General features: G+C 62.3%; 52 protein-coding genes (1 of these 52 cut by a window edge). 23 read left to right on the forward strand and 29 right to left on the reverse strand.

What is annotated here, in order from left to right:
- A partial coding sequence (locus HFRIS_RS15050) for a phospholipase D-like domain-containing protein (protein WP_006464254.1) occupies positions 1-1,578 on the forward strand: 1,578 nt, incomplete at its 5' end.
- Complete coding sequence (locus tag HFRIS_RS15055; RefSeq protein WP_244436306.1) at positions 1,511-3,214, forward strand: SEL1-like repeat protein; 1,704 nt, start codon at positions 1,511-1,513, stop codon at positions 3,212-3,214. The genes HFRIS_RS15050 and HFRIS_RS15055, both read left to right, overlap by 68 nt.
- 60 nt (positions 3,215-3,274) lie before the next feature.
- Here the strand turns inward: HFRIS_RS15055 and HFRIS_RS15060 are convergent, their stop codons facing one another.
- The gene (locus tag HFRIS_RS15060) at positions 3,275-4,294 is read right to left on the reverse strand and encodes an AraC family transcriptional regulator (RefSeq protein WP_006464256.1); all 1,020 of its coding nucleotides are present in this window, start codon (positions 4,292-4,294) and stop codon (positions 3,275-3,277) included.
- Between the two features lie 443 nt (positions 4,295-4,737).
- Here HFRIS_RS15060 and HFRIS_RS15065 point away from each other — a divergent pair, with 443 nt between their 5' ends.
- Positions 4,738-5,640 carry a LysR family transcriptional regulator gene (locus tag HFRIS_RS15065; RefSeq protein ID WP_006464257.1) on the forward strand — a complete coding sequence of 301 codons (903 nt, stop codon included), beginning with the start codon at positions 4,738-4,740 and terminating at the stop codon, positions 5,638-5,640.
- A gap of 66 nt (positions 5,641-5,706) precedes the next feature.
- Here HFRIS_RS15065 and catA read toward each other — a convergent pair whose 3' ends face one another.
- Both catA and HFRIS_RS15075 read right to left on the reverse strand, forming a co-directional pair.
- On the reverse strand, positions 5,707-6,618 hold the full coding sequence (catA, locus tag HFRIS_RS15070; protein WP_006464258.1) for a catechol 1,2-dioxygenase: 912 nt from the start codon (positions 6,616-6,618) through the stop codon (positions 5,707-5,709).
- Positions 6,619-6,681: 63 nt separating this feature from the next.
- On the reverse strand, positions 6,682-7,842 hold the full coding sequence (locus HFRIS_RS15075) for a muconate/chloromuconate family cycloisomerase (RefSeq protein ID WP_152486704.1): 1,161 nt from the start codon (positions 7,840-7,842) through the stop codon (positions 6,682-6,684).
- A 253-nt stretch (positions 7,843-8,095) separates the two neighbouring features.
- Between HFRIS_RS15075 and andAc the strand changes: the two genes are divergently transcribed.
- The 9 genes from andAc (at position 8,096) to HFRIS_RS15120 (ending at position 16,540) form a co-directional block, all read left to right on the forward strand.
- Positions 8,096-9,376, forward strand: a complete 1,281-nt coding sequence (andAc, locus tag HFRIS_RS15080) for an anthranilate 1,2-dioxygenase large subunit AndAc (RefSeq protein WP_006464260.1) — start codon at positions 8,096-8,098, stop codon at positions 9,374-9,376.
- Positions 9,373-9,873, forward strand: a complete 501-nt coding sequence (andAd, locus tag HFRIS_RS15085) for an anthranilate 1,2-dioxygenase small subunit AndAd (protein ID WP_006464261.1) — start codon at positions 9,373-9,375, stop codon at positions 9,871-9,873. The genes andAc and andAd overlap by 4 nt, the downstream gene beginning before the upstream one ends.
- Positions 9,874-9,880: 7 nt before the next feature.
- Positions 9,881-10,972, forward strand: a complete 1,092-nt coding sequence (gene andAb / locus HFRIS_RS15090; protein WP_006464262.1) for an anthranilate 1,2-dioxygenase ferredoxin subunit AndAb — start codon at positions 9,881-9,883, stop codon at positions 10,970-10,972.
- 119 nt (positions 10,973-11,091) lie between these two features.
- Positions 11,092-12,270, forward strand: a complete 1,179-nt coding sequence (locus HFRIS_RS15095; RefSeq protein WP_039875950.1) for an ABC transporter substrate-binding protein — start codon at positions 11,092-11,094, stop codon at positions 12,268-12,270.
- A gap of 12 nt (positions 12,271-12,282) precedes the next feature.
- Positions 12,283-13,197 (forward strand): branched-chain amino acid ABC transporter permease, encoded by a 915-nt coding sequence (locus tag HFRIS_RS15100; protein WP_006464264.1) that lies wholly within the window; start codon positions 12,283-12,285, stop codon positions 13,195-13,197.
- An 8-nt stretch (positions 13,198-13,205) separates the two neighbouring features.
- Entirely contained in the window at positions 13,206-14,159 is a 954-nt protein-coding gene (locus tag HFRIS_RS15105; protein ID WP_006464265.1) for a branched-chain amino acid ABC transporter permease, read from the forward strand.
- Positions 14,149-14,928: an ABC transporter ATP-binding protein gene (locus HFRIS_RS15110; protein WP_006464266.1), complete on the forward strand. Its 780-nt coding sequence runs from the start codon at positions 14,149-14,151 to the stop codon at positions 14,926-14,928. Before HFRIS_RS15105 ends, HFRIS_RS15110 begins: the two co-directional genes overlap by 11 nt.
- Entirely contained in the window at positions 14,925-15,635 is a 711-nt protein-coding gene (locus HFRIS_RS15115) for an ABC transporter ATP-binding protein (protein WP_039875955.1), read from the forward strand. The genes HFRIS_RS15110 and HFRIS_RS15115 overlap by 4 nt, the downstream gene beginning before the upstream one ends.
- A gap of 41 nt (positions 15,636-15,676) precedes the next feature.
- A complete protein-coding gene (locus tag HFRIS_RS15120; RefSeq protein WP_006464268.1) occupies positions 15,677-16,540 on the forward strand; it encodes an alpha/beta hydrolase in 864 nt (287 codons plus the stop codon).
- Between the two features lie 45 nt (positions 16,541-16,585).
- Here the strand turns inward: HFRIS_RS15120 and HFRIS_RS15125 are convergent, their stop codons facing one another.
- Positions 16,586-18,043, reverse strand: coding sequence for an efflux transporter outer membrane subunit (locus HFRIS_RS15125; RefSeq protein WP_006464269.1), 1,458 nt, complete (start codon positions 18,041-18,043; stop codon positions 16,586-16,588).
- A 66-nt stretch (positions 18,044-18,109) separates the two neighbouring features.
- A complete protein-coding gene (locus HFRIS_RS25955; RefSeq protein ID WP_275450450.1) occupies positions 18,110-18,232 on the reverse strand; it encodes a hypothetical protein in 123 nt (40 codons plus the stop codon).
- On the opposite strand from HFRIS_RS25955, the gene HFRIS_RS15130 reads away from it, so the two are divergent.
- The 3 genes from HFRIS_RS15130 to HFRIS_RS15140 all read left to right on the forward strand — a co-directional run bounded on the left by HFRIS_RS15130 (position 18,231) and on the right by HFRIS_RS15140 (position 21,528).
- Positions 18,231-19,319 (forward strand): HlyD family secretion protein, encoded by a 1,089-nt coding sequence (locus tag HFRIS_RS15130; protein WP_006464270.1) that lies wholly within the window; start codon positions 18,231-18,233, stop codon positions 19,317-19,319. The two genes, HFRIS_RS25955 and HFRIS_RS15130, sit on opposite strands and share 2 nt — an antisense overlap.
- Positions 19,316-20,908, forward strand: a complete 1,593-nt coding sequence (locus HFRIS_RS15135; protein WP_006464271.1) for a DHA2 family efflux MFS transporter permease subunit — start codon at positions 19,316-19,318, stop codon at positions 20,906-20,908. Before HFRIS_RS15130 ends, HFRIS_RS15135 begins: the two co-directional genes overlap by 4 nt.
- A 113-nt stretch (positions 20,909-21,021) precedes the next feature.
- Positions 21,022-21,528 carry a winged helix-turn-helix transcriptional regulator gene (locus HFRIS_RS15140; RefSeq protein ID WP_006464272.1) on the forward strand — a complete coding sequence of 169 codons (507 nt, stop codon included), beginning with the start codon at positions 21,022-21,024 and terminating at the stop codon, positions 21,526-21,528.
- A gap of 30 nt (positions 21,529-21,558) precedes the next feature.
- Here the strand turns inward: HFRIS_RS15140 and HFRIS_RS15145 are convergent, their stop codons facing one another.
- Positions 21,559-22,809, reverse strand: coding sequence for a YbfB/YjiJ family MFS transporter (locus HFRIS_RS15145; RefSeq protein ID WP_006464273.1), 1,251 nt, complete (start codon positions 22,807-22,809; stop codon positions 21,559-21,561).
- A gap of 173 nt (positions 22,810-22,982) precedes the next feature.
- On the opposite strand from HFRIS_RS15145, the gene HFRIS_RS15150 reads away from it, so the two are divergent.
- From HFRIS_RS15150 to HFRIS_RS24915, 6 genes are all read left to right on the forward strand, one after another.
- On the forward strand, positions 22,983-23,576 hold the full coding sequence (locus HFRIS_RS15150) for a TetR/AcrR family transcriptional regulator (protein ID WP_006464274.1): 594 nt from the start codon (positions 22,983-22,985) through the stop codon (positions 23,574-23,576).
- 566 nt (positions 23,577-24,142) lie between these two features.
- Positions 24,143-25,147, forward strand: a complete 1,005-nt coding sequence (locus HFRIS_RS24895; protein WP_081626867.1) for a DNA adenine methylase — start codon at positions 24,143-24,145, stop codon at positions 25,145-25,147.
- Entirely contained in the window at positions 25,101-26,078 is a 978-nt protein-coding gene (locus HFRIS_RS24900; protein WP_152486705.1) for an HAD-IIB family hydrolase, read from the forward strand. The genes HFRIS_RS24895 and HFRIS_RS24900 overlap by 47 nt, the downstream gene beginning before the upstream one ends.
- Entirely contained in the window at positions 26,062-28,614 is a 2,553-nt protein-coding gene (locus HFRIS_RS24905) for a GGDEF domain-containing protein (protein WP_039875959.1), read from the forward strand. Before HFRIS_RS24900 ends, HFRIS_RS24905 begins: the two co-directional genes overlap by 17 nt.
- Positions 28,614-29,354 carry a class I SAM-dependent methyltransferase gene (locus HFRIS_RS24910; protein WP_081626869.1) on the forward strand — a complete coding sequence of 247 codons (741 nt, stop codon included), beginning with the start codon at positions 28,614-28,616 and terminating at the stop codon, positions 29,352-29,354. The genes HFRIS_RS24905 and HFRIS_RS24910 overlap by 1 nt, the downstream gene beginning before the upstream one ends.
- Positions 29,355-31,100: a DNA adenine methylase gene (locus HFRIS_RS24915; protein WP_209443022.1), complete on the forward strand. Its 1,746-nt coding sequence runs from the start codon at positions 29,355-29,357 to the stop codon at positions 31,098-31,100. It abuts the gene before it with no gap.
- Between the two features lie 108 nt (positions 31,101-31,208).
- Here the strand turns inward: HFRIS_RS24915 and HFRIS_RS15160 are convergent, their stop codons facing one another.
- From HFRIS_RS15160 to ypfJ, 22 genes are all read right to left on the reverse strand, one after another.
- Positions 31,209-31,826 carry a riboflavin synthase gene (locus tag HFRIS_RS15160; RefSeq protein WP_006464276.1) on the reverse strand — a complete coding sequence of 206 codons (618 nt, stop codon included), beginning with the start codon at positions 31,824-31,826 and terminating at the stop codon, positions 31,209-31,211.
- A 34-nt stretch (positions 31,827-31,860) separates the two neighbouring features.
- Positions 31,861-32,982 (reverse strand): bifunctional diaminohydroxyphosphoribosylaminopyrimidine deaminase/5-amino-6-(5-phosphoribosylamino)uracil reductase RibD, encoded by a 1,122-nt coding sequence (gene ribD / locus HFRIS_RS15165; RefSeq protein WP_006464277.1) that lies wholly within the window; start codon positions 32,980-32,982, stop codon positions 31,861-31,863.
- Positions 32,983-33,075: 93 nt separating this feature from the next.
- Entirely contained in the window at positions 33,076-33,570 is a 495-nt protein-coding gene (locus HFRIS_RS15170; protein ID WP_244436307.1) for a GspH/FimT family pseudopilin, read from the reverse strand.
- Entirely contained in the window at positions 33,567-34,022 is a 456-nt protein-coding gene (locus tag HFRIS_RS15175; protein WP_006464279.1) for a type IV pilin protein, read from the reverse strand. The genes HFRIS_RS15170 and HFRIS_RS15175 overlap by 4 nt, the downstream gene beginning before the upstream one ends.
- 1 nt (position 34,023) lies before the next feature.
- Positions 34,024-34,689, reverse strand: coding sequence for a pilus assembly PilX family protein (locus HFRIS_RS15180; protein WP_006464280.1), 666 nt, complete (start codon positions 34,687-34,689; stop codon positions 34,024-34,026).
- On the reverse strand, positions 34,686-35,582 hold the full coding sequence (locus tag HFRIS_RS15185) for a PilW family protein (RefSeq protein WP_006464281.1): 897 nt from the start codon (positions 35,580-35,582) through the stop codon (positions 34,686-34,688). Before HFRIS_RS15185 ends, HFRIS_RS15180 begins: the two co-directional genes overlap by 4 nt.
- Before the next feature lie 2 nt (positions 35,583-35,584).
- Entirely contained in the window at positions 35,585-36,118 is a 534-nt protein-coding gene (pilV, locus tag HFRIS_RS15190) for a type IV pilus modification protein PilV (RefSeq protein WP_039875961.1), read from the reverse strand.
- A gap of 90 nt (positions 36,119-36,208) precedes the next feature.
- A complete protein-coding gene (locus HFRIS_RS15195) occupies positions 36,209-36,826 on the reverse strand; it encodes a DUF924 family protein (RefSeq protein ID WP_006464283.1) in 618 nt (205 codons plus the stop codon).
- Positions 36,823-37,044, reverse strand: coding sequence for an RNA-binding S4 domain-containing protein (locus HFRIS_RS15200; RefSeq protein ID WP_006464284.1), 222 nt, complete (start codon positions 37,042-37,044; stop codon positions 36,823-36,825). The genes HFRIS_RS15195 and HFRIS_RS15200 overlap by 4 nt, the downstream gene beginning before the upstream one ends.
- An 82-nt stretch (positions 37,045-37,126) precedes the next feature.
- Positions 37,127-37,789, reverse strand: a complete 663-nt coding sequence (locus HFRIS_RS15205) for a response regulator (protein WP_006464285.1) — start codon at positions 37,787-37,789, stop codon at positions 37,127-37,129.
- A 36-nt stretch (positions 37,790-37,825) separates the two neighbouring features.
- Positions 37,826-39,766: a type IV pili methyl-accepting chemotaxis transducer N-terminal domain-containing protein gene (locus tag HFRIS_RS15210; RefSeq protein WP_006464286.1), complete on the reverse strand. Its 1,941-nt coding sequence runs from the start codon at positions 39,764-39,766 to the stop codon at positions 37,826-37,828.
- Positions 39,767-39,892: 126 nt separating this feature from the next.
- Positions 39,893-40,912: a GTP 3',8-cyclase MoaA gene (gene moaA / locus HFRIS_RS15215; RefSeq protein ID WP_006464287.1), complete on the reverse strand. Its 1,020-nt coding sequence runs from the start codon at positions 40,910-40,912 to the stop codon at positions 39,893-39,895.
- Between the two features lie 9 nt (positions 40,913-40,921).
- Positions 40,922-41,668, reverse strand: coding sequence for a peptidylprolyl isomerase (locus HFRIS_RS15220; RefSeq protein ID WP_006464288.1), 747 nt, complete (start codon positions 41,666-41,668; stop codon positions 40,922-40,924).
- A gap of 15 nt (positions 41,669-41,683) precedes the next feature.
- A complete protein-coding gene (narI, locus tag HFRIS_RS15225) occupies positions 41,684-42,367 on the reverse strand; it encodes a respiratory nitrate reductase subunit gamma (RefSeq protein WP_006464289.1) in 684 nt (227 codons plus the stop codon).
- Positions 42,364-43,092 (reverse strand): nitrate reductase molybdenum cofactor assembly chaperone, encoded by a 729-nt coding sequence (narJ, locus tag HFRIS_RS15230; RefSeq protein ID WP_006464290.1) that lies wholly within the window; start codon positions 43,090-43,092, stop codon positions 42,364-42,366. The genes narI and narJ overlap by 4 nt, the downstream gene beginning before the upstream one ends.
- Positions 43,093-43,106: 14 nt before the next feature.
- The gene (narH, locus tag HFRIS_RS15235; RefSeq protein WP_006464291.1) at positions 43,107-44,660 is read right to left on the reverse strand and encodes a nitrate reductase subunit beta; all 1,554 of its coding nucleotides are present in this window, start codon (positions 44,658-44,660) and stop codon (positions 43,107-43,109) included.
- Positions 44,657-48,385 carry a nitrate reductase subunit alpha gene (locus HFRIS_RS15240; RefSeq protein WP_006464292.1) on the reverse strand — a complete coding sequence of 1,243 codons (3,729 nt, stop codon included), beginning with the start codon at positions 48,383-48,385 and terminating at the stop codon, positions 44,657-44,659. The genes narH and HFRIS_RS15240 overlap by 4 nt, the downstream gene beginning before the upstream one ends.
- A 168-nt stretch (positions 48,386-48,553) precedes the next feature.
- On the reverse strand, positions 48,554-49,936 hold the full coding sequence (locus tag HFRIS_RS15245; RefSeq protein WP_006464293.1) for a NarK family nitrate/nitrite MFS transporter: 1,383 nt from the start codon (positions 49,934-49,936) through the stop codon (positions 48,554-48,556).
- A 25-nt stretch (positions 49,937-49,961) separates the two neighbouring features.
- Positions 49,962-51,209 (reverse strand): MFS transporter, encoded by a 1,248-nt coding sequence (locus HFRIS_RS15250; RefSeq protein ID WP_006464294.1) that lies wholly within the window; start codon positions 51,207-51,209, stop codon positions 49,962-49,964.
- A 162-nt stretch (positions 51,210-51,371) separates the two neighbouring features.
- The gene (locus tag HFRIS_RS15255; protein WP_006464295.1) at positions 51,372-51,656 is read right to left on the reverse strand and encodes a hypothetical protein; all 285 of its coding nucleotides are present in this window, start codon (positions 51,654-51,656) and stop codon (positions 51,372-51,374) included.
- 13 nt (positions 51,657-51,669) lie between these two features.
- Positions 51,670-52,050 carry an MAPEG family protein gene (locus HFRIS_RS15260; protein ID WP_006464296.1) on the reverse strand — a complete coding sequence of 127 codons (381 nt, stop codon included), beginning with the start codon at positions 52,048-52,050 and terminating at the stop codon, positions 51,670-51,672.
- 85 nt (positions 52,051-52,135) lie between these two features.
- Complete coding sequence (gene ypfJ / locus HFRIS_RS15265) at positions 52,136-53,017, reverse strand: KPN_02809 family neutral zinc metallopeptidase (protein WP_006464297.1); 882 nt, start codon at positions 53,015-53,017, stop codon at positions 52,136-52,138.
- Between the two features lie 356 nt (positions 53,018-53,373).
- Between ypfJ and HFRIS_RS15270 the strand changes: the two genes are divergently transcribed.
- Positions 53,374-55,836, forward strand: coding sequence for an acyl-CoA dehydrogenase (locus HFRIS_RS15270; protein ID WP_006464298.1), 2,463 nt, complete (start codon positions 53,374-53,376; stop codon positions 55,834-55,836).
- A 43-nt stretch (positions 55,837-55,879) separates the two neighbouring features.
- The gene (locus HFRIS_RS15275) at positions 55,880-56,380 is read left to right on the forward strand and encodes a nucleoside 2-deoxyribosyltransferase (RefSeq protein ID WP_006464299.1); all 501 of its coding nucleotides are present in this window, start codon (positions 55,880-55,882) and stop codon (positions 56,378-56,380) included.
- Positions 56,381-56,396: 16 nt separating this feature from the next.
- Here the strand turns inward: HFRIS_RS15275 and HFRIS_RS15280 are convergent, their stop codons facing one another.
- Positions 56,397-56,797, reverse strand: partial view of a peroxidase-related enzyme gene (locus HFRIS_RS15280; protein WP_006464300.1) — the 3' portion only. 184 nt of this gene lie beyond the right edge of the window; the window shows 401 of its 585 coding nt (coding positions 185-585); its start codon lies off the right edge, out of view; its stop codon occupies positions 56,397-56,399.

Genomic DNA, 56,797 nt, shown 5'->3' on the forward strand with positions numbered 1-56,797 from the left:
AATAATATGCCAGGGTTCCGGCAGCCCAGTCCCTATGAACCCAACGTGAGCAACCTGTACCGCATGGGCAGGCAAGAAAAGTTACCCCCGTCGGCCGACGATCCCCAGGGTATGCGCGAAGCCTTCAACGCCCAGTGGTACCGCGAAGCCGAGCAGGGCCTGATCGAGAATCTGAGTCTGCGCATTCGTGATGGCGACGTCAGTGCGGTGCTGGGCAGCCTGTCCGAGGAGCCCGGCAAGCGCGGCCTGCTGGAGACCGTCGGCATGGCCGTGGTCGCCACGGATCACCAGAAGACCATTCTCATCGATTACGAACACGAAGGCGGTGTGCATGCAGTCGGGTATGTGATGGGCCTGAATTCGGTGACCGACTACTGGGATACCGAAGAACATCTGTTCCACGATCCACGCCGCGGCGAGTCATGGGAAGGTGGCACCAAGGATGGCCAACCTGGCCTCAAGCCCTATCAGGACTATGCCTGCCGCATCCAGGGCGAGGCGCTGGTGGGCATCAGCAAGAACTTCACCGATGCCTGGAACCGCGCCAAGGGGCGAGGTTCCCCGCTCAAGCGTGAGCACGACGTGCATCGCCCGCCTCCTGGCCTGTGGGAACCCCTGAGAGGCCAGGCCACGGTCAATGCCCAGATCGTGCGCACCCAGCCGGAAGAAGGCGACAAGACCATCAAGCGCCTATATCGCCAGGCCAGCAGCTTTGCGCGCAGTTACCTGTATGTGGAAAACCAGTATTTCCAGTACACCGAGTGGGCGCAGGAACTCAAGGAAAACCGCCACAACTTCGTCCAGGGATGCCAGCGCGCCGGCCTGAGCCTGGACGACGTACCGGTGCTGCATGTGATGGCGGTGATTCCGGCCCCGGAACTGGCGCAGATGGTGCCACGCACCTACGACACGGTACGCGCCCTGGGCCATGGAGAGTCCATGCCCAACCAGGACAAGCTGATCGAAGACGAGCTCCAGAAGCTGCGTGACTGGGAGCGCTATGTCAGCGAGAAGCGCGCCAAGGGTGAAGTGCCGAACCCCGTGCTCAAACCGGCCGAGCCCTCGACCCTGGCCCAAAGCGCTGCATCGACCGGTACCAGCAAGGAAAACGTCAGCGAGCAACTGAAGACATTGGGCATGCGCACGCTCATCGGCACCTTGTGGACCTACGACCATGCGTGGCGCTCACGAACGCCCTTGAAGGACGGTGAGTCAGCCAGGCTGGGCGACCGCTATCGTGAAATCTATATCCACAGCAAATTGATGGTGATCGATGACTCCATGTTTACGGTGGGCAGCGCCAATCTGAATCTGCGCTCGATGGCAGTGGATGCGGAGATCAATGTGGCTTGCGATGATCCCGCGATGAGTGCGCAGATCAGGAAGCATGTGTGGGGGAGGCATACGGGTGGGACGCAGGATGGGGGTGGGGGAAGTAATGTGGAGATTGCCAATACTTTCAACGATTGGCGAGACTTGCTCGCCGCCAACGCTGACAAGCGAGAGAAAGGTGAGCCACCTACTGGTTTCATCTTCCCCTTTAACGATGAACGAACAAGTAAGTTCCGACTGGCATAGCTACCCAATGAAAGCTCTTTCAAAACTACTCATCCTTCATTTCGTAATTCTCGCTCAACTCTCCTGTGCCATGAAAAATCCATCACGAAACATGCCACTTAAGGCATTTGATCCTCACCGCAAAGATTTTGTCTGCAAGTATGAAAGTGATGTCGTTCCGAAAATCGACGAACAAGCGGAACAATGGTTCCAGGAAGGGCTCGCCCTGACGAGTCATACCTTATGGCCAAACCAAAGAGACTACGTCAAGGCCGTACAGCTATGGCAACAGGCGGCCGAGAAAAACCACTGGAAAGCGCTGCTCAATCTCGCCAACGCCTATGCACACGGAGAAGGTGTTGCAAGAGATACTGAACACGCGGTGTTGATAGTGGAGAGCGCCATGAAGCTCGGAATCCCCGCCGCGTTTGATTTGATGGGAACCTATCATATGCACGGTATAGGGGTGAAGCAGGATGTCAGTCGGGCCTACGCGTTCTGGGAATTGGCTGTTGAGATGGGGAGCCCGAGTGCAATGGCTTTTCTTGGGAAGAAAATGGAGGCCCTCTACGATAGCCCGCCTGCATTTTGGGCGAATCGGAAGATCGCGCTTAAATTGCTGGAATGTGGTTTTCGGCAAGGTAGCGGGGATTCCGCATTCAACCTTGGCGCAACCATTAGAGGCGAGAATCCGGAACTGAATGAGGATAACCAATTAGCATTACATATCCTTCAGGAGGGAGTTCGATTGGGTAACGCCATGTCTGCCATTTCTCTATCGAGCGCATTTGGTAACGGCAAGCCCTTAGTAGGTGGCGGCAAAGATAATTCTCGTAGAGAACGGTATTCTCTTCTTTCCGATGCATTGCAACGCAATCCCGACCTCCGCTTCCCCAACCTGGACAAGATTCTTCCACTTCCCCCCGCCAAGCTCCCCATGTGGAACGGCGACCGCAACACCCTGCTCGACGCGGCCAAGCCAATTCTTCCCCGACCCGCCGCACCACCTCCACCCGAACCGACCCCAGCCTGGCTGCTTACCGGCCGTGCCCATATCGAACCGGGCCGACAACTCCCCGAGCAACCACAACGCCAGATCACACCCCAGTACGAAAGCACGGCAGCCCCCGAAACCGGCTACTGGATCGCCCGCCTGATGCATCCGGTCAGCGAGCGTCATCGTGCGTGGGATGCGCAGCAGCTGCCGATGCGCTATCTGAAGGGTGAGCTCTTCGATCGCAGCCGGACCGGGCTGCAAGATGAAGATGGGCGCATCCGCTTCCATTATCTGGGTGAGGCCATCGACCAATTGCCACCGGCGCCAATCAAGGACGATCCCCGTGTGACCCGCCGCGCAGCGCGCTATAGCGATACCCCGAAAACGGAGCGCTACTACAGAAGCCATTCACCTTGCCCGCGCACGGGCATATGGCGTCCTTATCTACCGGATACACATCCCTTGCATGCCTCCTTCAATCGCTGGGATCGGCAGGCCTATGTGAGAAAGGGTATGCCGTTTCCTGCGGTGGTCACCGATCGTCCCGGTATCGAAGAGAAGGAGATCCTCTGGCAATGGATGGCCAATGCCAACGAGGTACGCAATGGTCTGGAATATGTGACGCTGACCACCGGTGAAGATGACGGGGCGCATGATTAAACCTTCCTGATGGTCAAGGTTTAATCGAATAGAAGCCGTCTGGATCGGACAAGGGCTTCTCTAACGCATCCCGCCCCGCGTCTGCTTGGGCAGTTCCCCAAACCGCTCCCGATAGTACGCAGAGAAACGTCCGAGGTGACCAAAGCCGAATTCGAAGGCGGTGTCGGTGATGTTGGCGCCGGGATGGGTCAACAGGCGTTCGCGTACCGCGTCCAGGCGGATGTTGCGCAGCAGGTCCATGGGGGCCACGCCGTATTGCTGGTGGCACAGCGCATTGAGCGCGCGTACGCTCACGCCGGCGGCACTGGCCAGGTCGGCCAGCGCCAGCGGTGCGCACAGGCGGGTGCGGATGTAACGCTCCAGCATGTCCAGCCGCTGCAGCTTGCCGGCGCCTACCAGGCTGTCGCCGGATTCGCTGGCCGCGAGCTGCGCGCTGCCGGGAACACCCAGCACCGGCTGCACCGTGCTGGTCAGTTGCGACAGCAGGAATTGCGCGGCACTGCGTTCGAAATGGCGAATCCACTCGCCATGCCCCTCGCTCTGCCCGGGCAGGGCTAGCACGCGCAGCAGCGACTGGATCAGCAGGTCCCAGTGCGGCGCGGCCTGCTGCGGCAGCAGGAACAGCGAGGGCATATTGGCCGGTCCGGGCTGGCCCAGTGCGCTCAGTTCTTCGAACAGCGCCAGGGGTACCTTCAGGATCAGTTGCTCGGAACCCGCCTGCCACCACAGGCGCAGATTCCGTTTTGGTGCGATCAGCGCGGTCTTGCCCTGCGGGATGCACACTTTCTGGCCGTCCGATTCGATCTCGGCCGTGCCGGAGAGTGTCATGTGGACCAGGGCGAAGCCATTGAACAGGCGTGGCCGCACGATGACTTCGGCGCCGTACTTCAGCATGAAGATCTGCAACTGCTGGATGGCGGCCTTGAAGAGCACGGTGTCGACGTCGTCACCCTTCCAGAACAGATCGTGTTCCGACAGTTCGTTGGCGACCTGGGCGTGGCAGTCGACCTTGCGGGTGGACTGGAACACGCGGCGACGATACAGCGGCTCCAGACTGAGCGCATGGACAGTGTTGAGCATGTTAACCTCTTAACGGTCCCGCCCGCGCAGTGCCGGTTGCGGGGGAGACGTTGGTACCGGGTGGTGATGCAGTACGGGCGCACCGGCCGATGGCCAGAAGTGCGCCGCACCTTCATGGATTGCAGGACCGGGAGGCGCGCTGTCTGCTTTCCCTTCAGTCAGCGAGCCTCGCGGTCAATGCAATGAGGTTGCAAGTTTCATGCCCGCCAGGAGGACGGGCAGGGGCAAAGATGGGGCAGGGTGCTGCGGTTCATGTCGGTCTCCTCTACGGTCTTCTGGTCGGGCCTGCGCTGGCGTGGGCGCTGGCCTCGCTGTGGTGGTGCGCACGGCACGCGTGGAAGGCGTCGTGTGCTCGGCTCTGCGGCCGTTGGCCTTGGATTCTATGCCCAGGGCGGGAGAACGTACAATATCAAATCAGCATCATGGTATGCCCCGGAGGTATAGTGGAACTTCGCCATCTCAAGTATTTCAACGCCGTCGCCAGCACCCTCAGCTTCAGCCGTGCGGCCGAATTGCTGCACATCGCCCAGCCGCCCCTGAGCCGGCAGATCCGCCAGCTGGAAGACTTGCTGGGGGCCGAACTGATCGACCGTGCCTCGCGACCCATCGCCCTGACCATGGCCGGCAAGTTCTTCTACGAGCAGACCCTGCAGGTATTGGCGCGGCTGGAGCAGATCGAGGAAGGCACCCGTCTCATCGCCAAGGGACAGCAGCACTGGTTCAACATCGGCTTCGTGCCGTCGGCGCTGTATGGTCTGCTGCCGGAAATGATCAAGCGTTTCCGGACCGAACTGCCGGATATCGAGATCGGCTTTTCCGAGATCGTCACCATGGAACAGATCGAGGCACTCAAGTCCGGCCGCATCGATGTCGGCTTCGGCCGCCTGCCCATCACCGATCCCGACATCGTCTGCGAGACCATCGTGGAAGAGCCGCTGGTGGCGGTGTTTCCGCTGGGTCACGCGCTGCTGGCGCGCAACAAGGTGACGCTGGCGCAACTGGCCGAGGAGCGCTTCATCCTCTATCCGGCGCGTCCGCGTCCCAGCTATGCGGACCAGGTGCTGGAAATCTTTTCCAGTCGCGGTCTGCGGCCCACCATCGTCAAGGAAGCCAACGAAATGCAGACCGCCATCGGCCTGGTCGCGGCCGGGGTCGGCGTGACCCTGGTGCCGCGTTCGGTGCAGGGGCTGCACCGGTCGGACGTGGTCTATCGGCCCTTGTCCAACAAGGGTGTGCATTCGCCGGTGATCATGAATTTCCGGGCCAACGACCGCTCCGTGCTGCTGGAGAAATTGCGCGCCACGGCATCAGGCATCGCGCAGATGCATGCAGAGGAATATCCCTGAGCTTGGCCGGAAAGACAACGGGCCATGCACAAGGCATGGCCCGTTCCATCATGATGCCCTGCCTGCTCAGGCGGCCAGGCGCGGACGGTTGATGTCGGCCTTGGGCAGATCGCCCTGTTCCGGCAGCAGGCTGAAGTTGAACTCGATGGCATAGAAGGGCGCATCGACTTCGTGCTTGCGCAGTTCGGCCGGGTCGGTCACATGCGTCATCTCCGGCACCAGGCCCTCGCGGGTAGCGAAGGCGAAGTCATCCCACAGATACGGATCGCCGGCGATGTTGATCTGCGTGGTCAGCTTGCGATAGCCCGGCACGGTGACGAAGAAGTGGATGTGCGCAGGACGGCTGCCATGACGGCCCAGCTTGTTGAGCAGGCGGTCGGTGGCGCCGCCCGGGGGCACGCTGTAGCCGACCGGCACGCGGCTGCGGAAGCGATAACGGCCCTGCTCGTCGGTACGGATGGAGCAGCGCAGGTTGAACGGGGTCTGGTCCGGATCGAAGAAGGAATAACGGCCCAGGTGGTTGGCGTGCCAGACTTCCACCAGCGCATTGGCCAGCGGCTTGCCGTGCTCGTCGCAGACCTGGCCTTGCATGAAGAGGGTGTCGCCCGGTTGCTCGTCCTTGTCCATGCGCGCAAAGCCCTTCTGTTCGGGTGCGCCCGAGACGTACAGCGGACCTTCGATAGTGCGCGGGGTGCCGCCCTGCACGCCACGACGCGCTTCGGCTTCGTCCATGCGCAGGTCGAGGAAGTGCTCGAAGCCCAGGCCGGCGGCGATCAGGCCATATTCGCCGGACTTGCCGGCCGAGGTCAGATAATCCACGGCAGCCCAAAATTCTTCCGGCTGCACATCCAGGTCTTCAATCGTATAAAACATGTCGCGCACGATGCGGTTGACGATGGTCTTGACACGCTGGTTCCCTTCCGCGAGCTCGGTGCTCTCGATTTTCTGCAATACCGCGTCGATGGCTTTCTTGTCCACGTTGTCTCTCCTGTCTCTGGTTGGATGTGGTTGGCTTGCTCTGGTGTCGCTGGCCGGTGAATGTCAGGCCAGCGAGACCAGCGGGGTCTTGCGGTCGCGGCGCAGTGCGTTGACGCGATCCTGGTCGAGTTCGATGCCCAGGCCGGGGCCGGTGGGCAATTCGAGGGCGAAGTCGCGATAGCGCAGCGGCGTGGCGAGGATTTCTTCGGTCAGCAGCAGCGGGCCGAACAGTTCGGTGCCCCAGGCCAGGGCACCGAAGGTGGCGAACAGCTGGGCCGAGGCCATGGTGCCGATGGCACCTTCCAGCATGGTGCCGCCATACAGATCGACCTGTGCCGCACCGGCGATGGCGGCGACCTGCTGGGCGCCGGCCAGGCCGCCGGACTGGTTGATCTTCACGGCAAACACGTCGGCCGCGCCCACGCGTGCCAGCTGGTAGGCGTCCTGCGGTCCGTGCAGGCTTTCATCTGCCATGATGGCGATGCGGTTCTTCTGGCGCAGGCGGCGCAGTCCGTCGTGGTTGCCGGCGGCAATGGGCTGCTCCACCAGATCGACGCCGGCATCGGCCAGCAACCGCATGCCCAGCATGGCATCGGTCTCGGTCCAGGCCTGGTTGACGTCCACCCGCACGCTGCCGCGCTCGCCGATGGCGCGCTTGATCGCTGCCACGTGGGCGCAATCCTGCTGCACGGTGCGGGCGCCGATCTTGAGCTTGAAGATGTTGTGACGGCGCTGGGCCAGCATCTTCTCGGCTTCCTCGATGTCGCGGGTGGTGTCGCCGCTGGCCAGGGTCCAGGCGATCGGCAGGCTCTCACGTACGCGGCCGCCGAAGAGGGTGGACAAGGGCACGCCCAGGCGGCGCGCCAGCGCATCGCACAGCGCGGTCTCGATGGCGCACTTGGCGAAGCGGTTGCCCTGCACGTGCTCGTCCAGCAGGTGCATGCGTGCGGCGACCTGGTTGGCGTCGGCGCCGAGCAACAGTGGCGTCATGTAGGTCTCGATGTTGACCTTGATGCTTTCCGGGCTTTCTTCGCCATAGGCCAGCCCACCGATGGTGGTGGCTTCGCCCCAGCCGGCGATGCCGTCGTTGCCGGTGATGCGCACCAGGACCAGGGTCTGGCGATGCATGGTGGTCATCGACAGGCGATGCGGGCGGATGGTGGGAACGTCCAGCAGCAGGACCTCGACGGTCTCGATGGAGGTGGCGGGCAAGGATGAGCTCAAGATGAAATCCGGGTAAGTGGTGATGAGTGCTGGCAAGCGATGACTTGCCGCATCATAGGAAAAAAGCGCGCCGGGTGTCCAAGACCGTTTCGGGCATGCTGCATACCTCTTAGGTATAACGTCCTTGCCGTGCAAAAAACGGATAAGCCAGGCCGGAAAGATTGCAAATGGTGGATATCCGGACCGGCAGGCACTACCTAAGATGCGTCCTATACCGGGCCAGACCTGGTGTCTAACGATGAGGACACGCCGCATGAACACATCCACCCAGCCTGATCAGCAAGGCTATGCACCGCTGGTGCAGTTTCCCCGCGCCGACGGCGCCCGTACCCCCTACAAGGTATTCAGCTCCAAGGAGGTCTACGACCTGGAGCAGGAGCGCATCTATCGCGGCGAGACCTGGAGTTTCCTGGCCCTGGAGGCGGAGATTCCCAACAATGGCGACTTCAAGAGCACGTTCGTCGGCGATACCCCGGTGGTGGTGACCCGTACCGAAGACGGCAGCCTGGCCGCCTGGGTCAACAAGTGTTCGCACCGGGGCGCCGTGGTCTGCCGCACTCCGCGTGGCAATGCCAGTTCCCACAGCTGTGCTTATCACCAGTGGAGCTTCGATTCGCGTGGCAACCTGCTGGGCGTGCCGTTCCGCCGCGGCCAGAAGGGTGCGGCCGGCATGGCCAAGGACTTCGATCCCAAGTGCCATGGCCTGCGCCAGTTGCGCGTGGACAGCTACAAGGGCCTGGTCTTCGCCACCTTCAGCCAGACCGTGGAATCGCTGCCGGACTACATAGGCGCCGAGATGCGCCCCTGGATCGACCGCATCTTCCACAAGCCCATCGTCTACCTGGGCTGCACCCGCCAGTATTCCAAGTCCAACTGGAAGCTCTACCTGGAAAACGTCAAGGACCCGTACCACGCCAGTCTGTTACACCTGTTCCACACCACCTTCAATATCTTCCGCGTGGGCATGAAGGCGCGCTCGCTGGCTGACAAGCATCATGGCCTGCACAGCATCATCACCGCTACCAAGAACGAGGTGGAGACCGCCGATGCCTACAAGCAACAGGAGATCCGTTCCTTCGACGAGGGTTTCTCGCTGCAGGACCCGTCGGTGCTGGGCCAGATCAAGGAATACGAGGAACTGACCACCAACCACATCCAGCCCATCTTCCCGCAGCTGGTGGTGCAACAGATCCACAACACCCTGGTGGCGCGCCAGTTGCTGCCCAAGGGGCCCAACAACTTCGAGCTGATCTTCCACTTCTTCGGTTACGAGGACGACACCCCGGAACTGCGCGCCCTGCGCATCAAGCAGGCCAACCTGGTGGGGCCGGCCGGCTACATCTCGATGGAAGACACCGAGGCCACCGAACTGGTGCAGCGTGGCACCGCGCGTGACCCGGATCACTGCTCGGTGATCGACATGGCGCGCGACAACCCGGACCAGGAAGACACCCTGATCACCGAAAGCCTGATCCGCAAGTTCTGGATGGGCTACCAGAAACTGATGGGCTTCCCGTCCATCGAAAAGGCATGAACGAGGCACAGCAGATGGAAAACATGGAACAGATGACATTGTGGTTCGCCCTGCACCAATTGCAGGAGCGTTACGTCCACGCCCTCGACAACGACCGCCTGGAAGAGTGGCCCGAATTCTTCACCGATGACTGCCTCTACGAGATCATCCCGCGTGAAAACGCCGATGCCGGCCTGCCCATCGGCATCATCTACTGCGACAGCAAGAAGATGCTGCATGACCGCGTGCTCTCGCTGCGCCATGCCAACATCTACGAGGCGCACACCTATCGTCACATGACGTCCGGACTGGTGTTCACCCAGAACGCCGACGGTTCGGTCGATGCGCAGTCCAGCTATGTGGTGGTGCAGACCTTGCAGAACGGTGAGTCCTTCGTCTACCAGGCTGGTCGCTATGAAGACCGCGTGGTCAAGACCGACGCCGGCTGGCGCTACGCCCGTCGCCGCGTGATCTACGACACGCTGCGCGTGGCGACGCTGTTGGCCACTCCCATCTGAGGTCGGTATGAGCGAGTGGTTCGATGTCGGCCATGCCGATGATTTCGCCGAAGGTGAGGTTGCCGCGGCCAGGGCAGGTAGCCAGGCAGTGGCAATGTTCCGCCTGGGTGAAGAGATTTTTGCGCTCAAGGACTTGTGCACCCACGGCAATGCCAAGCTCTCCGATGGCTATGTCGAGGATGGTTGCGTCGAATGTCCGCTGCACCAGGGCCTGTTCGATATCCGCAGCGGCGCACCGCGTTGTGCGCCGGTGACCGAGGCCGTGCGCAGCTTCCCGGTGCGGGTGGTGGCGGGGCGGGTCGAGGTCGGCGTCGGCGTCGGCGTCGGCGATGCCGCGCAGACCGGAGAAGGCGCGGCAGCCGCTCAGGACGCCGCACCGCAGTTGGTGCAGGCCAGCGTGGAAAGCATGGAGCGCGCTGCGCCGGACGTGGCGATCCTGCGCCTGCGTTGCGCCGCGCCCCTGTCCTGGCGTGCCGGACAATACATCGACCTGCTGCTGGAAGACGGCCAGCGCCGCAGCTATTCCATGGCCACCCATGCTGGTGCCGGCAGCGACCTGCTGGAGCTGCATGTGCGTCACCTGCCCGGTGGCGTGTTCACCGATCGTGTCTTCGGCGGCATGCAGCCGGGCCAGGCGCTCACGCTGGAAGGGCCGACCGGCAGCTTCTATCTGCGTGAAGGCGCGCAGCCGGTGATCCTGCTGGCCAGTGGCACAGGATTTGCTCCGGTCAAGGCGCTGGTGGAAGAGGCGATCGCCGTCGGCAATACCCGGCCCATGCGCTTGTACTGGGGGGGCCGTCGCACCGCTGATCTCTACCTGGATGCGCTGTGCCGCGACTGGGCGACGACGCTGCCCTGGTTCGAGTATGTGCCGGTGCTATCGGAGGCGGATTCCGCTTCCGGCTGGCAGGGGCGCACCGGCTTCGTCCACCAGGCCGTGATGCAGGATGTTCCTGCGATGCAGCAATATCAGGTCTATGCCTGTGGCGCACCGGTCGTGGTAGAGTCAGCGCGGCGCGATTTCACGGCCGCCTGCGGCCTGCCTGAGACAGCCTTTTTCGCGGACTCCTTCCTTTCGAAGGCCGACCTGCGGACATAGGACGGCAGGCCGGCGCATGCGTTGAACCAGGCTTTCATCGACGCAGGGCGTACCGTCTACACCGCATTGCAACATCACGACGATTTCAAACCATCAAGAACCTAGAGGGGAATCCAGGCATGAACCGACTGACTAAAGTGGCAGGTGCAGTAATGATGGCAATGGCAGCAGGCGCGAGCCTGTCGGCCCAGGCGGCCGACGTGGTGAAGGTCGGCTTCCTGACTACCCTGAGCGGCCCGGCCAGCGCGCCCGGCGTGGACGAGCGCGAAGGCTTCATGCTGGCCCTGAAGACCCTGGGCAACAAGCTCGGCGGCGTGAGCGCCGAAGTCATCGTGGTGGATGACCAGTTCAGCCCGGATGCCGCCAAGCAGGGCGCGGACCGCCTGATCAAGCGCGAGAAGGTCGACATCCTGAGCGGCTTCGTCTATTCCAACATCCTGCTGGCGGTGGCGCCGGCTGCCTTTGCCAGCAAGACCGTGGTGGTCAGCGCCAATGCCGGACCTGCCCAGCTGGCCGGTGCCGGCTGTAATCCCTATTTCTTCAGCGCCAGCTACCAGAACGATGCGACCCACGAAGCCGCCGGCAAGCTGATGGCCGACAAGGGCTATCAGCGCGTGGCCATCATCGCCCCCAACTATCCGGCGGGCAAGGATGCCTCGGCCGGCTTCAAGCGCTTCCTGAAGAAGGAACCGGCGGTGGAGCTGTTCCCCAAGCTGGGCCAGCTTGATTTCGCCACCGAGATCGCCCAGCTGCGCGCAGCCAACATCGACGCGGTGTACTTCTTCCTGCCGGGCGGCATGGGCGTGAACTTCGTCAAGCAATATGCCGCTGCCGGCATGGACCCCAAGATCGTGCGCGTGATGCCGGCCTATGACGCCGACCAGCAGATGCTGTCCAACGGCGACCTGATCGCCGGCGTGGCCAATACCGGCCAGTGGTCGGCCGACCTGCCCAATGAGCAGAACCGCGCCTTCGTCGCCGCCTACGTCAAGGAATACGGTCGCCAGCCCTCGATGTATGCCTCCCAGGCCTATGACGCGGCCATGCTCATTGATAGCGCCGTCAAGGCCGTCGGTGGCAAGGTGGACAACCGTGAGGCCCTGATCGCCGCCATGAAGGCTGCCAGTTTCAAGTCGGTGCGCGGTGGCTTCAAGTTCGCGGCCAACCACTTCCCGATCCAGAACCAGTATGCGCGGGTGGTGACCAAGGGCGCCGACGGCAAGTACGTCAACAACATGACGCAGACGCTGTTGACCGACCACGTCGACGCCTACGTCGGCGAATGCAAGATGCAATAAGGGCGGACGATCTTGGGTAATCTGATCTTCGAGCAGGTGCTCAACAGCCTGCAGTTCGGCGTCATGCTGTTCCTGATCGCATCAGGATTGACGCTGATCTTCGGTGTGATGAACTTCGTGAACCTGGCGCACGGCAGCTTCTTCATGATCGGCGCCTATGTGGCGGCGGTGGTGGCCGGTGCCAGCGGATCGTTCTGGCTGGGCCTGCTGGTGGCCCTGCCGGTCACCGCTGCGCTGGGCTTCCTGCTGGAGTGGCTGGTGTTTCGCCGGCTCTACAAGAAGGACCACATGGTGCACGTGCTGGCCACCTTCGCCTTCATCCTGATCTTCAACGATGGCGTGCGCATGATCTGGGGGCCGCAACCGCTGCCGCTGAACATGCCGGCCGCCTTCGCCGGACCGGTCAATCTGCTGGGCCTGCCTTACTCCAGCTATCGCCTGCTGGTGATGGCGGTGGGTGTGGCGGTGGCCATCGGCCTGTACTTCCTGATCAACCGTACCCGCATCGGCATGTGGGTGCGCGCCGGAGCCAACAACCTGGAGATGGTCACGGCCATGGGCATCAACATCCGCCTGCTGTTCCGGCTGGTGTTCAGCTTCGGCCTGTTGCTGGCGGCACTGGCCGGCATCATGCTGGGACCGCTGGTGGCGGTGCAGGCCGGCATGGGTGACGATGTGCTGATCCTGGCCTTCGTGGTGGTGGTCATCGGCGGCATCGGCTCGGTGCCGGGCGCGGCCATCGGCGCGCTCATCGTGGGCGTGGTCGATACCCTGGGGCGCGGTCTGCTGCCGTCCCTGTTCGCGCTGTTCCTGAGCGCCGACGCCGCCGCTTCGGTGGGTCCGGCGCTGGGCTCGATGATGATCTACCTGGTGATGATCGCGGTGCTGTTCTGGCGCCCCAGCGGTCTGTTCCCGGCACGTACCTGAGGAGTCTCATGCAACGTCTGTTCGTTCCCCTGCTGCTGGTCCTGGCGGTGCTGCTGCCGATACTGGCGCAGGCCACCGGGATGGAGTACTACATCGGCGTGGTCACACGCATCCTGATCTTTTCGATGGTGGCGGCCAGCCTGAACTTCATCCTCGGCTATGGCGGCATGGTCAGCTTCGGCCATGCGGTGTTCTTCGGCCTGGGCGCCTACGTGACCGCCATCGCCAGTTTCCATGGCGTCACCAGCGCCTGGCTGATCTGGCTGCTGGCGGCTTTGGTGACGGCGCTGGTCGGCCTGGGCATCGGTGCCATCGCGCTGCGTACACGGGCGGTCTATTTCATCATGATCACCATGGCGCTGGCGCAACTGTTCTACTACTTCTTCGTCGGCCTGCGCTTCTACGGCGGCGATGACGGCCTGCAGGTCAATGCCCGCCCGGTGCTGGGCCTGGGTCTGGATATCAGTGGCGACAATGGTTTCTACTGGGTGGTGCTGGCCTGGCTGGCGCTGTCCTACCTGTTGCTTGGGCGCCTGCTGGCCTCGCGCTTCGGCCTGGCCCTCAATGCAATCCGTCAGAACGAGCGGCGCGCCCAGGCCATCGGCTACCCGGCCATGCGCTACAAGCTGGCCGCCTTCGTGATTGCGGCCGTCATCGCCGGCATCGCCGGCAGCCTGATCGGGATGAGCAACCTGTTCGCCAGCCCCAAGCTCTTGCACTGGTCGCAGTCCGGCATCCTGCTGGTGATGGTGGCCCTGGGTGGGGTGGGATATTTCTACGGCGGCCTGCTGGGGGCGGCGGCCTTCCTGCTGCTGGAAGAAGTGCTGTCCACCCATTTCGAATACTGGCAGATCTATGTCGGCCTGATCCTGTTGCTGGTGGTGATGGTGGCGCCGCGCGGCGTGAGTTCGCTGGCCACCATCGGCAAGACCTTGAAGCAGGGAGAGCAACATGGCGCATGAGCACGTCGCCGCATCGGGCGCGCAGGCGCTGTCGGTCCGGGGCCTGAAGAAAAACTATGGCGGACTGGCCGCCACCCGCGATGTCCATCTGGAGATCGCGGCCGGCCAGGTGCACGCCATCATCGGCCCCAACGGTGCCGGCAAGACCACGCTGCTGTCGCTGCTCTCGGGCGCGCTGGCGGCCGATGCCGGCGAGATCTACCTGTTCGGCCAGGCCATGCACGGTCATGCCGAGCAAGCCAGGGTGGCGGCCGGGCTGGTGCGCTCCTTCCAGATCACCAGCGTCTTCGATGAACTGAGCGTGCTGGAAAACCTGCAGGTGGCCGTACAGCGCGGCCAGCATCGCAGCTATGGCTTCTTCCACGCCAGCGCCAGCGACCGCCTGGCGCGGGAAGCCGCGCTGGAGGTGGCACGCCGGGTCGGGCTGGAGAAGGTGGCGCACCAGTTGTCGTCGCAGTTGTCGCACGCGGCGCGACGGCGCCTGGATGTCGGCCTGGCCATTGCCTGCCGACCGCGCGTGCTGTTGATGGATGAGCCCATGGCCGGCATGGGCCACGAGGAATCGGGCGACATGATCGCTTTGATCCAGTCGCTCAAGCAGGAACTCACCGTGGTGCTGGTCGAGCATGACATGGACGCCGTCTTCGCCCTGGCTGACCGCATCACCGTGCTGGTACAGGGCGCGGTGCTGGCCACCGGCAGCGTGGACGAGATTCGCGCCAATGCCGAGGTCAAGCTGGCTTACCTGGGTGAGGAGGAAACACAATGAGTGCATTGCTGGAGGTGGAAGGCCTCACTGGCGGCTATGGGGCCAGCCAGGTGCTGTTCGGGATCGACCTGCGTGTCAGCGAGGGCGAAGTGGTCACCCTGCTGGGCCGCAATGGCATGGGCAAGACCACCACGCTGCGCACCATCCTGGGCCTGAACCGGCCTACCGGCGGCCAGGTGCGTTTCCGTGGCGAAGCCATCCATGCCGCCAGCGCCGACGCCATTGCGCGACGCGGGATCGCCATCGTTCCCGAGGGCCGGCAGATCTTCAAGAACCTGAGCGTGGAAGAAAACCTGTCTGCCTTCGCCGCCCGTCGCAACGGACGCGACAATCCGTGGACGCTGGAGAAGATCTATCAGCAGTTCCCGCGCCTGAAGGAGCGCCGCGGCAACGGTGGCGGCCAGCTCTCGGGCGGCGAACAGCAGATGCTGGCCATCGGTCGCGCGCTGATGACCAACCCGCATCTGCTGATCCTGGATGAAGCCACCGAAGGCCTGGCGCCGCTGGTGCGCGAGGAAATCTGGTCCTGCCTGAAAGCCCTGCGCGAATACGGCCTGACCATCATCGTCATCGACAAGTACATCAAGCGCCTGATCGGCTTTGCCGACCAGCACACCATCCTGGAAAAGGGCAAGGTGGTCTGGCAGGGCGATTCTGCGCAACTGTCGGTGCAGACCGAACTGTGGGACCAGTATCTGAGCGTTTAAGCGCGTTGAATGGTCTTGCGAACTGCCTTAAGGAAAAGATAATGCCCGCGCCCCAATCGTTGACCACCACCCGTCGCGTCCTCTGCCCTGAAGCCGACTGCGAAGCAGGTTACAACCTCAAGGCAGCCTTCCCGGACTTTCCGCAGGTCCTGCAGCAATGGCAGCAGGCCACCGCCGCCATTGCCGGCACGCTGCTGACCGAGGCCGATATCGCCTATGGCAGCGGGCCGCTGCAGCGTTTCGATTTCTACCGCGCCGATGGTGGCGAGCGTCCCTTGCTGGTGTTCATCCATGGTGGCTATTGGCAGGGTGGCGACAAGCAGGACATCGGCTTCATCGCCGCGCCCTATGTGCAGGCCGGCATCAGCGTGGCGGTGATCAACTATTCGCTGGCCCCGCAGGCGCGCATCGAGGACATGGTGGACGAGGTGCATGCCTGCCTGGCGTCGATCAGGGGCATGGCGCACAAGCTGCAGATCGATCCGGCGCGCATCTCGCTGATGGGGCATTCGGCCGGCGGGCATCTGGCGGCCTTCGTGGCGGCGCAACTGGCGGCACAGGTCGGCGCACAAGCGGTGCAGGCGGTGTTTGCGATCAGTGGCGTATTCGATCTGGTACCGCTGATCCCCACTTCGCTGAACCGCGCCCTGACGCTGGATGTCGCCCGTGCCGACGCACTGAGCCCGGTGCTGCAGGCTGGCCCGGCCAGTACCCGCGTGCACACCATCATCGGTGAGCAGGAGACGGTGCAATTCCATCTGCAGGCGGCGGTGATGGCCAACTGCTGGTCGCAGGTGGTGGCCCATCACGTGGTACCGCAGACCCATCACTACACGGTGCTGTTCCCGCTGGCCGATGCGGCCAGTCCGGTGTGCCAGGCGGTGATCAGGGAGATGCTCGGCTGAGGCCGACGGCTCCCCGTCACTGACTGCGGCCCACCGGTCGTAACGCTACCAACCACCGCCCAACGCCCGATACAGGCCCACGCTGGCGCGTGCCGATTCGGCCTCGGCCACGATCAGCTGGTCCTGTGCGGCCAGCAGCTGGCGCGTCTGTTCCAGCACTTCCACGCGACTCTCGGCACCATGGTCGAAGGCCTCGGTGACCGCTCTCAAGGCTTCCTCGCTGGCCGCCTTCTGCTGTTGCAGGGCCATACGCCGCTGGTCGACTTCGCTCTCGTTGACCAGCGCGTTTTCCACATCCTCGGTGGCCTTCAGCATGGCCTGGCGGAAGCGCGACAGGTCTTCCGCATGGGCGCCTTTGGCCGCCGCCACTTCCGCATCCACCCGACCGAAATCGAACAGGCGCCAGCGCAGGCCCGCTACCGCCGTGGGCTGCAGGGTGCGCTCGGAGAGTTCGAAGCGCGACAGGCTCTCGAAACCCAGCAAGCCCGATAAGGACAGCTTGGGGTAGTACTCCGACATGGCCACGCCGATACGGGCGTTCGATGCCGCCAGCCGGCGCTCGGCCGCCATCACATCGGGACGGCGGCGCAGCAGTTGGGCCGGTGCCGGCAGGGCCTCCAGGGAGGGGGCGGCGGCCATGGTCGGCGCATCGCTGGTCCACTGGGTCGCCAGGCTGCCGGGTGCCGCCCCCATCAGGACATCGAGCCGATTGCGCTGGACCTCGATCTCGGCGCGTACCGGTGTGACCGCGGCGCGCGCGCCGGCCAGCCGGGCCTGCGCCTGGGCCAGTTCGCGACGATTGGAAAACCCATCCTGCAGCCGCAGCGCCACCAGTTCACTCAACTGGCGCTCGGCGGCGATCTGCTGTTCCAGCACCTGGAGCCGCGCTTGCGCCCCACGCATCCGGAAATAGGCATCGGCCGCTTCGGCGGCCAGCGATATCCGCACGCCCAGGCCATCGGCGGCGGCGGCCTCGGCGCTGGCGAGATCGGCTTCGCGCTGGCGATGCAGGCCACCGAAGAGATCGATTTCCCAACTGGCGCCGAGGCCCAGGTCGTATTGCGTGTGGTTGCGCTCGTAACCCGGGAAGTTGCTGGCGATCTGGCCCAGCGGACTGCGCAGCGACTGCCGCTGCTGCTGCACCTGCAGGTTGGCGCTGGCGCTGGGCAGCAGGTCGGCATCGGCCAGTTGTGCCACCGCACGGGCCTGCTCGACGCGGGCCAGGGCGGCCTGCAGGTCCAGGTTCTGGGCCAGCACGCGATCGATGATGCGATCCAGCACCGGGTCGTGGAAACCGGACCACCATTGGCGCAGCGCCTCGGTGGAGGCCTGCTGATTGGTGGAGACCTGCGCCGTTGCGCCGGCATGGGCATAGCGGGCCGGCAGCACCGCGCCCGGGGCATCGCCGCTGGCGTAATCGGGGCCGACGGCGCAGGCGCTCAGCGTGGTGGCGACCAGGAGAGCGAGCAGGCTCAGGGGGAGGGAGCGGGGGCGGGATTGCATGCGCTTGCCTTTCGTGGGGTTCGATGAGTTACTTGCAAATTGATAGTTGCCAGTGTAAAGTCACTTTCATTGTGAAAGCAACTGGTTTGTTCCCGATGTGGTGATCCCGCTCCCGTCTTTCGCCTGTTGCTGATGTGTCATTCCCCTTTTTCTTTTCCATCCACCGATCCTTGCAAGGAGTTGTTCCATGGCCCATCCCCTCTCACCCGACAGCAATCCACCGGCTGTGCGCAAACGGATGACGGGCAAGGCCCATCTGGGGCTGGCGGTGGGCGGCGTAGCCGCGTTGGCGCTGGCCTTCTATGGCTGGCACTGGTGGCAGCATGGGCGTTACCAGCAGGACACGGACGATGCCTATGTCGGCGGCGACATCACCGTCATCAGTGCCAAGGTGCCGGGCTACATTGCTACCGTGGCGGTGGGCGACAACCAGGTGGTGCATGCCGGCGACCTGCTGGCCAGGCTGGACGACCGCGACTACCGCGCCGCGCTGGCCCGCGCCGATGGCGCCGTGGCCGCCCGCAAGGCTGAACTCGCCAACCTGGAGGCCACCCGTGCCGTGCAGGCGGCGCTGATCGCGCAGGCCAAGGCCACCGTGGACGCCAGCCAGGCCGAGATCGTGCGCAGCCAGGACGATGATCGCCGTTTCGAGCGGCTGGTGGACAAGGCGGCGGTGTCGGTGCAGGCGGCCCAGAAGGCTGCGGCCGATTACCGCCAGGCGGCGGCCAACGGTCAGAAGGCCCAGGCCGGGCTGGCCGTGGCCACGCGCCAACTGGCCGTGATCGATACCCAGCAGCAGCAGGCCGTAGCCGGCCTGGCCCAGGCCATGGCCGAGCGTGAAGCAGCCAGCCTCAACCTGGGCTATACGGAATTGCGTGCTCCCATCGACGGCGTGGTCGGCAACCGCCGCGCCCGTGCCGGCGCCTATGCGGCCACGGCCAGCCAGCTGATGGTGATCGTGCCGGCTCACGGCCTGTGGGTCGACGCCAATTTCAAGGAAAGCCAACTGGCCGGCATCCAGCCCGGTGACCCCGCGACCATTGAGGCCGATGCCGTGCCGGGCCGGGTCTTCCATGGTCGGGTGGCCAGCGTGGCGCCGGCCACCGGCGCCCAGTTCAGCGTGCTGCCGCCGGAAAACGCCACCGGCAACTTCACCAAGATCGTGCAGCGGGTACCGGTGCGCATCGTCCTCGACCAGGCCGATGCGGCGCTGGATGCGCTGCGCCCCGGCCTGTCGGTGGTGGCGCGGGTCGACCACCGGAGCCAGGGATCATGAGCGCCAGCGCGGCAGCGGCGGGGCAACTGATCCAGCCGTCGCAGATGACGACTTCCGCCAAGGTCTTCGCCTTTGGCGTGATGTGCATCGGCATGTTCGTGGCACTGCTGGATATCCAGATCGTCTCGGCCTCGCTGCGCGACATCGGCGGCGGCCTGTCGGCCGGCAATGATGAAACCACCTGGGTACAGACCAGCTACCTGATCGCCGAGATCATCGTCATCCCGCTCTCCGGCTGGCTCACGCGCACCATGTCCACGCGCTGGCTGTTCGCCTTCTCGGCCGCCGGCTTCACCCTGACCAGCCTGCTGTGCGGGCTGGCCTGGAACATCCAGAGCATGATCGTGTTCCGCGCCATGCAGGGTTTCCTGGGCGGGTCGATGATCCCCACCGTCTTCACCACCGCCTTCGCCTTCTTCGACAACAAGCAGCGCGTCATCGCCGCCTCCACCATCGGTGCCATCGCCTCGCTGGCGCCCACGCTGGGCCCCACCGTGGGCGGCTGGATCACCGATCACTACAGCTGGCACTGGCTGTTCTTCATCAACCTGCTGCCGGGCATCTTCATCACCCTGACCGTGCCGCGCCTGGTGCGCATCGACCTGCCGGACTGGTCGCTGCTGCGGCGGGCCGACTATCCGGGGATCATCCTGATGTCGCTGTTCCTCGGCTGTCTCGAATACACCCTGGAAGAAGGCCCGCGCTGGGACTGGATGGGCGACCCGGTCATCGCCACCACCGCCTGGGTGGCGGGCATTGCCGGCGTGCTCTTCGTCTGGCGCAGCCTGACGGCCGCCGAACCGGTGGTGGACCTGCGGGCGCTGAAGGATCGCAATTTCGCGCTGGGCTGCTTCTTTTCCTTCGTCACCGGCATCGGCATCTTCGCCACGATCTACCTGACCCCGCTGTTCCTGGGACGGGTGCGCGGTTTCAGCGCCTTGCAGATCGGGCTGGCGGTGTTTTCCACCGGCGTGTTCCAGATCATGTCCATCCCGCTGTATGCCTGGCTGACCAAACGCATGGACCTGCGCTGGATCATGATGCTCGGGCTGGGTCTGTTTGCGCTGTCGATGTGGCAGTTCGTGCCGATCACGCATGAGTGGGGTTGGGCGCAACTGCTGCTGCCGCAGGCACTGCGCGGCGTGGCCCAGCAACTCGCGGTGCCACCGACGGTGACGCTGACTCTGGGTGGCCTGGCGCCGGCACGACTGAAGTTCGCCTCGGGCCTGTTCAACCTGATGCGCAACCTGGGCGGCGCCATTGGCATTGCGCTATGCGCCACCATCCTCAACGACCGTACCAACCTGCACTTCATGCGCCTGGCCGAGCACCTCAACGGCGCCAGCGAATCCATGCTGCAGTGGCAGGGGGCGGTGGGCGATGCCCTGAGCACGCAACTGGGTGACGCGCTGGCAGGACAGGCTGCCGCCTTGCGCCAGCTGTGGCAACTGACCTATCGCGAGGCGCAGACAATGACCTTCTCGGACGCCTTCCTGGCCGTGATGGTGTGCTTCATCATCGCCACCCTGATGGCGCCGCTGATGCGCAAGGTGGTACCGCCCAAGGCGCCCTCGGCAGATGCGCATTGAGGGCAGGGCGGCCCGGCGTGTCACAATGCGGCACAATGCGGGTCGCACGCAGGAATGCCCTGCTGCGGCCACCCTGAGAACTTGAAAACCTGAGTAAAGCTGGAGAACCCCACATGCAGCGCAAGCGCTTTGATGACATGCAATGCCCGATCGCCCGTTCGCTGGACCGCGTGGGTGAGTGGTGGAGCATCCTGATCCTGCGCGATGCCTTCTATGGTCTGTCGCGCTTCGATGAATTCCAGAAGCACCTGGAGATCGCCCCCAACATCCTGACCCGCCGCCTGGCCGGGCTGGTGGAACAGGGCTTGCTGGAGAAGGTGCAGTATTCCGAACGCCCGCCGCGCTACGAATATCACCTGACCCCGCGCGGACGCGATTTCCGCCCGGTGCTGCTGGCCCTGCTGCAATGGGGCAATACCCATTTCGCTCCGGAAGGTGCGGCCGTGATCCTGACCGACGTCGAGACCGGCAAACAGGCCATCCCCATGATGGTGGATGCCAACACCGGCAAGCCCATCACCCCCAAGACCCACATCATCGCCGAAGGCCCGGCGGCCAGCGACAAGGTCAAGCGCAGCATTGCCGAGCTGCTGGAACGACGCGCCGCCGCTGCTTCCTGAGCGGCGCATCGTGGGGGGGGGGCACACCGGCTAGGCTGCCTGGCGGCTGCCGGCAGGATCGGCCAGCCGGGCGAACTCGGCCAACAGCGCGATGACCACCATGACCGCCGCGCCCAGGAACATCAGGCGATGCTGGCCATGCACCAGGTTGAAGAGTGCCGAGAAACCATAGGCCGCCAGCGCCATCAGGGCCGCCGAAAACACCGTGGCGCGGCTCCACACCAGATTCTGCTGCACCGGATGGTGCGGCAACAGCTCATGCACCCGGGCCACTGCCAACGGCACCATGCCCGGCGCAAACATCCCGATCACCAGGGTGTACATGCCCAGCAGCAGATGATTGTCGCTCTGGTACACGCCCACCAGCATCGCCACCTGCACCACGCTGAACAGGGCCATGCCATTCTGCGCACCAGCCTTGTCCGCTACCCAGCCATACAGCGGCGGACCGACGATGGCGCCGACACCGTACAGCACCCAGAACAGCGCGCCATATTCGGTCCCCATGCCCAGCCCGCGTGAGATGTAATCCACCAGGAACACCATCGGTGCCACCGCCGAGGCCGCCATCAGCGCGTATTGCGCGAACAGCAGCTTGATGCGCCAGTTGGCCGTGGTCACGTGTCGTGGCGCCGGGTGCGCTGTAGCAGCTGCACTCTTGTGGCCCTGTACCGGCGGCCAGGCAAACCAGCTCGCCGCGCTCAGCACGGCCGACAGCACCGCCAGCCCGATCCAGGTGACACGCAGCCCCATGCCCAGCAGCAGCGGAATGAGCGTACCGGTCGCGGCGATGCCCAGCCCCAGCCCGAGGAAGATCGCACCGCTGGCGCGCCCCCGGCTGGCCGGCGGCACGTGCGGCAGGATGGTCCCGGCCACCAGCACCATCACCACCCCGCCGGCCACACCCGAGAGCAGGCGCCAGACGAAGTACCAGGCCAGCGACAAGGGGAAGGCACAGGCCAGGAAGGTCAGCGTGATGAGCAGCATCATCAGCCGCAGCGCGCGCTGGTTGCCGATCCGCCCGCCGATGGGACGGGCGATGAGCGCGCCGATCAGATAGCCGGCCAGATTGGCGGCACCCAGGTAGATCACGCTGGAGGTGGAAAACCAGTGCTGATGGATCAGCTCGGGAATGAGCGGCGTAAAGCCGAACCTGGCCAGCCCGATGCTGACCAGGCTGGCGGACAGCCCGGCGAAGATATAGCGCCAGACCTCGGCGCGGGTAGCGGAGGGCGCGTGGGTGGCGTGGGAGGGGTCACCCACAGGGTTTTGTGAACGCATGATGGCCTGCCTGTTCAAGTAGATTCAACGTGGATTGCAAGTTGACCGATGAGCACCGTGGTCGGGTGCTATGTTTGACATTAACGTCAATGTTGACACTCTAGTCAAAATTGACATGAGCGTCAAGAATGGGTTTAATGTGTGCATCGTATCGACAACAACAGGAGACCGGGATGGCAGGCGTAAGGCAGTTTGACGAGGACGAGGTATTCGAGGAAGCGCTGGCCGTGTTCTGGCAGAAGGGCTATGCCGCCACCACCATGCAGGACCTGGCGGCGGCCACCGGCGTGCAGCGCGGTTCCCTATACAACGCCTATGGCGACAAGGAAACCTTGTTCCTGCACGTCTTCGGCCGTTACCGCGACAGTTACCTGACGCAGTTGCGCCAGGCGCTGGCGCAGGAAGACCCGCGCCTGGCCCTGCGCCAGTTCCTGCATTACATCTTCCGCTCGATGCGCACCGGCAAGCCCTCGCGGGGCTGCCTGAGCACCAAGACGGCCCTGAGCGAGGAAGGCAAGGAAGAACAGATCCGCGCCGTGATCCGGGGGTTGCTGGATGACATGGAAGCGGTCCTGCTTGAGCGCTTCGACCGGCCGGACACCCGCAGCCAGTTGAGCATGACCCCGCGCGAAGCGGCCCGCATGGTGGTCTGCATGACACGGGGACTGGTGGTGCTGGAGCGCGTCTATCAGGACGAGAAACGGCTCAAGGAAATGGCGGAGATATTGATTGGGACGCTGCTGCCCGAAGAGGGCAGCAGGAAATAGTCGGTTCGGACAACCACAGTGGCTTGATGCTCCGGCCTTGCCGCTGGAGAGCCCACATTCCACATACGCACAAATATGCCCTGAGCGGCGTAAGTAGTTGGCTTGGGGGGAATGTAAATTTTTCGACCTCTAACCGGATGCTGCAAAAATGCAAGTCATAAGGAATTCGCCCGACATTAACCATCCCAACGGGGGGCAAGATGGGAGTTCTCTATTGGCTCGAAAGCATTTCCATTTCAATAACTAAGCCTAAGCAATGAAGAGATATTTCCCCTCGGAAATCTTGGATTTGCAAATCGGTGGCATTAGTTGCGGATTATTTGGCAGACATACGGACACATCGGTCACCTATATACGGATTTTTATTTTAATAATTATCTCTTACGGCCAATTAAACAATATTCAGACTAAAACTCTTACGCCAAATTTCTCCTATTTCGGCGTTTCGAGTCTAGCTCTGTTGCTTTTTCCAATATGTCATACTTGACCCGAATTTCTATATAGAACTCAATACCCGAGTTCTATCGCTGAAGTTGCTATTTTGCAAAAAATTAACTGGGGTGAAGATGTTTCGGTATTTTGGCTCTAAAGCCTCGACGGCGCAGGGGGTCGCAGATTTGGCGCTGGAAGGATTGCATTCAGCAACGGTTGCTGACGCATTTGGCGGTATTGGTAATATAGGCGCGGCTTTCAAGCGTCGGAATTGTCAAGTTACGACTTGTGACTTATTGGATGTTCCGAACGCATTTCAGCACACTCGCCTCGTTTGCCAACGAATCCCGCACTTCGGAAAAGTCCGGGAAGAATTGCAACTAGATAGCATTGATTCAGTATTGGCCGCACTCAACGGAACGAGTCGAGCATCTTCGTGGTTCGTTCGTGAATACTCTGAGCAGCGCAACTTTTTTACTGCCGGAAATGCGGTGAGAATTGGTTCGACGTGGGCAACCCTTTGTCGTTGGAATAAACGTGGGCTGCTCTCTGAAAACGAACGTAAGTACCTTATTGCATCCTTTATTAACAGCGTCGATGCGTGTGCCAATACAGCTGGCACTTACTATGCCTACCTAAAAACATGGCATCGGAAGGCATTAAGACCATTTGAAATGTCGTTCTTCCCCATTGAAACGGGATTTAAAGCGGGACAAGCGTTGAAGGGCGATGCGCTCGAGTGTTTACGTGGAAAGTCGTTCGATGTTTTGTATCTTGATCCCCCATATAACGCACGAGATTACTCTCGGTACTATCACCTTCCGGAGACATTGGCAGGATTGAGGCCGTTGAAAATAGATATTGAAAGTAAAGCGGGGCAGCCATTTGTGAGGGCCGATAAAGGGCCGGCGATTCGGAAAGCTATGCACCTTTCATATTTAACTGAGCTAATAAGTTCAGTTAAATGGAAGAGGCTTGTGGTGCAGTATGCCGACGGTGCCTTTATTCAAATTCCGCAATTAAAAGAGGCTTTGGCTTGTCAAGGACGCCTGAAATCCTATGAAGTCTCGGCATTAGGGTATATGAGTAAAAATGGAACAAGGCAACATAAACAACATGTCTTCGTCATTGACGCATGAACCCCGAATTCTGCCCGATGCGCTATCGTTACCAGCTGATTTGCGGGCTTTCGCAAATGTCAAACTAATTGCATTCGATCTTGATGGGACTTTAATCAGCCATCATGCTGAAGCACCGGGGGATAGGTTGGTCGACCTGTTTCTGGCATTCAGACAGTCTAAAGTTTTATTGACTCTTGCTACTGGTCGAACGCTCAAAGGAGTATCGGTTGCTTTGGGGCAGTTGAAGAATCTTGCACAAGCTCCACTAGTTCTTTACAACGGCAGCGTCGTTATGAAGCCTGAGGATCAGACGCTGATCGCTCATATTGCAATCTCTCGTCACTTCGTGGAAAGCTTTTTAGATCAATTGAGGGGAAGCTCCGATGTATCCGCGTTTCTTTATTGTGTTGATCCTGAAGCGAATTTCATCGGTGGGGGAGCTAGCACTGAAGTAGTGTATTTTGCGGGCTCGGGATTTGATAAAGCGAAAGAATTTAATGGCATGACGCCACGGCCGATCACGGATTTTCGTTTAGAGAGTGCTGAGGTAGTAGCCATTTTGGTGGAATCGCGAACAGGACAGGCACGCGAGCAATTATTGAAGTACTTGCAGCAAGCTAATAACGTCTCTATAACATCCAGCGGTACCAAGTACATTGAAATTCGCCCGGCGGGATCATCGAAAGCAGTCGGGATGCAATGGTTGTGCGACCGATATCAGATTAATCCGATGAATGTCCTTGCCGTGGGGGATAACGACAACGACGTTGAATTACTTTCTTGGGCGGGAATAAGCGTCTCTGTTGGAGGAGCATCTGACGCTGCTCGCAGAGCTAGCAAATACTATTCTCAGCATGGCGCTGGCAAAGCTGCAATTGAGATTTTAGAAATCGTAAAGCACGCTCAGCGTTTGTTTAAAGGGGGGAGAAAGAATGGCGGCAAAAGCTAATAAAACAAATGAATTAATAGCAAAGCTAAAAAGTGATGCTGACGAGTTTTTTATATCTGCTTTTGAAATAGATAGGCGCTTAAGCAGTATCGCGCTTTCCTTAGGTTTTTCTTCTCTGCAGGTGGAAATTCGAATTGCAGATGTAACTCACGTCTGGGGAAGATGTGATTCAAAAATTCCGGCGCTTTCAGACAAAGTGGGCACCGGATCAGATGTAAAAATCCAAATCTTCATTAATGAAAATGACGGTGATCCATCGGACGTGACAACCCAAAAATTTCTTCACCAGTTACTTGATGCGGTGAAGGCAGTCTGGGCAAAGAGTAGTCGCAATGCACATGGCGGGTTAAACCTGAAGATTAGCAGTGCTGAGAACTTGTTCCAAAACTCTGTACGCAACTTAGCGACAAGCACAAATGCGTCGAAATTAGCGGTTGCATACATTGATGTTGACCACTTCAAGATGTTAAACGACGTTTGTGGTCATGACGAGGGTGATAAAGCACTTAGAAAAGTCTATGCGGAAATGCATCGAACCATGCGTAGCCTCAATGGATTGGCATTTTTCGATGGCGGCGACGAATTCATTCTGGTGATTCCTTCAGACGATCGAATGATGATTGCCAACCATATTTGGGAATTACGGGAGGCGATTAGAGGATTTTCTTTTGGTGACATTGCACATCGTATTGATATTACGGTTGGCATCGTCTTGGCGCCGCTGCATGACGTTTTAGAGCATATTAGTGATGTCAAAGTGGCCGCAGAAAGTCTGACCAAGAATCAAACGAAGAATACGGATAAGAAGCCGACGAAGCGCCGTGGAACTATCAATTTCTCGGTAGACAATACAAATCATAGTGCCGTGGGGTTAATTAAATCTGGAGCGGAGTATTTTCTTAAGTTAGGGACTGCGCTATCTCGGAGTCATCAGTTTGTACAGGATGCCTTTGAGGATGAGCGTCTTAATTTAATTGCTCATCAGGTTGAAAAGACTTGGAGTAAAAAAAAGGACGTGGTGGCGTTGGAATCGGCGGTACAAGATGTTCTGAAGTGGTTTGGTAGTAAGGTGAGTGGAGGATTTAGTGAATCCTCGCTTATTCCTAACGGCGTGAGAGTAGATTCAATACCGCGTTCGGCTATTGCAATCGCTGTAGTTCATGGCATTGCAAAATCCTTAGCAAAAAAGCGCCCAAAGAATGTCGTCGGCCCAGTTTTGAAGTGGAGTAAAGACGGCAGGGAATTATGTGTTTCTCATGCGGGTAAGCTAATCTGGGGTTCTTGGCCTTCCAATGTTGAAGGTGAATTGACATATGGTCCATTGATATGCGAAGGGGTTGATGGACGTAGTGAAGGGGTGGTTGTCGGCTTGCAGATTGGTTTTCCTAATAAACCATTAACCCCAGCAAAAAATGCACTTCCTTCTGTTTTCTTTGCTGCGCATGTGCGAGTGGATGATCGTCCCCGATCTGGTGGTGGACTACCAGATTTCTGGCAGATTGCGCTAGCTCAGATAATTAGTGCCTTGGAGAAGAGCAGGCCGGGCACCAAGATTATTTCTTGGGGGGGAACGCCGGAAGATACTGAGATTTACAAACGACTGAAAAACTTGAAATCTTGGGAGATAGATGACGTTTCTTCTTTGACGGGGATACCCAGCGAGAGGATTAAAATAATTGCAACGGGACTTCCACAACGAGTCGAGGTGGTAAAGAACTCAATAGATCTCTTGAATAGCATCTATGACGCGTCTCAAGAGTTTACTGGTGCGGCTTCTTCTAATGTGAAGAAAGACGATGTAGAGAAAATCCTGCTTCATCGCCCAATGACAACATCCGCTGCGCTAAGTCCATCTGAGGGCGTGGTGTGTAACACCGCATCGTTGGCATATCCGATCGTCATCGATACTTTGCGAAAATCCCCTGAAGTGCGTTTAGTGTTGGATGACTCAGACCAACAGAATAAGCAGCTTCTAGCCTTCAAGGTGAAACTGCTCAGCCCCTTAACAGATCCTGTTCCATCATTTCTGCGTCAACAGCAAGTAGAACTAGATGAATATGCTCGACAAGTTTTACTTGATTCCAAGGGTTTGATAAGAATTGAGCTCGAGAAGAGTAACCAGATCGAGCCTTTTGTTAGTCATCTGGCTAATTATATTGGTGATCCTAAGATTGGCCGTTCGACTCGTCGAGCATCGTTAGTGGTTCCTCATGTGCCGACGCCTGATGGTGAGCCAGCGCCGCTGGGTTTGACTAGCGTTTGGGCGACTCCGCGATTTGAGGGCACAGATGTGTTCCTCGATTTTGTATTTATATGGCGTACTGTTGAAGCGTTTATCGGATTTCCTTACAGCCTGTACGGCTCGATTCGTCTTGCGGAACAATTACTTAAGCAAATAGATATAGCAGTGGGAAGTGCGGATAGAAAAACCGCGCAGATCGGCGAGGTCGTATACATAGCAATGAGCCTGCATCTTGGTGATGACGAGTACCACATGCGCGTTGCCAAGCAAATTGTTGATTCGTCGAGCGACTAATGATTTCTTTTGTGGTTGCGACTGAACGTCTATTGGCGAAGGTCTTGGAAATCCAGGAGCTTTCATTTCTTAAGCAGCAAGATGATCTTTTTATCTTCGGCTCGAACGAACCAGTTTCCGGACCGGGAAAACAAGTGCTTCTGAATTTAGGGTTTGTGAAGATATTCGAAGATTGCTATGTGCCAGATCAATGTGCTGATTATTCGCGAGAGCGGATCGTTAGAGTTCTGTTCGAGAGTATTGGTGCGGAATCATATTTAAAACGCATCACCATACAGAAGAATGTTGGTTGCTATCAAGTATTGTTGCGGCGAGCTGTAAATCAGACACCGAATCTCTCACGAGTATTAGATGTGGGATGCGGCCCTGGAACTATCTTGGATGCTGTGGACGGGAACAGTTTTCACATTACTGGTTTCGACTTTGTTGAGGACAATCTAGTTGCCGCACGGAAAAAAGGTTTGAACACTGTTGGGAGCAAAGAACTAATGCTGCTTCCGGCTAATTCTGTTGACCTCGTTATCTGTAGCTTTGTTCTTCACTACGAGTCATTGTCTCTCGCGATGATCTCCCAAATAGCATCTCTTATACGTCCGTATGGCTTATGGGCTGCGAATTTCCATAAAGACCGTGGATATTCATGGTTCACTGAGATGCTGATTAAAACTGGTACCTATCATTTGAGAACGGAAGAGTCAGAGTTTGGACGGCTGCTGTTTGCTACAAAATTAGAGTCTTAAATGAAATCCGAAAAGTTGTTTTCACCTCTCGATCAACACGCTAGAAGCTGGCTTAAGCATGGTCTCATCTCATCCTTTAATGGCAGTTCTGAAACCTTAATTTCGACATGCCAACATAATAGAGTTGGATACCTATCGAATGTTGCTGAACTGAACCCTATAAAAAATCCTTCGCCTACCTATCTTTTTCCTTCGGGTGATGAGTTTCAATTGGGGAGGCAAACGATCATTTCGGGATGTGTCGCTGCATCTCCTACTGTCGATGGAATCGATGAGGTCTTATTGCAGTTGATCCCAATTTGGATCCAGCAATATGAAAATACTGCATCGGAAGCGAGTAGGTCCGATTGGGAAAGGGCTGTTATTGGTCCTCTGGAGGTGGGCAGCACGAACCACGCTCTTATTGAGCGTATTGAGCTGGCTCGTACTCGAATCCGAGAAATGGAGGATTTGCGCACTACTCAGTTTTCACGTTCTGCTTACTACATGGGGTCGAAGTCAGCGCTTGCACCAGCGTTGTCGGAAATTCTTCAAACACTCGTCACTCCCGATACCTTGATTCTGGATTTGATGACTGGCTCAGGTTCAGCTGCGGGAGTTTTTAGTCGAAGTTGGAAAACGTTAGCATCTGACGCGCAACATTTTTCAACTCTCCTAGCGAAAGTTCAAGGCGGAGGTATGGATGCATCAACGGCAGAGAAGTGTGCTGAGGAGGTTCTTAAGAATGCTCGAATTCATTATGATGCGTTACCGTCCTACATACATGACCAAATAAAAATCGAAAATGATTTCCTCACGCGAGATTTGACGCCACATACGATCGCAGAATTGAAAGCATGGCTTAGCGAGTATCCGCGAGTTAATAATCCTACTGCTCCCAAGAAGGATGACCTTATGGGACTGGTAGTAGAGCGCAGGATCAAATTTTCGAGTGAACCTTATTTGCTCTTTAGTGCTTATTACGCAAATCTTTTTTATGGTGTGCGACAAGCTGCCGAAATTGATAGTTTACGATTTGCGGTTGAGCAACTTCTTGATGAGGAGGTGCGGCAATGGGCCTTGGGTGCTTTAATATGCGCTGTGAGCAGTTGCGCTTATTCATATGGCGGCCATTTTGCTCAGCCTAAGTTGGATGTTAGTAACGGCGAGAGAATCGAACTTCTTGCAAAAGAGATGTTGTCGAATCGAGGGCTATCCGTATCGCACGAATTTTTTGTGAGATTTTGTGCGTTGGCTACAGAAAGTGAAAAGATTCCTTATTCAATCGAACAAATCAAAGGGCCATGGGAGGCCGCGATTGATGTAATGACCTCTCGTTCTAAGGATGGACCTATTTGCGTTTATTTCGATCCTCCATACACTCGGGATGAATACAGTCGCTACTATCATGTTCTCGAGACGCTAGTTCGTTATGACTACCCGGATGTAAGCGGAAAACCATCTATCCCAAAGCGCGGAGCGTCCGGTCGGTATGCTTCTGGTTTCTCAACTCGGACGAATCAGCAGATTGAGTTATTACTCGCGCAAGTATTGGAGCAATGTTTGGATCGAAACTGGACTTGCCTTTGGAGTTATTCGAGTTCAGCAGCCGCGACGATCGACAGTGTACTTAATCGGATTGCCGAAAAAATAGGGTCCGTCGATATATTTTCCATGGACCATATCTACAAAGCGCAGGGAAAACACAAATCGAAGCCGGTAAAGGAATATGCAATATTCATACGTCCTATTGCGCGGCATCAGTGATGCGCTGAAAACCAATCCTGTTTGTGGGAATTAACTTCGAGGTTTTGGTAACCGTATCGAATCCCCATATATAACCTAAGCCTCGCTGCCCTGATTTCAAAATATTTGTTACTTTTGAGACGTGCTGAGCATCCGCTCCACATACCGCGCAATCAGGTCAATCTCCAGATTGACCTTGCTCCCCGCCTTCAGATGCTTGAGGGTGGTCACTTCCACCGTGTGCGGGATCAGGTTGATCGAGAAACGGCAGGCATCGGTCAGGTCCTCGACCCGGTTCACCGTCAGCGACACGCCGTTGACCACGATCGATCCCTTGTAGGCCAGGTACTTGCCCAGCGCCTTGGGGGCATCGACGATCAGTTCGCGGGATTCGCCCACCGGTTCGAAGGAGTGCACCTGGCCCAGGCCGTCGACATGGCCGGAGACCAGATGGCCGCCCAGGCGCTCGGCCAGGGTCAGGGCCTTTTCCAGGTTGACTTCGCCGGGGGCGTCCAGGCCGGCGGTCAGGCGCAGGCTTTCGCGGGAGACATCCACGGTGAAGCCGGTGGCGGTCTTTTCGACCACGGTCATGCAGGCGCCGTTGAGGGCGATGGAATCGCCCAGGCCGACGTCGCCCATGGGCAGCGCGCCGGCATCGATGGTGAGGCGCACACCGGCATCGGGGCCGGTGGCCAGGGGGGTGACGGAAGTGATGGTGCCGACGGCGGCGACGATACCTGTGAACATGGTGCGATCCTGATGCAAAAAAGTGGGAAGTCGATTATTCGAAACGTGCAAGGATACGCAAATCCGGCCCGACCTGCTTGACCTCATGGAAGCGGATGCCGATCTTGCCCGACAGGTCTTCCAGCGGTGGCAGCTCGAACATGTTGCGGCCTTCGCCGATCAGCGCGGGGGCCAGGTAGACCAGCAATTCATCCACGCAGCCTGCGCGGATCAGGGCGCCGTTGAGCTTGGCGCCGGCTTCCACGTGCAGTTCGTTGATCTGGCGCTGGCCCAGTTCGCGCAGCAGGCCGTCGAGGTCGACCTTGCCTTCGGCATTGGCCAGCAGGATCACTTCGGCGCCTTCGGCTTCCAGCGCGGCGCGCTTTTCGCGGTCGTCGGTGGCGGTGAAGACCCAGGTGTTGCCGCCCTGGATCACGCGTGCCTCGGGCGAGACGATCAGCTTGCTGTCCACCACGATGCGGCGCGGCTGGCGCGGGGTGTCGATGGCGCGCACGTTCAGTTGCGCATCGTCCTTCTGGATGGTGCCGATGCCGGCCATGATGGCGCAGGCGCGGGCGCGCCAGATGTGGCCGTCGTCACGCGCGGCCTGGCTGGTGATCCACTGGCTCACGCCATTGTGCAGGGCGGTCTTGCCGTCCAGGCTGGCAGCGCTCTTCATGCGGACCCAGGGGCGGCCGGTGCGCATGCGGCGCAGGAAGCCGATGTTGATGTCGCGGGCATCCTCTTCCAGCATGCCGCAGGCCACCTCGATGCCGGCTGCCTGCAGGCGTGCCAGGCCCTGCCCTGCCACCAGCGGGTTGGGGTCGGCGATGGCGGCCACCACGCGGCCCACGCCGGCACGGATCAGGGCGTCGGCGCAGGGTGGGGTGCGGCCGAAGTGGCTGCAGGGTTCCAGGGTGACGTAGACGGTCGCATCGCGTATATCGGCCCCGCGTGTGGCGGCATCGGCCATGGCCTGGATTTCGGCGTGATTGCCGCCAGGCGGCTGGGTGAAGCCGGCGCCGATGACGCGGCGGTCCTTGACGATGACGCAACCCACACGGGGGTTGGGGGTGGTGTCGAGCATGCCGAAGCCGGCCTGGATCAGGGCCAGGGCCATGGCTTGCTGGTCATTCTCGATGTCGAACTGGTAGAGCGGGTCTTCTGTAGGAGTCATGGCTTGGGCAAACGGAGGAGGCCGCCGTGCGGCGGGCCGGATGCCCGTCAATATACACGGCTTTGTGCGGCCGTCCTTGCGCCGGCGCAGGCCTCACTCATTGCCGGCCTTGCTGCATTGGGGATCCCGCCCGGGGGTGCAGACGCGTACTCTTCCCAGGAAATTGATCACCACCACCCGCTCCTGCCCGTCATGGCTGAAATACCAGCTGCCCCGCGTCACTGGCTGGCCGCCAGGCTGGTAGGCCACCAGTTCGCCGCCCGTGGTGTAGGCCACCGAGATGGTGCTGGCCAGGGCCTGCCGGCGCGAGACGACGTGCTCGCCGACCATGATTTCCCAGCCGCTGTGCCAGTCGTCGCCGGCGACCGGTCGCATCTCGGCGCGGCGGCCATGGCGCAGGGCTTCGGAGCGGGTCAGCTGGACGCTGTGGAAGAACTCGTTGGCGGCCGTCACCAGTTGCTGTTCATTGGACAGGTTCTGCAGCGCCGGTACGCCGGCTGCCAATACCAGCCCGGCGATCAGCAGGACCACCATCAGTTCGATGAGCGTGAACCCTCGGTGACGCCCGTGTGGCTGAGCGGGTCTCACCAGCAATCCTTGCCATCGGCGCGGCGACCGCCCCGGCTGTCCAGATAGAGGGCACCGCACTCGGTGTCGCCATAGTTGCGATTGACGCCTTCCGCGCCCGGGCTGGCCTTGAGCAGCACGCAGGTGGACAGCGTTTCGCCGTCGCAGGCGCGGGCCGAGAGCGCATAGGCGCTGGTCTCGGGTGTGGCGCCGGAATACCACTTGAAACCGCCCGTGCCGCTACCCGCCGTGAAGCCCTGGTAACGGTGCTGGTGGGAAAAGTGGCGCTCCTCTTGCAGCAGCAGCTGCAGCAGGGCGGCGCGGCCTTCGGAGCGGCCTGCCTTCTGGATGATGTGGCGATAGCCGTTCCAGCCCATGCCGCCCAGTATCACCACGATGGCGAGCACGATCATGATTTCCAGCAGGGTGAAGCCGTATGACGGCGTTTTGAGGTGACGAGGCAGAGGTTTCATGTCATTCATGTGAAGGTAGATAAAGGGTGCGCCAGGCCAGCCAGCGGCAGCCCGAGGCTGCGGATGCGGCAGATGCCTCGCCATCCGACAGGCGCACCACGGCCTGCAGCGCGACCATGGCACCGTTGCGGCCGTAACCCACGGCGCTGAGGCGATAGACCGGCGCCGGTGCCGTTGCCGGCATCCCCGGGGCAGGGCTGCCGGCGGTCCCGGGCAGGCTTTCGATCAGATAGCGAGGGGAGGTGCTGCCCTGGCTGTTGGGCAAGCGGCGTCCGGTGAACTGGCCATAGGCCGCCGCCGTAGCACGGGCGCCCACCATTTGTGCCGGCAGCCAGCCACTGCGTTCGGGGTGGCCCAGGCACAGCCCTAGCCCGTCTGCATCGGTGCGGCACTCCAGCGGGGATGCGAACATGGCGGGATCGATGCGCCGGACCCGGGCGATGTCGTCGCAGGCGTCTTCCAGCGTGGCCTCTGCCGCCAGCCGGGCCTGGGCGTGATCGCGGTGATTGCGGGCGGCGCGTTCATCCAATAGCAGCAGCGAGGTGGTGGCCGCACCCAGCAACAGGAGCAGGCTCAGCAGCATGAGCGCGATCATCAGCGTGGCGCCGCGCTGGTGGCGGCATGGATGTCCGGTCTGCAGGCGCATCAGGGGCCAGTGGATATTCATCGCATTGCTCCGGTGCTCAGGTTGCGCAGCATCACGGTGGTGCGGAAGACGGTTCGTCGCCGCTGCTCGCCGTCCTCTTCGGTGATGCGCCAGCCAGGGTCGGTATGGCGACCGGGCGGGAACAGGTCGAAGCTGCGCGCCGGCGCATCATCCGCTGCCGGTCGACGCTGGGTGCCACGCACCAGCAGGGCGATGCGGACCAGCATGACCCGTTGCCAGCCATCGGCGGGCATGGCCGAGGCATCCAGCCAGCGGTCCGGTGCACCGTCGTCATCGCTGTCGATGGCGTAGCGCAGTTGCATGGCCTCCACGCCGCGTGCGATGGCGTCGGAGGTCCAGTTGCCGTTCTTGCCCTGGTAGCGACAGCGCAATTCCGCCTCACCACCGGTGCCGGGCGCGATGTAGTAGATGACCCAGCTGCGGGCCGCTTCCTGCAGCGGCCCGACCGGGGCCTCGGCGCCACTGCAGTTGACCACCTCGCTGCGGCTGCCACGCGGCGCGCCGAAGAAGCCCAGCATCAGCAGGTCGCTGTGGTTGACGCCGTCACCGCTGCTGCTGCCGAACCTGCCGGTGGCCGGGTCCAGCAGCTCGGCCTGGCGGCTGTCGTCCAGTCCGCGCAGTCCTTGGCGGGTGGGCATGGCGTCGTCGGCGAGGTTTTCCCAGGGCAGGTGTCCGGCCTGTTGCAGGGCCTGCTGCAGGTGTTCCAGCGCCAGCCGGCCGGTTTCCTGCACGCGTCCGTGGTCGTCGATGTCCTGGTAGACGCTGCGTGCCTGCTGCAACATCACACCGGCTGCCAGCACCACCAGCAGGCCCACGGCCAGGGAGATCATCAGTTCGATCAGGGTCAGGCCATCTTGCCGATGACGCTGCCGGCGAACCTGCCTGGTCATCATGGTCAGCGCCCCAGCACCAGCGTCAGCAAGGGGGCGCGTAACGGCGTGGCAGTGGCCGCCACCGCGCTGCGGCGCCAGCCCAGCTTGAGTACCACAGGCGCTGTGGCGGCCTCTTCACAGGACCATTGGTCCTGCGGCGTCGGGTGGGCATCGCGGCAGACCGTGGCCCGGGCTTCCGGGAGTTCGCGCGTCAGCCGCGCGGCCCAGTCGGCGATGGCGGCGTTGGCGAAGGCGGCAGGGGAACAGGGGGCGAGGTCGCAATCAGCGCGGGCTGGCGGGGCCCGGCCGGCGGTGAAGGAAAACAGGTAAGGATCGGTCGCGCCCGGGGTGGACGATGTGAAGGAAGTAGGCAGGGTGGCCGCCCGCAGTTCGGCCAACTCCTGCGCCAGCAGCGTGGCGGCGGCGTGCTGGGCGCTCTCGGCGCTGCTGCGCAGGGCATGCATTTGCAGCATCACCAGGGCCAGCGCGCCGGTGCCGATGACCAGCATGGCCACCAGCACTTCCATCATCGAGAAACCTGCGCAACGGGTTTGCATGCGGCCATCCGAAAAGAAAGCCGCGAGTGTAGGGAAAACGCCCGGGTGCTTCCACCGGGAAGCGTTTTCAGTGGCCCGCTATCGAAAACTTCAGAAGGATGAGCCGGGTTGCGTCAGGAATTGCGTTTCCTCGGCGGTGGAATCCCGCCCAAGGATGCGGTTGCGATGGGGGAAGCGGCCGAAGCGCTCGATCACCGCAAGATGGCGTCGCGCATAGTCGGCATAGCCGTCGAAGGCCGCCTTGTCCTCGCCGCTGGCGGATTTGGCCAGGGCCGTCATCAGTTGCACCACGTATTGCTGGTCATCCAGGTCTTCCGCATGTTCCAGCGGCAGGTAGAGAAATACCCGTGCCAGCGGCGGCAGTTCCTGGTCCAGCCCCATGGCCAGCGCCAGATGCGTGCACTGGCGTGCCAGTTCATCGAAGGCGAAGGCCTGTGGGGTGTCGCGGTAGATATTCCTCGGCATCTGGTCCAGCAGCAGGATCAGCGCCAGCATGGAATGCGCATCCTCGGTCCAGTCATCCAGCGCATTGGCTGCAGCCTGCTGCACCAGCGCTTCGAAGCGGCTGCGACACTGGGCGTCGATGTCCGGGTTCTTGCTCCACCAGAGCTTCTTCTGGCGTTCGGCCACCTGATGTGCCGGCATGGCCTCCCAGCCTTCGCCGAACCAGAAGTCCAGCACTTCCCCGACCTGCGTGGCGCTCTTCATTCGGCGATCACGGTGATCTGCACATCACCCAGGCTGACTTTCTGGCCGACCGTGATCTTGCAGGTCTTGCGGCTTTCGGGCTTGCCATCGACCCGCACGTGGCCTTCGGCCACCAGTTGCTTGCCGGCACCGCCGCTGTCGCACAGGCCGCAGAGTTTGAGCAGCTGGTTCAGTTCGACATGGGGATGGCCCTGCAGCGGGAAGGTGATCTTTTGCATATGCTTTCTTTCGGGAGCGCAGCCCCGGGCGGAGCGGACGTGCGGCCAGGGGAATGAAACAGGGAGCGGTAAGGTACGCCGCTCAGGGCGTTTTGTCCAGACCGTGTTCCACAGCATACACCGCAATCTGTACCCGGCTGGAAAGCTTCAGTTTCTTGAGGATGTTCTGGACATGGATCTTCACCGTGCTCTCGGCTACGTCCAGGGTGCGGGCGATTTCCTTGTTGCTCTCGCCACGGGCCACGCAGGCCATGGTCTCGCGTTCGCGGGCGGTCAGCCTGTCGCGGGCGGCCGTCACCGGGGCCGGTGTCTGGTGGGCGGCGCGGAACTGCATCACCAGCTTGGCCGTCATCGCCTCCGAGATCACCGGTTCGCCGGCAGCGGCGCGCTTGATGGCCTGCACCAGATACTCGGCCTCGATGTTCTTGAGCAGGTAGCCGGCGGCGCCATTGTGCAGGGCGGTGCTGAGGTCGTCGGCTTCTTCCGAGACGGAGAGCATCAGCACAGCCGTGTCGGGCAGGTCTTCCACGATCAGCTGCATCGCTTCCAGACCCGACAGGCCGGGCATGTTCAGGTCCATCAGCACCACATCGGGCTGCAGCTGGCGCGCCCGCTTGACGCCGTCCAGACCATCGACGGCCTCGCCGACGACCTCGAATTCGGGATGGCGTTGCAGCAGCAGGCGTACGCCGCTGCGAAACAGGGTGTGATCATCGACGAGCAGGATGCGGATGGGCGTGGGCATGGTGGGGCGGTTCCTTGCAAAGATTCTGGGATGGCTTCAGGCCACGAGGCGTTCCTGGCGCATCAGGCGGATGGTGACGCAGGTACCTTCATCGGGCCGGCTGTCGATCTGCAGTTGCGCGCCCAGGCGGTCGGCGCGTTCCTGCATGATGCGCAGACCCACGTGGTCGGCGCCCTTGACGCTGGCCTTGTCGAGCTGGAAGCCGTGACCGTCGTCGCGCACCGTCAGGCAGAAGTCGCGGCCGTTGGTGACGGCGATGTCCACCCGGTTGGCCTGGGCATGCTTGCGGATATTGGACAGTGCCTCCTGCAGGATGAACAGCACCTGCAACTGCTGTTCCGGCGCCAGCGGCGGACCGTCGCCGCTGATGGTGATGGCGCCTTGCAGGCCGGTCTGGCGCTGCAGCTTGTCGAGCGACTTGCGCATTTCGGAGTCGAGGCTGCTGTCCTGCAGGCGGCTGCGGAAGTTGAGCAGAAGTTCGCGCACGTCTTCATAGTTTTCCTGCACGCCGGTGCGCAGCATGGGCGCGATCTCGCGGATTTCGGCCAGGTTCTCGCGCGCCAGCGAATCCTCCAGCATCTGCACCTGCAGGTTGAGGAAGTTCAGTCCCTGGGCAATGCTGTCATGCAGGCCCTGGGCCATCAGGTTGCGTTCGTGGGCGATGGCGAATTCCTTTTCGCGGGCGATCAGGCGCTGGTTCTCGATGGCCGCGCCGAGGTGGCGGCCCAGGGTTTCCAGGAGGCGGCGCTCGTCGCCGTCGATGCTGCGCTCCTGCAGGAAATGCAGGGAGAAACTGCCGATGGCCTGTTCCCGCACCAGGATCTGGAAGATGCCCAGCGACAGCGCGCCTTCTTCCTGGCAGCGGTAGCGCCGCTGTGCATCGAGTTCGCGGAAATCGCGTACCAGGATCACCCCCTGCCGGGTAGCTGCGCCGCACAGGCAGTCATCGACCTTGATGCAACGTTCCTCATCGATGATCTTGTCCGAGATGCCGTCCTGCACCGTGAGATAGAGATTGCCGCGCTCGTCGAGGATGCGCACCGTGCCGCCATCGGCCTGCATGCGCTGCATGATGCGTTTGAGGAAACCATCGCACAGGGCTTCGATGGTATGCGCGCCCGAGAGGAAGTCGGTGATCTCGTAGAGCGTGCCGACTTCTTCGTTCTGCTCGCGCAGGCGGGCGGTCTTTTCGGCCACGCGCTCTGCCAGCGTGCGGTGCACGCCTTGTACATGATCGGCCATCTGGTTGAAGGCCTGGGCCAGTTGGCCGAACTCGTCTTCACTCTCCACCGCCAGCCGCACGTCCAGGTCGTTTTGCGACATGCGTGCAATGCCCGCCTGCATGCGCCGCACCGGGCCGACGATCCACAGGTAGAGCAGATACAGCACCGCGATGCTGGCCGCCAGCGCGAGGAAGATCAGCGCCGTCTGGCACAGCCGCAGCCAGGTGGTCTTGCCGGTGAGGTCTGCTTCCACATAGGCCACCAGCAGGTTGATGTCGCCCACGAAGTCGGGCAGCTCCTGCAGGTAGCGATCCAGCGCCTGCTGGCGCAGTACCGGGTCGTCCGCTTCCAGCACGGTGCGGGCATGGACCTGCATGCGCTGCTGCCATTGATCTTGCACGTGCAGCAGCTGTTCGTGAATGGGACCGGTGGCCGGCACGAAGCTGGGTTCCCCCGCCTGCCCGGTCTGCACCAGTGTCAGGATCTGGCTGAAGCGTTCGATGTGGTGCTGGAGGTCGGAACGCTCGTGGCCGGTTTCCATCGCCAGGCCCAGCTCGTAGGAGCGCATGCGCAGGCTGCCGGCCTCGTTGATGACGGTGCCGCCGCCCTCCAGTTGCCAGGACAGCAGCAGGGTATAGCCGATGGCCGTCATCGTCAGGCCTAGTCCTACCAGGGTCATCAGCAGGATGCGGAAGGTCAGGCGCTTGTGGGGCGGCAGCGGGTTGGGGAGCAGGGCCAGGGTGGGAGAGGGCATGATGGAAGGTTCCAGGGCTAGCCAGGGAAGCGGCAGTCTAGGCCGTTGGCGGGACCAAAACACCGGGTCCAGGTCAATCTTTGTGCAGATCGTGCAGATCGTGCAGGATTTGCCGGTCCTGGCGCCCTAGCCGCCGGTCTGCGACATGAAGCGGATGATTCTGTGCGGTGCCTGACTGAATTCATGGCGTTCCGGCTTGAGTTCGATGGCCAGGCGGATCGCCTCCTCCAGCCCGCCATCATCGATGCCGGCGCGCAGCAGCGGACGCAGTTCCAGGCGCGCCTCCTGTCCCAGGCAGAGGTAGAGCGTGCCGTCCACCGAGAGCCGCACGCGGTTGCAGGTGGCGCAGAAGTGCTGGCTCATGGGTGTGATGAAACCTAGCGTGCAGCGACCATCGGCGCTGCCCCAGTAGCGCGCCGGGCCACCGCCCAGCTCGGTGGCCAGGGGCTGCAGGTCGAAGCGGGCCACCAGTGCATCGCGCAGCGGACCAAGCGCGACGACACCGCTGTTGCGACCGGTCTCGCCCATGGGCATGGCTTCGATCAGGCGCAGGATGAAACCCTGCGCGAAACAGAACTCCGCCATGCGTGGCACCTCGTGTTCATTGACGCCGCGCAGTACCACCATGTTGACCTTGATGGGCGCAAATCCGGCATCCCTGGCGGCGGCCAGTCCCGCCATGACGCTCTGCAGGCTGTCGCGCCCGGTGATCTGCGCCGCGCAGGCGCGATCCAGGCTATCCAGGCTGACGTTGATGCGCCGCACGCCGGCCGCCCGCAGCGCTCTTGCGTGCTTGTGCATCTGCGTGGCGTTGGTGGACAGCGACAGTTCCTCCACCCCCGGCAGGGCCGACAATTGCGCGGCCAGCGTGGACAGCTTGCGACGCATCAGCGGTTCGCCGCCGGTGAGCCGTATGCGCCCCACGCCGAGTCGGGCGAAGGCGGCGATCACGCGCGTGATCTCGTCGAAGTCGAGCCAGTTGGCCGGCTCCTCGAAACCGGAAAACCCCTTTGGCATGCAATAGCTGCAACGCAGGTCGCAGCGGTCGGTGACCGACAGCCGCAGGTAGTCGATGCGCCGCCCGAAGCGGTCCAGCAGGGCCGGGCGGCCGGGAGATGGGACGGGTGACGGGACGGGCGAGGACATGCAGGCTCCTTATTGCAGCAGCGGCGATGTCATGCCGGGAAGTTGCACGCCAGTGATGCGGGCAGCGCCCACCAGTTGCTGCAGGTAGTGACGCATGGCTTGGTCATGGGCGGCGCGTTGCAGGGCCTGGGCGATGTTTTCGCGCACCGCCTCGAAGGGCAGGCGTGTGCCGTCCAGCTTGCGCCCCACCTGGACGATGTGCAGGCCGAAGCGGGTCTCCACCAGGCGCGGGATGATGCCCTGTGGTGTGGCGGCGAAGACGGCCCGTTCGAATTCCTGCACGCAGGCGCCCCGGGCGATCTGCCCCAGGCTGCCGCCCTGTGCGCCGGAGGGGCAGTTGGAGAGCGTGGCCGCCTGTGTGGCGAAGTCCTCCGGTTGCGCCAGCAAGCCCTCCAGTACCGACTCTGCGCGCAGGCGCAGGGCCGCCAGATCGACCTCCGGGGTGACCTGGAACAGGATATGGTTCACTTCCGCCAGCGCCCCGATGATGAAACGTTCAGGCGTGGCCTGGTACTGGCGTCGGCATTCTTCTTCGCCGGCCTGCGGGACGCTGACCTGGCGCTGCAGCAGGAGCTCGATACGCGCATCGTCGTCCTCACTCTGCAGCTGCAGGCGCTGCGCTTCCTCCAGCAGCAGCCGGCGCAGCACCAGGGTGGTCATGGCCGACTGCAGGTCCTGGTCATCGGCATCGCGGGCGGCCAGTTCCTTGGCCATCTCGGCGTCGCTCAGTTCGTATTCATTGACGGTGACAGGCATCCTGGTTCTCCTCGCTCAACGCGGCCGCACCAGTTGCCAGGCCCGGCTCAGGTAGGTGATGGAGGCAAAGCCGCTCCACACATGCACCAGCCGCGTGAAGGGGAAGATCACGAACAGCGTCAGCCCCATGAACAGGTGCAGCTTGAACAGCAGCGGCGCACCTTCGATGAAGCCGGCGGCGTCGCCCCGGAAGGTGACGATGTGCTGCGCCCAGGTCATCAGCAACACCATCATGTGGCCGTCGCGGTGCTGGGCCGATTCGGCGATGGTGGACAGGCCCAGGCACAGCGTGACCAGCAGCCACAGCAGCAGGAGCTTGTCGGAGGGGCGGGTGACGGCGGCGATGCGCGCGTCCGTCAGGCGGCGATGGATCAGGATCGCCAGTCCCAGCAGGCAGAGCGTGCCGAACACGCCACCGGCCGCCATGGCGACCAGTTGCTTGAAACCGTGGCTCACGCCCACGGCATCCCATACCGCCACCGGCGTGAGCAAGCCCACCAGATGACCGAAGAACAATCCCAGCACGCCGACGTGGAACAGGATATTGCCCAGTCGCAGGCGGCCGGCATGCAGCAGTTGCGAGGAGTCACTCTTCCAGGTGTACTGCTCGCGCTCGAAGCGCAGCAGGCTACCCAGCAGGAACACTGCCAGGGCGATGTAGGGGTAGATGCCGTAGAGGAATTGGTGCAGGTAGCTCATGCTGGTCTCCCGGGAGCGGATTGGGTGGCGGACGGTACGGCGGAGCGGGCATGCTGCCGGGGATGGAAATGCAACGGCTGCACGCCGCCCGGCCCGGGTTTGAGCAGGGGTTCCACGCCGTCGGCACCGGGACCGAAGACTTCCATGGCCTCGTCCATGTCGCGCACTGGTGGATCGTCCTGCTCGCGTGGCACGACCTCGGTGAGCCGGGTCAGCAACAGCAAGGGCGCGGCGTAGGGGCTGTCCCGGCGCTGCAGGCGCTGGCCGATGGCGGCCAGCACATGGATCGCCTCGCCCAGCAGCAGGGCGGCCCTGTCCTGCGACAGCAGGCTCAGGAATTCCAGGAACAGCGGCACATAGTCCGGCAACTCGCTGGTGGCCGGCTCCAGGCCCTGGCTACGGTATTCCTCCAGCAGATCGACCATGGCCTGGCCGCGGTCGCGGCTTTCGCCGTGGATGTGTTCGAACAGGTGCAGCGACAGCGCGGCACTGCGGTCGAAGGTATCGACGTAGTTTTCCTGCAGGGTGAGCAGCGGGACGGATTGCAGGTGGTGCAGCAACGGTTGTAGCGCCGGCAAGGCATCCGCTAGCGCCGCCTCGCCCTGCAGGGCCTGTTCGATCTCGGGCAGTGCTGCGATCAGTTCGGGCTGGGGATAACTCATCAGCGCCGAGACGACGCGGTAGATCGTGCCGCTGCCGGCCGCGTGATTGACGTGGGAAGTCATGACAGGGGCTCCATTCATTCTGTGACAGGGGACTTCTTGCGCGACTTGGGCATGTCCACGAAGATCACGCTGCCTTGCGGCTTCTTGCCGAACAGGCTGCCGTCGGAGACGCCACCGGAACAACCGTTGCCGAAGCTGAAGCCGCAACTGCCCTTGTCGTTGAAGCTGTCTTCCACCATTTCCTTGTGCGAGGACGGCACCACGAAGCGGTCTTCGTAGTTGGCGATGGCCAGGGTCTGGTACATGTCCTCGACCTCATCCGCCTGCAGGCCGACCTGCTGCAGCAGCGCTTCTTCCTGTCGGCCGTGGACGGTCTGGGCGCGCTTGTAGGCGCGCATGGCCAAGAGGCGTTGCAGGGCGTTGAGGATGGGCGCTTCCTGGCCGGCGGTGAGCAGGTTGGCGAGATAGCGCAGCGGGATGCGCAGCGATTTCACGTCGGGGATGATGCCGTCCATCCCCATGTGGCCGGCTTCGGCCGCCTTCTGGATCGGCGACAGCGGCGGGATGTACCAGACCATGGGCAGGGTGCGGTATTCCGGATGCAGGGGGAAGGCGATCTTCCATTGCATGGCCATCTTGTACACCGGCGAGCGGCGTGCCGATTCCAGCCAGCTCTCGGCGATGCCCTGGCGGCGCGCCTCGGCGATCACGGCCGGGTCGTGCGGGTCGAGGAAGCAGTCCAGCTGGGCCTGGTAGAGCGCCTGCTCGTCGGCCACCGAGGCCGCCGCTTGGATGCGGTCGGCGTCATACAGCAGCACGCCCAGGTAGCGGATGCGCCCGACGCAGGTTTCCGAGCACACGGTGGGCTGGCCGGCCTCGATGCGGGGATAGCAGAAGGTGCATTTCTCGGCCTTGCCGGAGCTCCAGTTGTAGTAGATCTTCTTGTACGGGCAACCGGAGATGCACATGCGCCAGCCACGGCACTTGTCCTGGTCCACCAGCACGATGCCGTCATCCTCGCGCTTGTAGATCGAGCCCGACGGGCAGGATGCTACGCAGGCCGGGTTCAGGCAGTGTTCGCACAGGCGCGGCAGGTACATCATGAAGGTCGATTCGAAGCTGCTGTGCATCTCCTTCTGCACGCCCTCGAACAGCGCATCCTGGCTACGGGCGCTGAACTCGCCGCCGAGATCGTCTTCCCAGTTCGGCCCCCAGGTGATCTTGTCCATCTTCTTGCCGGTCAGCACCGAGATCGGCCGTGCCGTGGGCGGGGTCTGCATCAGGGGTGCCTTCTGCAGGTGTTCGTAATCGTAGGTGAAGGGCTCGTAGTAGTCGTCGATGGCCGGCAGGTTGGGATTGGCGAACAGATTGGCCAGGATGCGCAGGCGGCCGCCCTGGCGCGGCTCCAGCTTGCCGGCGGTGGTGCGGGTCCAGCCGCCTTGCCACTTCTGCTGGTTTTCCCATTGCTTCGGATAGCCGATGCCGGGCTTGGTCTCGACATTGTTGAACCAGGCGTATTCCACGCCGTCGCGGCTGGTCCAGACGTTCTTGCAGGTCACCGAGCAGGTGTGGCAGCCGATGCACTTGTCCAGGTTGAGCACCATGCTCACTTGTGCGCGAATTCTCATGATGCCGTCCTTTCTTGCAGGCTGCCGTCGAGCCAGTCGACCTTGTTCATCTTGCGCAGGATGATGAACTCGTCGCGATTGCTGCCGACGGTGCCGTAGTAGTTGAAGCCATAGGCCAGTTGCGCATAGCCGCCGATCATGTGGGTTGGCTTGAGCACCGCCCGCGTGACCGAGTTGTGGATGCCGCCGCGCTTTCCGCTCAGTTGCGCGCCGGGGGTGTTCACGATCTTTTCCTGGGCGTGGTACATCAGGCAGATGCCGCCCGGGATGCGCTGGCTCACCACCACGCGCGCGGTCAGGGTGCCGTTGCTGTTGAAGACTTCGACCCAGTCGTTGTCCACCAGTCCTGCGGACTTGGCGTCGTCTTCCGAAATCCAGACATGCGGCCCGCCGCGACTCAAGGTGAGCATGCGCAGGTTGTCCGAGTAGGTGGAGTGGATGCCCCACTTCTGGTGCGGCGTGAGGAAGTTGAGCACGATCTCCTTCTCGCCATTGGGGTGCCGCCCGAGCATGGGCGCTACCGTCTTGGTATCGACCGCCGGTTTGTAGACGCACAGGCCTTCACCGAAATCCAGCATCCAGCGGTGGTCCTGGTAGAACTGCTGGCGGCCGCTCAGGGTGCGCCAGGGAATGAGTTCATGCACATTGGTATAGCCGGCGTTATAGCTGACCTCTTCTGACTCAAGACCCGACCAGGTCGGCGCCGAGATGATCTTGCGCGGCTGCGCCTGGACGTCGCGGAAACGGATCTTGTCGTGCTCGCGGCCCCGCGCCAGGTGGGTGTGGTCGCGCCCGGTGATCTTGCCCAGTGCTTCCCAGGCCTTGACCGAGACATGGCCGTTGGTTTCTGGAGCGAAGCTGAGGATCATCTCGCAGGCATCGATGGCGCTGTCCAGCCGTGGGCGGCCCTGGCTGACGCCGGGCTCGGTGACGCGCCTGTTCAGTGCGCCCAGTTCGCCCACCTCATGTTCGGTGTTCCAGTTGATGCCCTTGCCGCCGTTGCCCAGCTTGTCCAGCAGCGGGCCGACCGAGGTGAACTTCTTGTAGATGTCTCGGTAGTTGCGTTCCACCACCATGAAATTGGGGGCGGTCTTGCCGGGGATGAGGTCGCATTCGCCCTTCTTCCAGTCCTTCGGTTCGAAGGGCTGGCCCAGTTCAGCCGGGGTGTCGTGCATCAGCGGCTGCAGCACGATGTCGCTGCGGGTGCCGAGGTATTCGCCACCGATCTGGCTGAACTTGCTGGCGATGCCCTTGTAGATTTCCCAGTCGGTCTTGCTCTCCCACAGCGGTTGCACCGCTTCGGACAGCGGATGGATGAAGGGATGCATGTCCGAGGTGTTGAGGTCATCCTTTTCGTACCAGGTGGCGGTGGGCAGCACGATGTCGGCATACAGGCAGGTGGTGCTCATGCGGAAGTCCAGCGTCACCAGCAGGTCCAGCTTGCCCTCGGCAGCCTCTTCCCGGTACTTGACCTCGGCCGGGCGGATGGCCTGCCCGGCGTCGTCGAACAGCGCATGCTGGGTCCCCAGCAGGTATTTCAGGAAATACTCGTGGCCCTTGCCGGAACTGCCCAGGATGTTGGAGCGCCAGACAAACATGTTGCGCGGGAAGTTCTTCGGGTTGTCGGGGTCGTCACAGCTCATGTTGACGGTGCCGGACTTCAGGGCTGCCTTCAGGTAGTCCTGCGGGGTCTGGCCCAGTGCCTGGGCGGCGTCGCACACGTCCAGCGGATTGGTTTCCAGCTGCGGGGCCGAGGGCAGCCAGCCCATGCGTTCGGAGCGTGCGTTCATGTCGATCATGCTCATGCCGGCCAGCTTGTCCTTGTCGGCGGTGGGGGCGACGATCTCGTCCAGGCCCAGCTTTTCGTGACGCCACTGGCTGGTGTGGGCGTAGAAGAAGCTGGTGCCGTTCATCTGCCGGGGCGGGCGCACCCAGTCGGTGGCGAAGGCCAGCGGCGCCCAGCCGAACTGCGGGCGCAGCTTTTCCTGTCCCACGTAGTGCGCCCAGCCACCGCCGGACTTGCCCACGCAACCGCACATCATCAGCAGGTTGATGATGCCGCGATAGATCATGTCGTTGTGGTACCAGTGATTGAGCGCGGCGCCGACGATGACCATGCTCTTGCCCTCGGTGTCGTGGGCGTTCTGCGCGAACTCGCGTGCCACCTGGATCACCAGCTCGCGCTTGACGCCGGTGTGCTTCTCCTGCCACGCCGGTGTGTAGGGAATGTCGTCGTCATAGGACTGCGCAATCTGGCCGCCCAGACCCTGGTCCACGCCATAGTTGGCCATCATCAGGTCGTGCACGGTGGCCACCAGCGCGGTGCTGCCGTTGGCCAGGCGTACGTGGCGCACCGGCACGCGGCGCTCCTGCAATTGCTCGGCGTCCTCGCCGCCGAAGTAGTTGAAGGTGACTGGGACCACCTCGTCGTGCCGGTCCACCAGCGAGAGCAGCGGATCGATCTCGCGACCGGAGTGACCGTCCCGGCTTTCCAGGTTCCAGCGGCCCAGCTTGGCGCCGTCGTTGACCTGGCCCTCGCCCCAGCGGTAGCCGATGGAACCGTTGGGCGCGACGATCTGGCCGGTGGTGGCATCGATGGCCAGGGTCTTCCAGTCGGCGTTGTTGGCTTCTTCCAGCTGGCCGGGCATCTGCGAGGCGCGCAGCAACTGCTCCGGCAGGTAGCGGCCGTCGCGTTCCACCAGTCGTACCAGCATGGGCAGGTCGGTGTATTGCCGGACGTAGTGGCGGAAGTAGGGCGAGGGGCGCTGCAGGTGGAATTCCTTGAGGATCACATGGCCCATGGCCATGGCCAGCGCGGCGTCGGTACCCGGGCGCGGGGCCAGCCAGATGTCGCCGAACTTGACCATCTCGCCGAAGTCCGAGGACACCGCCACGGTCTTGGTCCCCTTGTAGCGCACCTCGGTGTAGAAGTGGGCGTCGGGGGTGCGGGTCTGCGGCACGTTGGAGCCCCATACCATCAGGTAGGTGGCGTTGTACCAGTCGGACGATTCCGGCACGTCGGTCTGCTCGCCCCAGATCTGCGGGCTGGCGGGCGGCAGGTCGCAGTACCAGTCGTAGAAGGACAGGGCCACGCCGCCGATGAGGCTCAGGTAACGGGCGCCGGCCGCATACGACACCATCGACATGGCCGGGATGGGCGAGAAGCCGATCACCCGGTCCGGGCCGTACTGCTTGATGGTGTAGGCATTGGCGGCGGCGATGATTTCGTTGGCGGTATCCCAGTCGGCCCGCACGAAGCCACCCTGGCCGCGCACCGACTTGTAGCTTTTTGCACGGGCGGGGTCGCTGGTGATGGCGGCCCAGGCCTCGACCGGGCCCAGGGTGCGGCGCGCCTCCTGCCACAGTTGCATGAGACGGCCGCGGATCATCGGGTACTTCACCCGCTGGGCGGAGTAGACGTACCAGCTATAGGAGGCGCCACGCGGGCAGCCGCGCGGCTCGTGGTTGGGCAGGTCGGGACGGGTACGGGGATAGTCGGTCTGCTGGGTTTCCCAGGTGATCAGGCCGTTCTTGACATAGACCTTCCAGGAGCAGGACCCGGTGCAGTTGACCCCGTGCGTGGAGCGCACCACCTTGTCGTGCTGCCAGCGGCTGCGGTAGGCGTTTTCCCATTGGCGGTCTTCGTCGACCACGGCGCCATGGCCATCGGCGAAGGTGGACTTCACCCGCGACATGAACTTCAATCGGTCCAGAAAATGACTCATCGTGAATCCTCGGTTGCGTGGGTGCATACCCCACCTGCGTTATCGATATGGGCAGTCTTGATGGTTGGAAAGTGTAGGCAGGCGCCCCGTCCCTGCCTATTCACCGGCTTGGTCGGGGCAGCCATCCAGGCGGCGGAGGCGGGCTAGTTCGAAAGAACTAGGCCGGGGTCAGCACGGCATGGGCGCGCCCTTGCGGGCGTAGTACCACCAGGTGATGAGCATGCAGCTGGCATAGAAGCCGACGAAGACGACCATCGCCATGTCCGGCGCGCCGGTCATACTGATCGAGGTGCCGAAGCTCTGCGGGATGAAGAAGCCGCCATAGGCGCCGATGGCACCGGAGAACCCCAGTACGGCCGCCGACTCCTTGCCCGCATCCAGGCGGGCCTGCTGCAGCGCCGCTTCGCCTTGTCCCGCGGCAGCGCGCTCGCGCTCGGTCTGGAAGATGATGGGAATCATGCAGAAGGTCGAGCCATTGCCCAGTCCGGTGAGGATGAACATGCCGATGAAGGAGGCCAGGAACAGCGTGAACTGGTGCGTATGCAGGGCCGGCAGGATGCCCAGCAGGATGGTCAGCCCCATGGCCAGGAACACCCACAGCGTGACGCGCGCGCCGCCGATGCGGTCCGAGATCATGCCGCCCAGCGGCCGCGCCAGGGCACCGGCCAGCGGGCCGAGGAAGGCGAAGCGGGCGACTTCCACCTCCGGGAACTGGGCCTTGATCAACATCGCAAACGCCGCCGAAAAACCGATGAAGGAGCCGAAGGTGCCGACATACAGCCAGCACATCAGCCAGTTGTGCTTGCGCTTGAAGATCACCGCCTGGTCGGCCAGTGACGCCTGGGCAGAGGCAATGTCGTTCATGCCGAACCAGGCTGCCAGGGTGGCGGCGACGATGAAGGGGACCCAGATGAAGCCGGCATTGGCCAGCCAGTAGCTGCTGTCCAGGCCACTCTTGGGATCATGGAAGAGCACTCCCTGGCCGGCGATGGAGGTGGCGAACACGGCCGAGGAAATCACCAGCGGCGTGACCAGTTGCACCACCGAGACGCCCAGGTTGCCGATGCCGGCATTCATGCCGGTGGCGTAGCCTTTGCGCGCCTTGGGGAAGAAGAAGCTGATGTTGGCCATACTGGAACTGAAATTGCCGCCGCCCAGCCCGCACAGCAAGGCCAGGCCCAGCAGGGTGGAGTAGCTGGTGCCGGGGTCGCGCAGGGCCAGGCCCATGCCGATGGCGGGGATCAGCAGACTGGCGGTGGAAATGGCGGTCCAGCGACGCCCGCCGAACACCGGCACCAGGAAGGAATAGAAGATCCGCAGCGTGGCGCCCGAGAGGGCGGGCAAGGCCGTCAGGAAGAACAACTGGTCCTTGCTGAAGTGAAAGCCGGCCTTGTCCAGGTTGGCGGCCACCACGCTCCACAGCATCCAGACTGCGAAGGCCAGCATCAGGCAGGGGATGGAGATCCAGAGATTGCGGTTGGCGACCGGCTCGCCTTGCTTGCGCCAGAAGTCCGGGTTTTCCGGCTCCCATCGCGTGAGTACGTGGTTCATGAGGTGTCCTTGAAATGGGAAGGGATCAGTCGGCCGCCAGGGCTTTGCGTGGCGCTTGCAGGCCTTCGCGGCGGAACTGGAAGTGCATCCACACCAGCGAAATGCAGACCGTGCCGTAGAGCAGCATGAAGCAGGAGCTGCGTACGCCTGTGAGGTCCAGCACCACGCCGAACAGGATGGGCAGGATGAAGCCGCCCAGCCCGCCGGCCAGGCCGACGATGCCGGAGACCGCGCCGATGTTGCCGCTGTAGTCGTCGGAGATGAACTTGAAGACCGAGGCCTTGCCCACCGCCATGGCCACGCCGACCACCATCAGCAGCGCCGTGAAGAGCACCGGGTTCAGGCCGATGTGGAAGGTCCTTGTGCCGCCCACGGTCTGGATGGCGAAATCGGTCTGTGGATAAGACAGCAGGAAGAAGGCGACCCAGCACACCCACATCACCCACCAGGTGACCTGGTAGGCACCGTACTTGTCGGAGAGCCAGCCGCCCACGGCACGCAGCACACCGCCCGGCAGCGAGAAGCAGGCCGCCAGCAGGGCGGCGGTCTTGATGTCGAATCCGTATTCGGTGACGTAGTACTTGACCATCCACAGGCTCAGGCCCACATAGCCGCCGAAGACCACCGAGTAGTACTGGCAATAGCGCCAGACCCTGGGGTCCTTGAGCATGCGCACCTGGTCCATGAAGCCGGTGTCGGACCTGACCTGGTGCGCCGGGTCGGTGGACGAGCCCAGCCAGAACAGCAGGGCTGCGGCCAGCATCAGGGCGGCATAGACCTTGGGCACCAGCATCCAGCCACCGGCGGCGATGAGCACCGGCGCCACGAACTTGTTGACCGCCGCGCCCGAGTTGCCGGCGCCGAACACGCCCATGGCCAGGCCCTGGCGTTCCTTCTTGAACCAGCGCGCCACATAGGGCGTGCCGACCGAGAAGGAACCGCCGGCCAGGCCCACGAACAGGCCCAGTACCAGGAAGTGCCAGAAGGCGGTGGCGTAGGAAATCAGCCAGATCGGAACCACCGTGCACAGCATCAGGATGAAGAAGACGATGCGCCCGCCGTAGCGGTCGGTCCAGATGCCCAGCGGCACCCGGATCAGGGAGCCGGTCAGCACCGGCGTGGCGGTGAGCAGGCCGAATTCGGTTTCGTTCAGGTGCAGGGCATTCTTGATGGGGATGCCGATGACCCCGAACATCATCCAGATGGTGAAGCAGACGGTAAACGCGAGCGTGCTGGAACCCAGCACGCCATAGGCCTTGCGCTGGTCGGACATGGAGCCTCCTGCGGATGTTGATCGATGGGTCCAGCTTAGCGATCGGTGCAGGCCGGCAACATCGGTCCGACGGAGAGGCGGGGGAAGGGAGAAGAGGGAGGCAGTAAGGGCAGGCTGCCCGCCGGAAGAACTAGTTCTTCCGGCGGAGCAGGTCAGGCCAGGTCAGCTTGCTGACAGGGTCTGCTCGGCTTTGTCCAGCCAGGTGGCGAGGCTGTCGGTGAGGTCCTTCTGGCTGAAGGAACAGCTTTCCTCGGTGAAGAGGCTGCCGGCTTCGAGGCGGCCCAGCAGGTCTTCGGCGACCTGCTGGTAACGGGGTGGCAGGGCCTGCATCACGTCGTCACGGGCGCGCCAGGTGGCGCACAGGGTGGCGATGCTGGCGCGTTGCTCGCACAGGGCGGTGAGGGCCTCGCGCATGGGGGCCAGTTGCTGGGCGGCGGGGTGGCGCATGGTGGGCTCCCGGTCAGGCACGGGCGGCGATGACGAACAGGGCGATCACGCTCAGGTAGCCGACCGCCCAGACCGCCGAGCGGGCCGAGGGTTTGTCGTTCAGGTAGAACAGGGTATAGAGCAGGCGGGCGGCGATGAAGACCACGCTGGCGATGTCGATCTGGCCCTGGGCGGCACCGGCCTGCTGCGCCACCAGCACGGCGGCGGCGAAGAAGGGGAAGGCCTCGAAGTGGTTGCGGTGGGCGTAGTCGGCGCGGCGACGCACACCGGTCTGCTGGTCCAGCCAGGCACGCGGTTCGGCGTTGTCGAAGTCCTTGCGACCGCGCTTGGCCACCGCGATGGTGAACACCGGCATCAGGCCGGCGATCAGGATGCACCAGTTGGACAGGGTCATGGGTTCAGTCTCCTTGTTGGGTTGTCGTGTTCGATGTTGCGTTCGATGTCGGGTATGGCGCGCCCAACGTGGGCTCAGGATGGGTTCATAGCTCCTTGGCCGCGAAGGTATTGCAGGCGCTGACCTTGCCTTCGTTGATGCCGCGCTTGAACCAGGTCACGCGCTGGGCCGAACTGCCGTGGGTGAAGGAGTCCGGCACCACCACGCCGCGCGCCTGGCGCTGCAGGGCGTCGTCGCCGATGGCGGAGGCGGCGTGCAGGGCGTCTTCGATATCCCCTTCTTCCAGGATGTGACGTGCCTGGTTGGCGTGGAAGGCCCAGACCCCGGCGAAGCAGTCGGCCTGCAGTTCCAGTCGCACCGACATGGCATTGGCCTGCTTTTCGCTGGCATTGCGGCGGGCCGCATCGACCTTGTCGGAGATGCCCATCAGGTGTTGCACGTGGTGGCCGACTTCATGGGCGATCACATAGGCCTGGGCGAAGTTGCCGGAGACCTTGAAACGCTGCTTCATCAGTTCATAGAAGGACAGGTCGATGTAGACCTTCTGGTCGCCCGGGCAATAGAAGGGACCGGTGGCGGTCTGGCCGGTGCCGCAGGCGGTCGGCGTGCTGCCGGAAAACAGCACCAGCTTGGGCCGCGCATACTGCTTGCCGTTGGCGGCGAAGATCTGGCCCCAGGTGTCTTCGGTGTCGGCCAGGACGGTGGAAACGAAGCGCGCCATCTGGTCGTTGGGCGAGGGTTTGTGGGCCGGTGCCTGTTGCTGTACCGGTACCGGGCCGTCCCCGCCGGAGAGCAGGTTGAGCATGGTCAGCGGGTTGATGCCCAGGAAGTACGACGCCACCAGTGCCACGGCCACGGTGCCCAGGCCGATGGAGCGGCCGCCGAAGCCAAAGCCGCCCCCTCCGCCGCCACCTTCACCACGACGGTCTTCCACGTTGTCGCTTTCGCGATTGCCTTCCCATTTCATGATTCGTTCCTCTGCGGGCCTGTCTGCAATGCCCGGATTGTAATGGATGACATGGGGTGCCGGCTTGTCGGACGTTGTCTGACGGGGCCGGGAGGGTTCCGTCCGATTCCGCCCGATGAGCTGTCGAGGTATCGTGCAAAAAGGCGCAGGCTGGATGTCGGATGACTGGATGCAGGGACGCCCGCTTGGCGCGCTCGGCATTCGGTGCCACACTGGCTGCCTTGATCGCTGCATCGTCAGCGGCATTTCTGGCTGCACCCATCGCTCCACGCAACGCTGCATTGCCCGCTGTACTGCTGGCTGCACTGCTGGCAGCACCCCGTCCGCAACAAGCACAACAACACTGGAGGCGACACATGATCATCTGGCTCATTGTTTTCATTGCAAGCGCATTGGCGCTGATGATGGCGCGTGCCAGCGCCTGGGTCTGGCTGGCGGCCGAGGCGGCCCTGATCTTCCTGGGCGGCGCCGCGCTCGATATCGACTGGCCGGTGCGGGTGCTGCTGGCGATCCTGTTGTTTACGCCGACCCTGGTGGTGGCGATCCGCTCGGTGCGGCAGTCGCTGATCACGCGGCCGGCGCTGGACACGTTCGCCATGATGGCGCCGCGCATGTCCGACACCGAACGCGATGCCATCGAGGCCGGCACCACCTGGTGGGATGCCGAGCTGTTCTCCGGCAAACCGGACTGGGAGCGCCTGTTTGCGCTGCCGGCGCCGCGCCTGACACCGGAGGAGCAGGCTTTCCTCGATCACGAGGTCGAGCAGCTGTGCGCCATGGTCAGCGACTGGGACACCAGCGTGAAGACCCAGGACCTGCCGCAGCAGGCCTGGAAATTCATCAAGGAGCGCGGCTTCCTGGGCATGATCATTCCGCGCCAGTACGGCGGCAAGGAGTTCTCGGCCTACATGCATTCGCAGGTGGTGATGAAACTGGCCTCGCGCAGTTCGGCTGCGGCCATCGCGGTGATGGTGCCCAATTCGCTGGGGCCGGCCGAATTGCTGCTGCATTACGGCACCGAGGCGCAGAAGGATCACTACCTGCCGCGCCTGGCACGGGGACAGGAGATTCCCTGCTTCGCACTCACCAGTCCCTATGCGGGTTCGGATGCGGCGGCCATTCCGGATATCGGCATCGTCTGCAAGGGCCGGTATGAGGGACGCGAGACGCTGGGCTTCCGGGTCACCTGGAGCAAGCGCTACATCACCCTGGCGCCGGTGGCCACCGTGCTGGGCCTGGCCTTCCGGGCGCGCGATCCGCATGGCCTGCTGGGCTATGCGATGGAGCCCGGCATCACCTGCGCGCTGATCCCCACCGACCATCCAGGGGTGGTCACCGGTCGTCGACACTGGCCGCTCAATGCGGTGTTCCAGAATGGTCCGACCGAGGGGACCGATGTCTTCATCCCGATGGATTGGGTGATCGGCGGCGTGGCCCAGGTCGGACGCGGCTGGCGCATGCTGATGGAATGCCTGGCCGCGGGGCGGGCGATTTCGCTGCCGTCGTCCAGCGTCGGTTTTTCCAAGATGGCGGTGCGCGGTACCAGTGCCTATGCCGCCATGCGGCGCCAGTTCAAGATCGAGATCGGCAAGTTCGAGGGCGTGCAGGAAGCGCTGGCGCGCATGGGCGGGCATCTCTACATGATGGATGCCACGCGCCGCCTGTCGGCACTGGCGGTGGATGCGGGCGAGAAGCCGTCGGTGATCTCGGCCATCTCCAAGTACCACGTCACCGAGCGCGGGCGCATGGTGGTCAATGACGGCATGGACGTGATCGGTGGCAAGGGCATCTGCATGGGGCCGGGCAATTTCCTGGCGCGGGTGTACCAGCAGATTCCGATCGCCATCACGGTAGAGGGCGCCAATATCTTGACGCGCTGCCTGATCATCTTCGGCCAGGGGGCGATCCGTTGCCATCCCTATGTGCTGCAGGAGCTGGCTGCGGCCTCGGAGGAGGATCGCGAACGCGCGGTGCAGGCCTTCGACCGCGTGCTGTTCGCGCACCTGTCCTTCGCGGCGGCCAATGCGGCGCGCAGCCTGGTGGGTGGCATCAGCGGCGGCTGGCTGTTGCCGGCACCGTCCCAGGCGGCGCATGCCACGCGCCGCTACTACCGCGCCGTGGTCCACCTGTCCTCGGCCTTCGCCTTGCTCACCGATGTCAGCATGGCCGTGCTGGGCGGTACGCTCAAGTTCCGTGAACGTATCTCGGCGCGGCTGGGGGATGTGCTCTCGCAGTTGTACCTGGTGTCGGCGGTGTTGAAACGCTTCGAGGACGAAGGTCGTCAGGAAGCTGACCAGGCCTACGTCGACTGGTCGGTGCAGGATGCCCTGAACCGGGCGCAGGAAGCCATCGTCGAGACCTTGCACAATTTCCCCAACCGGCCCGTGGCGTTGCTGCTGCGGGTGCTGATCTTCCCGCTGGGACTGCCTTATCGCAAGCCATCGGACCTGCTCGGCACCCTGGTGGCCAAGGCCATGCAGACCCCGGGCGCAAGCCGCGACCGGCTGGTGGCCGATACCTATGTGCCCGGCGAAGGTGACCCGCTGGCCTGCGGCGAACTGGCCTTTGCACTGGCGCCGGTGGTGCAGCAACTGGAGCAGCGGCTCAAGCCGGAGATCAAGGAAGAGCGGCTGCCGCCGATGCCGCAGAGCCTGCGCGAACTGCCGGCCTGGAGTGCGCTGGTCTTGCAGCGCGGTCTGATCTCGCAGCAGGAGAAGGAAGTGCTGGATGCCTTCGCCCACTATGGGGACCTCAGCGTGCAGGTGGACGATTTTGCGGCCGACTTCGACCGGGCCGAGAACATGGCAGAGGTTTCCTAGTTCGCGTAAGCTGCCGGCTCCGGATACAGCCACAGGATGAACCATGACCCGACAGCCCCGCATCTACCTCGCCGGTCCCGATGTCTTCGCGCGCGACTATGCCGCGCACAAGACGCGCATCAAGCAATGGTGCGGCGAGCTGGGCTTGCTGGCCTTGTGCCCGGGCGATGACGAGGTGCAGGGCGAGAGCAAGTCCGAGATCGCCCGGCGCATCTACGAAATCAACGTAGCCCTGATCGAGTCGGCCGATGCCGTGGTGGCCAACGTGCGCGACTTTCGCGGCCACGAGCCGGATTCGGGCACGGTCTTCGAGATCGGCTACGCGGTCGGGCGTGGCAAGAAGGTGTGGTGCTACAACACGCCGGTGCAGGATCTGCTGGCGCAGGTGCCGCAGGGCGAGCCCGGTTACTGTCGCGAGGACATGCAGATCGAGGACTTCGGCCTGCCGCGCAACCTCATGCTGGCGCATGCCGCCGAACTGGTGCAGGGTGACCTGCGCGCCTGCCTGGAGCAGGTGGCGCGCTGGCATGCGGGACGGCGCTGAGCCCGTCTGCGCGACATCATTGCAGGGGTACTCGCCCCATCAGATAGAACTCTTCATTGGGACGCATGCTGGTCACGTTGGCCAGCCGGTTGGACATGCCGAAGAAGGCCGCGATGGCCGCGATGTCCCAGGCTTCCTCCTCTCCCCAGCCCTGTTCCCCGAGCAGGGCGAAATCCTCTTCGTTGACCGCCCAGGCGCTGGCCGAGACCTTCATGGCGAAATCCAGCATGGCCTTTTGCCGCGGGCTGATGTCGGCCTTGCGGTAATTGATCGCGACCTGGTCGGCCAGCAAGGGGTCCTTGGCGCGGATGCGCAGGATCGCACCATGCGCCACCACGCAGTACTGGCATTGGTTGGCATTGCTGGTGGCGACCACGATCATCTCGCGCTCGGCCTTGGTGAGCTTGCCGGGCTTGT

It is taken from the genome of Herbaspirillum frisingense GSF30, from assembly GCF_000300975.2.
GTDB classification, from domain to species: Bacteria; Pseudomonadota; Gammaproteobacteria; order Burkholderiales; family Burkholderiaceae_D; genus Herbaspirillum; species Herbaspirillum frisingense.

Excerpts from the sequence above, each read along its gene's own strand:
- HFRIS_RS15060 (WP_006464256.1), bottom strand. The coding sequence starts at position 4,294 with ATGCTCAACACTGTCCATGCGCTCAGTCTGGAGCCGCTGTATCGTCGC.
- andAc (WP_006464260.1), top strand. The coding sequence starts at position 8,096 with ATGAACACATCCACCCAGCCTGATCAGCAAGGCTATGCACCGCTGGTG.
- andAd (WP_006464261.1), top strand. The coding sequence starts at position 9,373 with ATGAACGAGGCACAGCAGATGGAAAACATGGAACAGATGACATTGTGG.
- andAb (WP_006464262.1), top strand. The coding sequence starts at position 9,881 with ATGAGCGAGTGGTTCGATGTCGGCCATGCCGATGATTTCGCCGAAGGT.
- HFRIS_RS15095 (WP_039875950.1), top strand. The coding sequence starts at position 11,092 with ATGAACCGACTGACTAAAGTGGCAGGTGCAGTAATGATGGCAATGGCA.
- HFRIS_RS15105 (WP_006464265.1), top strand. The coding sequence starts at position 13,206 with ATGCAACGTCTGTTCGTTCCCCTGCTGCTGGTCCTGGCGGTGCTGCTG.
- HFRIS_RS15110 (WP_006464266.1), top strand. The coding sequence starts at position 14,149 with ATGGCGCATGAGCACGTCGCCGCATCGGGCGCGCAGGCGCTGTCGGTC.
- HFRIS_RS15115 (WP_039875955.1), top strand. The coding sequence starts at position 14,925 with ATGAGTGCATTGCTGGAGGTGGAAGGCCTCACTGGCGGCTATGGGGCC.
- HFRIS_RS15120 (WP_006464268.1), top strand. The coding sequence starts at position 15,677 with ATGCCCGCGCCCCAATCGTTGACCACCACCCGTCGCGTCCTCTGCCCT.
- HFRIS_RS15125 (WP_006464269.1), bottom strand. The coding sequence starts at position 18,043 with ATGCAATCCCGCCCCCGCTCCCTCCCCCTGAGCCTGCTCGCTCTCCTG.
- HFRIS_RS15130 (WP_006464270.1), top strand. The coding sequence starts at position 18,231 with ATGGCCCATCCCCTCTCACCCGACAGCAATCCACCGGCTGTGCGCAAA.
- HFRIS_RS25955 (WP_275450450.1), bottom strand. The coding sequence starts at position 18,232 with ATGGAACAACTCCTTGCAAGGATCGGTGGATGGAAAAGAAAAAGGGGA.
- HFRIS_RS15135 (WP_006464271.1), top strand. The coding sequence starts at position 19,316 with ATGAGCGCCAGCGCGGCAGCGGCGGGGCAACTGATCCAGCCGTCGCAG.
- HFRIS_RS15140 (WP_006464272.1), top strand. The coding sequence starts at position 21,022 with ATGCAGCGCAAGCGCTTTGATGACATGCAATGCCCGATCGCCCGTTCG.
- HFRIS_RS15145 (WP_006464273.1), bottom strand. The coding sequence starts at position 22,809 with ATGCGTTCACAAAACCCTGTGGGTGACCCCTCCCACGCCACCCACGCG.
- HFRIS_RS15150 (WP_006464274.1), top strand. The coding sequence starts at position 22,983 with ATGGCAGGCGTAAGGCAGTTTGACGAGGACGAGGTATTCGAGGAAGCG.
- HFRIS_RS24895 (WP_081626867.1), top strand. The coding sequence starts at position 24,143 with ATGTTTCGGTATTTTGGCTCTAAAGCCTCGACGGCGCAGGGGGTCGCA.
- HFRIS_RS24900 (WP_152486705.1), top strand. The coding sequence starts at position 25,101 with ATGGAACAAGGCAACATAAACAACATGTCTTCGTCATTGACGCATGAA.
- HFRIS_RS24905 (WP_039875959.1), top strand. The coding sequence starts at position 26,062 with ATGGCGGCAAAAGCTAATAAAACAAATGAATTAATAGCAAAGCTAAAA.
- HFRIS_RS24910 (WP_081626869.1), top strand. The coding sequence starts at position 28,614 with ATGATTTCTTTTGTGGTTGCGACTGAACGTCTATTGGCGAAGGTCTTG.
- HFRIS_RS24915 (WP_209443022.1), top strand. The coding sequence starts at position 29,355 with ATGAAATCCGAAAAGTTGTTTTCACCTCTCGATCAACACGCTAGAAGC.
- HFRIS_RS15160 (WP_006464276.1), bottom strand. The coding sequence starts at position 31,826 with ATGTTCACAGGTATCGTCGCCGCCGTCGGCACCATCACTTCCGTCACC.
- ribD (WP_006464277.1), bottom strand. The coding sequence starts at position 32,982 with ATGACTCCTACAGAAGACCCGCTCTACCAGTTCGACATCGAGAATGAC.
- HFRIS_RS15175 (WP_006464279.1), bottom strand. The coding sequence starts at position 34,022 with ATGAAACCTCTGCCTCGTCACCTCAAAACGCCGTCATACGGCTTCACC.
- HFRIS_RS15180 (WP_006464280.1), bottom strand. The coding sequence starts at position 34,689 with ATGAATATCCACTGGCCCCTGATGCGCCTGCAGACCGGACATCCATGC.
- HFRIS_RS15185 (WP_006464281.1), bottom strand. The coding sequence starts at position 35,582 with ATGATGACCAGGCAGGTTCGCCGGCAGCGTCATCGGCAAGATGGCCTG.
- pilV (WP_039875961.1), bottom strand. The coding sequence starts at position 36,118 with ATGCAAACCCGTTGCGCAGGTTTCTCGATGATGGAAGTGCTGGTGGCC.
- HFRIS_RS15195 (WP_006464283.1), bottom strand. The coding sequence starts at position 36,826 with ATGAAGAGCGCCACGCAGGTCGGGGAAGTGCTGGACTTCTGGTTCGGC.
- HFRIS_RS15200 (WP_006464284.1), bottom strand. The coding sequence starts at position 37,044 with ATGCAAAAGATCACCTTCCCGCTGCAGGGCCATCCCCATGTCGAACTG.
- HFRIS_RS15205 (WP_006464285.1), bottom strand. The coding sequence starts at position 37,789 with ATGCCCACGCCCATCCGCATCCTGCTCGTCGATGATCACACCCTGTTT.
- HFRIS_RS15210 (WP_006464286.1), bottom strand. The coding sequence starts at position 39,766 with ATGCCCTCTCCCACCCTGGCCCTGCTCCCCAACCCGCTGCCGCCCCAC.
- moaA (WP_006464287.1), bottom strand. The coding sequence starts at position 40,912 with ATGTCCTCGCCCGTCCCGTCACCCGTCCCATCTCCCGGCCGCCCGGCC.
- HFRIS_RS15220 (WP_006464288.1), bottom strand. The coding sequence starts at position 41,668 with ATGCCTGTCACCGTCAATGAATACGAACTGAGCGACGCCGAGATGGCC.
- narI (WP_006464289.1), bottom strand. The coding sequence starts at position 42,367 with ATGAGCTACCTGCACCAATTCCTCTACGGCATCTACCCCTACATCGCC.
- narJ (WP_006464290.1), bottom strand. The coding sequence starts at position 43,092 with ATGACTTCCCACGTCAATCACGCGGCCGGCAGCGGCACGATCTACCGC.
- narH (WP_006464291.1), bottom strand. The coding sequence starts at position 44,660 with ATGAGAATTCGCGCACAAGTGAGCATGGTGCTCAACCTGGACAAGTGC.
- HFRIS_RS15240 (WP_006464292.1), bottom strand. The coding sequence starts at position 48,385 with ATGAGTCATTTTCTGGACCGATTGAAGTTCATGTCGCGGGTGAAGTCC.
- HFRIS_RS15245 (WP_006464293.1), bottom strand. The coding sequence starts at position 49,936 with ATGAACCACGTACTCACGCGATGGGAGCCGGAAAACCCGGACTTCTGG.
- HFRIS_RS15250 (WP_006464294.1), bottom strand. The coding sequence starts at position 51,209 with ATGTCCGACCAGCGCAAGGCCTATGGCGTGCTGGGTTCCAGCACGCTC.
- HFRIS_RS15255 (WP_006464295.1), bottom strand. The coding sequence starts at position 51,656 with ATGCGCCACCCCGCCGCCCAGCAACTGGCCCCCATGCGCGAGGCCCTC.
- HFRIS_RS15260 (WP_006464296.1), bottom strand. The coding sequence starts at position 52,050 with ATGACCCTGTCCAACTGGTGCATCCTGATCGCCGGCCTGATGCCGGTG.
- ypfJ (WP_006464297.1), bottom strand. The coding sequence starts at position 53,017 with ATGAAATGGGAAGGCAATCGCGAAAGCGACAACGTGGAAGACCGTCGT.
- HFRIS_RS15270 (WP_006464298.1), top strand. The coding sequence starts at position 53,374 with ATGATCATCTGGCTCATTGTTTTCATTGCAAGCGCATTGGCGCTGATG.
- HFRIS_RS15275 (WP_006464299.1), top strand. The coding sequence starts at position 55,880 with ATGACCCGACAGCCCCGCATCTACCTCGCCGGTCCCGATGTCTTCGCG.